This window comes from Streptomyces sp. NPDC107654 (assembly GCF_055639035.1).
In genome coordinates this window covers 1-42,471 of sequence record NZ_JBVKBI010000041.1, presented here as the reverse complement: position 1 = coordinate 42,471, position 42,471 = coordinate 1, and the positions used below count along the sequence as shown (strand labels likewise).

At 68.0% G+C, this 42,471-nt stretch carries 44 protein-coding genes and 6 pseudogenes; 38 read left to right on the top strand and 12 right to left on the bottom strand.

The annotated features are described in order from the left end of the window. Window positions 1-87 precede the first annotated feature (87 nt). From ACZ7N4_RS37965 to ACZ7N4_RS37935, 7 genes and pseudogenes are all read left to right on the top strand, one after another. A pseudogene (locus tag ACZ7N4_RS37965) lies at window positions 88-525 on the top strand (ATP-binding protein); the annotation flags it as partial. A 96-nt stretch (window positions 526-621) separates the two neighbouring features. Further along, window positions 622-927 carry a hypothetical protein gene (locus tag ACZ7N4_RS37960; RefSeq protein ID WP_471368286.1) on the top strand — a complete coding sequence of 102 codons (306 nt, stop codon included), beginning with the start codon at window positions 622-624 and terminating at the stop codon, window positions 925-927. Between the two features lie 91 nt (window positions 928-1,018). Then, window positions 1,019-1,282: a hypothetical protein gene (locus tag ACZ7N4_RS37955; protein ID WP_471368284.1), complete on the top strand. Its 264-nt coding sequence runs from the start codon at window positions 1,019-1,021 to the stop codon at window positions 1,280-1,282. Between the two features lie 180 nt (window positions 1,283-1,462). Then, a complete protein-coding gene (locus ACZ7N4_RS37950; protein ID WP_471368303.1) occupies window positions 1,463-2,590 on the top strand; it encodes a tyrosine-type recombinase/integrase in 1,128 nt (375 codons plus the stop codon). After that, on the top strand, window positions 2,587-2,934 hold the full coding sequence (locus tag ACZ7N4_RS37945) for a helix-turn-helix domain-containing protein (RefSeq protein WP_471368282.1): 348 nt from the start codon (window positions 2,587-2,589) through the stop codon (window positions 2,932-2,934). The genes ACZ7N4_RS37950 and ACZ7N4_RS37945 overlap by 4 nt, the downstream gene beginning before the upstream one ends. Before the next feature lie 63 nt (window positions 2,935-2,997). Next, window positions 2,998-5,271 (top strand): hypothetical protein, encoded by a 2,274-nt coding sequence (locus ACZ7N4_RS37940; protein ID WP_471368279.1) that lies wholly within the window; start codon window positions 2,998-3,000, stop codon window positions 5,269-5,271. 81 nt (window positions 5,272-5,352) lie between these two features. Further along, window positions 5,353-5,973, top strand: a complete 621-nt coding sequence (locus ACZ7N4_RS37935) for a hypothetical protein (RefSeq protein ID WP_471368300.1) — start codon at window positions 5,353-5,355, stop codon at window positions 5,971-5,973. Between the two features lie 781 nt (window positions 5,974-6,754). Here ACZ7N4_RS37935 and ACZ7N4_RS37930 read toward each other — a convergent pair. After that, window positions 6,755-7,273, bottom strand: a complete 519-nt coding sequence (locus ACZ7N4_RS37930) for a hypothetical protein (protein WP_471368277.1) — start codon at window positions 7,271-7,273, stop codon at window positions 6,755-6,757. A 274-nt stretch (window positions 7,274-7,547) separates the two neighbouring features. Between ACZ7N4_RS37930 and ACZ7N4_RS37925 the strand changes: the two genes are divergently transcribed. The 15 genes from ACZ7N4_RS37925 (at window position 7,548) to ACZ7N4_RS37855 (ending at window position 15,515) form a co-directional block, all read left to right on the top strand. Beyond that, on the top strand, window positions 7,548-8,054 hold the full coding sequence (locus tag ACZ7N4_RS37925) for a GGDEF domain-containing protein (protein ID WP_471368298.1): 507 nt from the start codon (window positions 7,548-7,550) through the stop codon (window positions 8,052-8,054). Further along, window positions 8,051-8,695, top strand: coding sequence for an ASCH domain-containing protein (locus ACZ7N4_RS37920; RefSeq protein ID WP_471368275.1), 645 nt, complete (start codon window positions 8,051-8,053; stop codon window positions 8,693-8,695). The genes ACZ7N4_RS37925 and ACZ7N4_RS37920 overlap by 4 nt, the downstream gene beginning before the upstream one ends. Next, window positions 8,692-8,886, top strand: coding sequence for a hypothetical protein (locus ACZ7N4_RS37915; RefSeq protein ID WP_471368273.1), 195 nt, complete (start codon window positions 8,692-8,694; stop codon window positions 8,884-8,886). The genes ACZ7N4_RS37920 and ACZ7N4_RS37915 overlap by 4 nt, the downstream gene beginning before the upstream one ends. Further along, window positions 8,886-9,341 (top strand): hypothetical protein, encoded by a 456-nt coding sequence (locus ACZ7N4_RS37910; protein WP_471368272.1) that lies wholly within the window; start codon window positions 8,886-8,888, stop codon window positions 9,339-9,341. Before ACZ7N4_RS37915 ends, ACZ7N4_RS37910 begins: the two co-directional genes overlap by 1 nt. Further along, window positions 9,338-9,520: a hypothetical protein gene (locus tag ACZ7N4_RS37905; protein WP_471368270.1), complete on the top strand. Its 183-nt coding sequence runs from the start codon at window positions 9,338-9,340 to the stop codon at window positions 9,518-9,520. The genes ACZ7N4_RS37910 and ACZ7N4_RS37905 overlap by 4 nt, the downstream gene beginning before the upstream one ends. A gap of 22 nt (window positions 9,521-9,542) precedes the next feature. After that, window positions 9,543-9,698, top strand: coding sequence for a hypothetical protein (locus ACZ7N4_RS37900; RefSeq protein ID WP_471368268.1), 156 nt, complete (start codon window positions 9,543-9,545; stop codon window positions 9,696-9,698). Between the two features lie 386 nt (window positions 9,699-10,084). Further along, window positions 10,085-10,627, top strand: coding sequence for a hypothetical protein (locus ACZ7N4_RS37895; RefSeq protein ID WP_471368266.1), 543 nt, complete (start codon window positions 10,085-10,087; stop codon window positions 10,625-10,627). A gap of 5 nt (window positions 10,628-10,632) precedes the next feature. Further along, window positions 10,633-10,845, top strand: a complete 213-nt coding sequence (locus ACZ7N4_RS37890) for a hypothetical protein (protein ID WP_471368264.1) — start codon at window positions 10,633-10,635, stop codon at window positions 10,843-10,845. A gap of 98 nt (window positions 10,846-10,943) precedes the next feature. Beyond that, the gene (locus ACZ7N4_RS37885) at window positions 10,944-11,603 is read left to right on the top strand and encodes a hypothetical protein (protein WP_471368262.1); all 660 of its coding nucleotides are present in this window, start codon (window positions 10,944-10,946) and stop codon (window positions 11,601-11,603) included. 53 nt (window positions 11,604-11,656) lie between these two features. Continuing rightward, on the top strand, window positions 11,657-12,097 hold the full coding sequence (locus tag ACZ7N4_RS37880; protein ID WP_471368260.1) for a hypothetical protein: 441 nt from the start codon (window positions 11,657-11,659) through the stop codon (window positions 12,095-12,097). A 161-nt stretch (window positions 12,098-12,258) separates the two neighbouring features. Then, window positions 12,259-13,062: a class I SAM-dependent methyltransferase gene (locus tag ACZ7N4_RS37875; RefSeq protein WP_471368258.1), complete on the top strand. Its 804-nt coding sequence runs from the start codon at window positions 12,259-12,261 to the stop codon at window positions 13,060-13,062. A gap of 1 nt (window position 13,063) precedes the next feature. Further along, a complete protein-coding gene (locus tag ACZ7N4_RS37870; protein WP_471368255.1) occupies window positions 13,064-13,423 on the top strand; it encodes a hypothetical protein in 360 nt (119 codons plus the stop codon). A gap of 20 nt (window positions 13,424-13,443) precedes the next feature. Then, window positions 13,444-13,647, top strand: coding sequence for a hypothetical protein (locus ACZ7N4_RS37865; RefSeq protein WP_471368253.1), 204 nt, complete (start codon window positions 13,444-13,446; stop codon window positions 13,645-13,647). Window positions 13,648-14,135: 488 nt separating this feature from the next. Beyond that, on the top strand, window positions 14,136-14,318 hold the full coding sequence (locus ACZ7N4_RS37860) for a hypothetical protein (RefSeq protein ID WP_471368296.1): 183 nt from the start codon (window positions 14,136-14,138) through the stop codon (window positions 14,316-14,318). Between the two features lie 207 nt (window positions 14,319-14,525). Beyond that, window positions 14,526-15,515 (top strand): CehA/McbA family metallohydrolase, encoded by a 990-nt coding sequence (locus ACZ7N4_RS37855; RefSeq protein ID WP_471368251.1) that lies wholly within the window; start codon window positions 14,526-14,528, stop codon window positions 15,513-15,515. Window positions 15,516-15,584: 69 nt separating this feature from the next. Here ACZ7N4_RS37855 and ACZ7N4_RS37850 read toward each other — a convergent pair. Together ACZ7N4_RS37850 and ACZ7N4_RS37845 are read right to left on the bottom strand one after the other, a co-directional pair. After that, window positions 15,585-16,300 (bottom strand): annotated as a pseudogene (locus ACZ7N4_RS37850) (IS5 family transposase). A gap of 76 nt (window positions 16,301-16,376) precedes the next feature. Further along, a complete protein-coding gene (locus tag ACZ7N4_RS37845; protein WP_471368306.1) occupies window positions 16,377-16,628 on the bottom strand; it encodes a hypothetical protein in 252 nt (83 codons plus the stop codon). On the opposite strand from ACZ7N4_RS37845, the pseudogene ACZ7N4_RS37840 reads away from it, so the two are divergent. Then, window positions 16,602-16,706 (top strand): annotated as a pseudogene (locus tag ACZ7N4_RS37840) (IS5/IS1182 family transposase); the annotation flags it as partial. The gene ACZ7N4_RS37845 and the pseudogene ACZ7N4_RS37840 overlap by 27 nt on opposite strands. A 176-nt stretch (window positions 16,707-16,882) precedes the next feature. Here the strand turns inward: ACZ7N4_RS37840 and ACZ7N4_RS37835 are convergent. The 5 genes from ACZ7N4_RS37835 to ACZ7N4_RS37815 all read right to left on the bottom strand — a co-directional run bounded on the left by ACZ7N4_RS37835 (window position 16,883) and on the right by ACZ7N4_RS37815 (window position 21,714). Beyond that, window positions 16,883-17,398 (bottom strand): NUDIX hydrolase, encoded by a 516-nt coding sequence (locus tag ACZ7N4_RS37835; RefSeq protein WP_471368249.1) that lies wholly within the window; start codon window positions 17,396-17,398, stop codon window positions 16,883-16,885. 546 nt (window positions 17,399-17,944) lie between these two features. Next, the gene (locus ACZ7N4_RS37830; RefSeq protein ID WP_471368247.1) at window positions 17,945-18,706 is read right to left on the bottom strand and encodes a MerR family transcriptional regulator; all 762 of its coding nucleotides are present in this window, start codon (window positions 18,704-18,706) and stop codon (window positions 17,945-17,947) included. A 466-nt stretch (window positions 18,707-19,172) separates the two neighbouring features. After that, window positions 19,173-19,934, bottom strand: a complete 762-nt coding sequence (locus ACZ7N4_RS37825) for a nucleotidyltransferase domain-containing protein (RefSeq protein WP_471368245.1) — start codon at window positions 19,932-19,934, stop codon at window positions 19,173-19,175. 235 nt (window positions 19,935-20,169) lie between these two features. Continuing rightward, on the bottom strand, window positions 20,170-20,940 hold the full coding sequence (locus ACZ7N4_RS37820) for a transposase (RefSeq protein WP_471368242.1): 771 nt from the start codon (window positions 20,938-20,940) through the stop codon (window positions 20,170-20,172). A gap of 39 nt (window positions 20,941-20,979) precedes the next feature. Next, complete coding sequence (locus ACZ7N4_RS37815) at window positions 20,980-21,714, bottom strand: hypothetical protein (RefSeq protein ID WP_471368240.1); 735 nt, start codon at window positions 21,712-21,714, stop codon at window positions 20,980-20,982. Between the two features lie 1,384 nt (window positions 21,715-23,098). Between ACZ7N4_RS37815 and ACZ7N4_RS37810 the strand changes: the two genes are divergently transcribed. From ACZ7N4_RS37810 to ACZ7N4_RS37780, 7 genes and pseudogenes are all read left to right on the top strand, one after another. Continuing rightward, entirely contained in the window at window positions 23,099-24,364 is a 1,266-nt protein-coding gene (locus tag ACZ7N4_RS37810; protein ID WP_471368237.1) for a ParA family protein, read from the top strand. Beyond that, the gene (locus tag ACZ7N4_RS37805; RefSeq protein WP_471368235.1) at window positions 24,361-25,509 is read left to right on the top strand and encodes a ParB/RepB/Spo0J family partition protein; all 1,149 of its coding nucleotides are present in this window, start codon (window positions 24,361-24,363) and stop codon (window positions 25,507-25,509) included. Before ACZ7N4_RS37810 ends, ACZ7N4_RS37805 begins: the two co-directional genes overlap by 4 nt. Window positions 25,510-26,508: 999 nt before the next feature. Continuing rightward, window positions 26,509-26,898 (top strand): hypothetical protein, encoded by a 390-nt coding sequence (locus tag ACZ7N4_RS37800; RefSeq protein WP_471368233.1) that lies wholly within the window; start codon window positions 26,509-26,511, stop codon window positions 26,896-26,898. A gap of 247 nt (window positions 26,899-27,145) precedes the next feature. Then, window positions 27,146-27,379: an RICIN domain-containing protein gene (locus ACZ7N4_RS37795; protein WP_471368231.1), complete on the top strand. Its 234-nt coding sequence runs from the start codon at window positions 27,146-27,148 to the stop codon at window positions 27,377-27,379. A 188-nt stretch (window positions 27,380-27,567) separates the two neighbouring features. Continuing rightward, window positions 27,568-27,780, top strand: a pseudogene (locus ACZ7N4_RS37790) (transposase); the annotation flags it as partial. Between the two features lie 57 nt (window positions 27,781-27,837). Then, window positions 27,838-28,698: an alpha/beta fold hydrolase gene (locus ACZ7N4_RS37785; RefSeq protein ID WP_471368294.1), complete on the top strand. Its 861-nt coding sequence runs from the start codon at window positions 27,838-27,840 to the stop codon at window positions 28,696-28,698. 191 nt (window positions 28,699-28,889) lie between these two features. Further along, window positions 28,890-29,125, top strand: a pseudogene (locus tag ACZ7N4_RS37780) (transposase); the annotation flags it as partial. A 278-nt stretch (window positions 29,126-29,403) separates the two neighbouring features. Here ACZ7N4_RS37780 and ACZ7N4_RS37775 read toward each other — a convergent pair. After that, window positions 29,404-30,726, bottom strand: coding sequence for an FG-GAP-like repeat-containing protein (locus tag ACZ7N4_RS37775; protein ID WP_471368292.1), 1,323 nt, complete (start codon window positions 30,724-30,726; stop codon window positions 29,404-29,406). Window positions 30,727-31,052: 326 nt separating this feature from the next. Here ACZ7N4_RS37775 and ACZ7N4_RS37770 point away from each other — a divergent pair. Both ACZ7N4_RS37770 and tpg read left to right on the top strand, forming a co-directional pair. After that, window positions 31,053-31,379, top strand: a pseudogene (locus ACZ7N4_RS37770) (telomere-associated protein Tap); the annotation flags it as partial. 21 nt (window positions 31,380-31,400) lie between these two features. Continuing rightward, window positions 31,401-31,958: a telomere-protecting terminal protein Tpg gene (tpg, locus tag ACZ7N4_RS37765; protein ID WP_471368290.1), complete on the top strand. Its 558-nt coding sequence runs from the start codon at window positions 31,401-31,403 to the stop codon at window positions 31,956-31,958. Between the two features lie 516 nt (window positions 31,959-32,474). Here tpg and ACZ7N4_RS37760 read toward each other — a convergent pair. Then, window positions 32,475-33,131 carry a hypothetical protein gene (locus ACZ7N4_RS37760; protein ID WP_471368227.1) on the bottom strand — a complete coding sequence of 219 codons (657 nt, stop codon included), beginning with the start codon at window positions 33,129-33,131 and terminating at the stop codon, window positions 32,475-32,477. Continuing rightward, the gene (locus ACZ7N4_RS37755) at window positions 33,128-33,949 is read right to left on the bottom strand and encodes an ATP-binding cassette domain-containing protein (RefSeq protein ID WP_471368226.1); all 822 of its coding nucleotides are present in this window, start codon (window positions 33,947-33,949) and stop codon (window positions 33,128-33,130) included. The genes ACZ7N4_RS37760 and ACZ7N4_RS37755 overlap by 4 nt, the downstream gene beginning before the upstream one ends. Window positions 33,950-34,141: 192 nt before the next feature. Between ACZ7N4_RS37755 and ACZ7N4_RS37750 the strand changes: the two genes are divergently transcribed. The 5 genes from ACZ7N4_RS37750 to ACZ7N4_RS37730 all read left to right on the top strand — a co-directional run bounded on the left by ACZ7N4_RS37750 (window position 34,142) and on the right by ACZ7N4_RS37730 (window position 39,968). Then, window positions 34,142-34,906, top strand: coding sequence for an IS5 family transposase (locus ACZ7N4_RS37750; protein WP_471368288.1), 765 nt, complete (start codon window positions 34,142-34,144; stop codon window positions 34,904-34,906). A gap of 1,169 nt (window positions 34,907-36,075) precedes the next feature. Next, on the top strand, window positions 36,076-37,077 hold the full coding sequence (locus ACZ7N4_RS37745) for a bifunctional DNA primase/polymerase (protein WP_471368224.1): 1,002 nt from the start codon (window positions 36,076-36,078) through the stop codon (window positions 37,075-37,077). Next, on the top strand, window positions 37,074-38,615 hold the full coding sequence (locus ACZ7N4_RS37740; protein WP_471368222.1) for a DNA primase family protein: 1,542 nt from the start codon (window positions 37,074-37,076) through the stop codon (window positions 38,613-38,615). Before ACZ7N4_RS37745 ends, ACZ7N4_RS37740 begins: the two co-directional genes overlap by 4 nt. Beyond that, a complete protein-coding gene (locus ACZ7N4_RS37735) occupies window positions 38,612-39,013 on the top strand; it encodes a DUF6009 family protein (protein ID WP_471368219.1) in 402 nt (133 codons plus the stop codon). Before ACZ7N4_RS37740 ends, ACZ7N4_RS37735 begins: the two co-directional genes overlap by 4 nt. 664 nt (window positions 39,014-39,677) lie before the next feature. Beyond that, window positions 39,678-39,968, top strand: a complete 291-nt coding sequence (locus ACZ7N4_RS37730) for a hypothetical protein (protein ID WP_471368217.1) — start codon at window positions 39,678-39,680, stop codon at window positions 39,966-39,968. 19 nt (window positions 39,969-39,987) lie between these two features. Here the strand turns inward: ACZ7N4_RS37730 and ACZ7N4_RS37725 are convergent, their stop codons facing one another. Continuing rightward, window positions 39,988-40,671 carry a hypothetical protein gene (locus tag ACZ7N4_RS37725; protein WP_471368215.1) on the bottom strand — a complete coding sequence of 228 codons (684 nt, stop codon included), beginning with the start codon at window positions 40,669-40,671 and terminating at the stop codon, window positions 39,988-39,990. A gap of 208 nt (window positions 40,672-40,879) precedes the next feature. On the opposite strand from ACZ7N4_RS37725, the gene ACZ7N4_RS37720 reads away from it, so the two are divergent. Continuing rightward, window positions 40,880-41,659 (top strand): hypothetical protein, encoded by a 780-nt coding sequence (locus tag ACZ7N4_RS37720; protein WP_471368214.1) that lies wholly within the window; start codon window positions 40,880-40,882, stop codon window positions 41,657-41,659. The last annotated feature ends 812 nt before the right edge of the window (window positions 41,660-42,471 follow it).

Here is a 42,471-nt window from a genome sequence, read left to right as displayed (position 1 = left end):
GGACTGGTACAACTACCACCGACCCCACACCGGCATCAGCGGCCAACCACCAGCCAGCCGCGTCACCAACCTCTCCGGACAGCACACCTAGAGCGCCTGAGCGAGACCCGGCAAGCCGACCTCGGCCTGGACGGCAGCGCCGGCCTCGGCGACCTGAACCTCGTCTCCCGCGTGTTCGGCGAGGAGATCCTGCCGCTGTGGCAGTGGAAGCCCGGCTCGAACGTGGCCGACGGCGACCGCGTCGCGGAGATCCGCCTCGGTCAGCAGTACCTCATCCTCGCCCTGCGCACCGACGTCGACGGCGAGGGCGACGTCGGGTTCGACGTGATGGTGCCGTGCCCGCACGACGACGAATGCACCGGCCGGGCCTGGGTGCCCGCCTACAGCGTCACCTGCCTGTTCCGCGCCCTCAACGGCGACCTGGACGACGACGAGGACATCGTCTGCACCGCCCACGGCCCGAACAACGGCGACGACCAGGACGACGACCTCGAGGCGCAGGACCTCGAAGTGATCCACGGCTGACGGACCTCCGTGCCGCCCCGACCCCCGCCACCACGCCGGGGCCGGGGCGGTCGCGGTGGTCCCTCACCACCGCGATCACGAGAGGAGACGGACGTCATGACCCAACCCCCGTACTACGAGGTCGACGTCCCCATACGGAGCACCGAGACGCCCACCCTTCGCGGGGTGCACGTCTTCACCGGCTGGGCCGACAACCGCGACGCCGCCATGAAGGCCGCCCACGAGGTCTACGACGCGGCCCGCGCCGCAGCGGAGGCCGGGCGCGAGATCCCCCACGACCGGCCGGACGGCTGGTCGGCCTGCGGATACCGGCCCGGCTGGGAGCTCGACTGGCCCGCCGCGAAGGCCGGCCCCTGGAGGAGCCCGTACAGCTGGCTCAACTCCAAGCCCTTCGAGATGTAGCTCTGCCCCGGGACAGCCGCACGTGCTTGGCGGCTTCGACGGCTGCCCCGGGCCCACCCAACCCGTGCAAGACGAGAGGGAGATCCTCAGTATGGACTCCGTTCTGCGTGCGCAGGGCCGGATCGGCTCGCGCACCCTCCTGATCACCAGCACCGCCCTGCCGCTGACCGGCTGGGCGATCCACGCCGCCGCGCTGCACAAGCAGCTCGCCGCGACCCGGAAGGACCCGCTGACCGGCCTGCTGCGCCGCGACGCCTACACCGCCCGGGCCCGCCGGCTCCTGGCCCGCCACGGCGACGACACGACCGTGGTCATGGTTATTGGAGTACGTGCGGGTTCCTTCAAGGCTGTGTGACACGGCGGATCCGCATCTCAGCAGCTAGATCGCTCTGTGGCGGGCCTTCACTCGAAGGTGTGGGATCTCCGCAGTAACTCGCAGATTCCACGAGTGGTGCCTGTAATTTCCGGGATCGTGTCAGATTCCGAAAGTCGTCTGCTGAGGCTCCTCAGCCCTGCGGGGGATTCCGCCGCTCCGGTGGACCCGGCAGCCGTGGCGGTGGAGTCCGGGCTGGCGGACGTCGTGACGCTACAGCGCCGCCGGCAGGCCCGGGTTTCCGCCCATGATGAGGAGAGTTTCTTCCTCGACACGCTCTCGGAGTACCAGTGGGCCCGGGACGCGGCAGGTCTGGCACCGGCCACCCTTGATGGTCTGGTCAAGCCAGTGATCGAAGTATGCAACTACTACGGCACGGTTCCCTGGCAGCTGTCGCCGAGAGAGGTCGACCGGTACTTCGCGGGACCTGGGAAACGAGCGCCTTCGACCCTGCGCGCGAAGATCAACAAGATCGACGCGTACTTTGCCTTCCTAGAACAGCGGTATGCCGGCGAGATCATGCGCCGCTTTGGTGCTGCAGTTGAGTCACCGATCGACCTGTTCAACCGGCCCCGGCACCGTGGGGACTTCGGACTTCGGATCCCGCCATCACAGACGGCGATGCGCGACTTCTTCTCGCGCTGGCGCGAGGACCTACCGAACGCACGGAAGTACTTCGTCGCCTGCCGCGACTACGTGATGACCAAGGTCGCGTACCTGTCCGGTGTCCGTGCCGCAGAGCTGTGCGGGGTGTGCATGGGTGACATTCACTGGGAGCACGGCCAGTGGGGTCGCTTCGTTGTCGAAGGTAAGGGTGCCCGCGCTTCCGGGCCCCGGCCTCGCGAGGCGTACATGTTCCAGGAGGGGCGCGACCTGTTGTGGTGGTACATCGAAGAGATCCGGGGCGAGTTCGGGGACGACGCCGAACACCCACGGGCGCCTCTGTGGCCGTCGGAACGCAAGCCGACTGCGGTAGCGGCTCTGAATCTACCGATCGCCCCGGCGATCGTCCCTTCTACCTTCCGGCGGTCGCTGCACGCCGCGGCTACGAACTACCTCACGGGCCCGGTCGCCGACCTGTTCCCGCACCTGCTGCGGCACGCCTGCGCGACCCATAACTACGAGCGCGGGATGACGTTGTGGGAGGTGCAGAAGGTCCTCGGGCACGACTGGGCCACCACGACACTTCGGTACATGGCGACCGCGCACGCCGATCCCGAGGTGGCGAACTTGGCCGCGAGCTCGCAGGCGGCGCAACGACTGGTGATGGACAGGGGGAACCTGCGGTGAAGTGGAATCTGCGGATGGTGGCGGCCCAGCGTGACCTGTGGCGGCCTACCGAGGTGCTAGCGGCCTTCCAGCAGGTGGGGTTCAACCCCTCGCTGAGCAAGGTCGCCGCGTTGTGGGGCGGTGCCCCGGTCACAGTCCGCCTCGACGACCTCGACAAGATCTGTACGGCGCTGAACTGCACGGTTGCTGATCTGCTTCAAGCGGAGCCGCTCGCAGACACACAGACGGCGCCGGAGTCCGGCCAGCAGGCCGTTGGCGCTGAGACGCAGCTGCCAGCCGGCCCGCTGCGGCCGGTGCCGCGTGCCCGGCACGGCAGCGGGCCTCGCTCGCTGCCGCCGAGCTGACAGCCGATGGGGGCGGACCGGGGTGTGGCCCGGAGTTGCGAGTCGTGTCTGGGCTGGGTCCTGTTGCACCACAGCTGGGTGTGCGCGGGGTGCAAGGGCTGGCAGCAGAAACATCGAGGGCGAGGCGTGTGCCCGCGTTGCCGCCATGACGGCTACCTGAACACCGACGGCCTGTGCCGTTCCTGCCTGCAGGCCATCCGGGCCGAAGACGACGCAGAGTGGGCCCTGGGCATCGAGGGGGCGCGACCGCGTGCCCTTCAATTGACGATCGGGAGCTACCGAGACGGGTCGATTTCGGCACGGCCGTTGCGCCGGGGTGTGGGCGGCGGGCGCGATGTGATGGCGGATTGGAAGCGGAAGCTCAACCAAGCACGCACAAACCTCGACGAGAATCCTGCCGAGGTATTGAAGTCGGCGACTCGGGGGCAGGTTCCGCTGTTTACCCTGCCCAGGACGCTGACTGAGACGACGGTCAGGGCGATCGCCGACCGCCCGGTACCCGGCTGGGGCCGGGCGCGAGAGGTGCTCGTCGCATTGGCGAGCGAGCATCGTTTCAGCCGGGGGTGGTACTACAGGGTCGCCGAGATGGTGCGTCTCGCCTTGGCAGTCAGGGAGGCCGAGGGAACCGATCTGGTGCCCGAAGCGGTCCTGCGGGAGCTGCCGGGCAGAGGGGACGCGGTCCGTGTGATCCTCCTGCGCGCTGGGCTGCTGGCTGAGGCGTCGGAGCCTCTGCGGTTCTACCCGGCCGATCAGCCCAGCACGCCCTACATCACCGTTCCGGCACCCCGGCCGCCGCTCACGCCGCGCCAGTGCCAGGACTGCCATGCCTGGATCCCCGGTGGCTGGCGAGGGTTCCGCTGCAACCCCTGCAAGCACTGGCGCGAAAAGTACGCCCGAAGCCGGTGCCTGCGTTGCTGGCGCGAGGACCTTCCGTCGCGTGGCGGTCACTGTCGCGGGTGCTACCCATATCGCCTCCTCGACGAGGCAGGGAGTCACCCGGCGCGAGCCACGCAACTCCAGATCGACCTGCCCGCCGGTACTACAGCAGGGGTTCAGCCATTGATCGGAAACCAACCGCTCCGTGGTGCCGACGGGACAGCAGTGCCTCACGCCGCCCGCGGGCAGGAAACGCTCTTCAATACCCGGCGCGACTGGTCACCTGTGCTGGCCCGCCTGGGACGCCGAGGTCCTGGCGAATTGCCGCTGTCGGAAGAAGCTCGGCGGCTGGTCGAGGACTTCGACCAACTCATCCTCGATCGTCGGACACCTGACTACCGCAAGAACATCCGCACTCTGACCATCCTGGTGCACTGGCTCGGCGCTGAGAACGCCATCCTGGAGCGCGATGTCCACGATTTGGCCAGTTGTTCTGCGACTCTCGCGGCCAAGCCCGTCTGTCAGTTCCTCCGTTCTCATGGCCTGCTTATTGATGATCCAGACCGCCGCCAGGACGTGAATCTCGCATGGATCCAGGTCACGATCAGTGTCCTCCCGGACCCCCTCGCCAGCGAGATCCACGCATGGGTGACCCTTCTGCGCAGCCAGGGGCGCCGCGAGGGCGATGTCCGCGATTACCGCAGCATTCGCCGTTACCTCGCCCACATTGAACCCGTCCTCACCACGTGGACAGCCGCCGGCGTGACCACTCTGCGAAAGATCACCACTGACCACATTGAGGCGGTGGTATCCGGCCTGTCGGGACGAGAGCGCCAGCAGGTCGCGGTGAGCCTGCGCAGCTTGTTCAAGGCGCTCAAGAGGGAACGGATGGTGTTCCGGGATCCGACTCGCCAGCTGTCGGTCGGCCACCTCAAGGGGCTCCCGCAGTCCGTGCGCAGCGACCTCCTAGCCGGATTGATCGGTCACGCGAAGTCTCCGCTCAGCCGCCTGGTCATCGCCTTGGTGGCCGTTCACGCACTGCCTGGTGAAGAACTCCGCACGATTCGGACAACCGATCTCAACCTTGCCCGCGGCACCCTCGAAGTCCGCCGCGGCTTGCTGCGGCACACCCTCTACCTGGAGGAATTCACCCACCGACTCGCCAGCGAGTGGCTGGCCTATCGTCACCACCGCTGGCCGGCATCGACGAACCCCAACCTTCTCGTCAGCCAGAAGACTGCCCTCGACCCGGATCATCCGGTAGTCAGCAGAACATTGCTTCGCAGGACCCTCCCCAAGAACGTCACCCTCGTCGGCCTGCGGCAGGACCGCATGCTCAACGAGGCGTTTGCCACTGGTGATCCCCTCAAGCTGATGCGGCTTTTCGGGATCACCGCGCAGACTGCCATGCGCTATGTCAGCGCCGCCTGCCCGGAGCGCACCGCGAAACTGCCCAGGTAGTGGGCCTGCTCCGAGCCCGATGCCAGCTGAAAGCCCGTGGCGGTGTAGCAGTGGGTCCGGCATCATCCCCATGTGATTGTGATGCAACCCGTTCTGGAGATCTCCGCAGCCGACGACTTCGCGCTCTGGCCTGTTCGCGAGCACGAGTCATATGGCTACCTCGTGCTGAACGGAGAGCTCACTCCGGCGGAGGTCGGCACGGCGGTTATGCAGATCGCCGACTGCAACGACTTCGAGCCGGAGGAGGAGCACGGGCCGTGCCCGACCGACCCGCTCGGCGCCTTCCTGCACGGCTTGCTCACCATGCCTGACTTGTTCGCCGCCGGCGGCTTCCGGGTGACCGACAACGCCACCGACATCGTCTTCGTCGAGCCGGGCTGCTGCAACGGCTTGGAGACTTGGCGCGACTGGCTGGAGGTGCTCAACGGCACCGGCTGCGCCTACTTCGGCCACGATCCGTCCTCGACGGCTGAACGTCTTGGCGACATCGTCCGGCTGACGCTCGACGCCCACGAGACGGACAGCAGCCCGGTGATCGAGCTGTCGGTAGACCAGATAGGCACGCTAGTCACCGGCGCCCAGCAGGATTTGCAGGACTTCCTCAGCCTTGCCGAAACCTGGGCTGAACAACACCTGCCGGCACACGCTGCCGCCGTCACTGCCGCCCTGGCACGGGCACTGGACCTGATGCCTACATCATGACCAGCTTCGTGACCCACCGAGCTCGCGTGCACGACGCCCGGCTCCCTCTCCACCGGCGGCACAGCGCGTTGCGCACTTGCCTCACCGTTTTTGCTCCCTACGGCTTGCGGGCGACATACCACCACCTCACGCTCAGCGCGGCGATCCCCCGTCGGTTGGAGGCGGACCCGGACGCGCTGGCGCGGGCGGTGGAGGAACTGCACGAGGCGCGGGTGCTGTGGCTCGTGCGGGCAGACGAGTACGCAGCGCAGCGCCGGGCTGAGAAGCAGGCTGGGCGGCGGGCTGTACCGAACCCTCGGCCGTGGTGGCTGCAGAGTTGGTGGGAAAGCCCCGACCGGGCCTGGTTCGAAGACCCGTTTCGCCACCCGTCGCTGCGTCTGTCCGAGTACGTCCGGCGGCAGAACGCGATTTTGGACGGTGCTGATCCGCCCGGCTGCCCGGCTTGTGGGGATGAGGGACCACGAGTGCTGAGCTCGACCGGGCACGGTTGGGTCGAGCTGTGCCGTGGGTGCGCGCGGGCGCTGGCGCCATGTCCGTGCGGGCAGCGGCACCGGTTCGTGCCGGAGACCCCGTTCCACTGGAACGAAATCTGGCGACGGGCGCACATGAGCGATGACGGCACGCCGAACCCACATTGGCCTGCGGGCTAGCCGGTTGGATGCGGCACGGGGGGCTTGAGTGGCGGGCTCTTCAGATCGTTGCCCGCCGCGCAGGTGATCGTTGCCCGGCGCTCCTCGTAGCGAAGAGATATCACGGACACTGCTGGGAGGTCGCCAGCTGGTCACCACACGTCGACGGACCAGACGTCGCCCCTCTGATGTCCGTCTGGATCTGGGTCGCCTGACCCGTACGGGTCAGGGTCAGCGACGACGTGGATGCGGGCGGCGGACGCGGATACGCGAAAGCAGTCCATGTCACTCGACGTGGTGTGCTTGTCGAGTTCGATCGTGTGGCCCAGGGCCAGGATGGCGGTCTGCAGTTCCTTGAAGGGGACTCTGGGTGCAAATTCCCCGTACGCCCGCGAGAGCGGGGACGGCACGGTGCTCGGGGACTGGTCGTACAGCAGTCGTTGGATCTTCACGCCGAAGCCGAAGCACGACATCTGCCCTTGCCGCCCTGGCTGGTCCGGCGAGAAGTTGATTTCCACGAGCCCGTAGTCCCGCCGCAGTAGGCCACCACCGGGAACATCGAGGCATGTCGCCCCCAGGGCGGCTTCCCAGGCTTCCGGGTCGGCACCGAGGCCAACTCCCAGGACCTCACCGCAAACGGCGACGTGAGCGTAGAAGTCCAAAGCGGACACCCGCCAACTCCCTCAACTATCCGGACAGGGCACCCCTTGCTGATCTCCGCACAGGACAGGCGGACCAGCGCCCAGTATTCGGTGATCGTACAGAGCAGCCTGTCAGGGCAGTCGCCAGGTGAGTTCGTCGCCGTCGTCGAAGCCGAAGTCCCAGGCGGGATGCGTCTTTCAGATCAGCTGTGGTCTTCCCGATCCTCCTGGCAGAACCGGGCTTCGCTCACCATGTCCCGTCAGCTAGCCCGGAACCCGCGCGTGGGACCGCCGCAGCCATCAGCTGGCATGCAGGTTCCGGCTTACCAACGTTCAGGATTCCGGGAACCCGCGCGCTTCCGACGCCGACAGGTTCAAGGAGATCAACGACGGCCTCGGGCACGCGGCGGGCGACACCGTCCTTGCGTCGATCGCGGCCCGGCTCACGGCCTGGGCGGGCCCGCGCGCTGCGGTCGGCCGGCTCGGAGGCGATGAGTTCGCCGTGGTCCTGGAGCTGCCCGCCGAAGGCCGGGAGCAGCGCCTCGCGCAGCTGGTCCGGATGCTGCACACCCCGGTCACCCTGGACGACGGCCGCACGGTCGACGTCGCCGCCTCGGTCGGCGCTGCGACCCCGGACGTAATCGGCGGACGCGACCTGACGCGCCTGCAGAGGGCGGCCGACGCAGCCCTGTACGACGGGAAGCACTCCGGGAAGGCGATGCTGGCGACCGCAGCGCACGCCGCCACGCCGACCGTCAACGGGCGCCGCGCGGGCAGACCGGGCGCGGCCGTGTGGAGGCGAGTGGCATGAGCGCGACCCTTCCGCCGGCGGCCGACTGGATCCGGGGCATCAGCGTCAAGCAGCCGCACGCCGCCTGCCTTCTCTCCGGGGCCAAGACGATTGAGAACAGGCCCCGGGCCTGGTCGTGGCGCGGCGGGCTGCTGCTGCACGCGAGCCAGCAGACCGACCGGCCCGCCCTGCGTGTGCCGCTGATCGCCCGCACGATCTGCGGCCGCGACCTGTCGACCGGCGCCGTGATCGGCGTCGCCCGGCTGACCGGCTGCCACCAGGACGCGGACGGCTCCCCACCCTGCACCGAGTGGGCGCAGCCCGTGGCGTGGCATATGGAGGTCAGCGACGTCCAAGCCCTCGCCCTACCGAGCACCTGGTCGACCAAGTCCTCCAGCAGCTCCCGCACCTGCGGCCGTGACCGCCCGGCGCCGCCATCTGCGCGCGGTGCCCACACCGCCGGAGCAGCCCGTGGCGCCAGCCCGCTCCTGAACTGGCGCCACTACTCGCACTTCGGCCCGCCCGCACCGTGCGTGCTGTGCGGCACCACCACCCCGCTGAGCCCGTCCACAAAGTCTGCGCGGACCTCTGGAACGCACGGGGGGCGGCGGGACGACCGACCACGCCTGAACCCCTCACCTCCACCTGGAGGCCACACATGAGCAGCCCCCAGCCCGACATCGACCGCGCCCTCGCCTATCCCGAGCCGCCGGCCTCACCGCTCTGGCACCGCCGCGGCCCGAAGATCCGGCCGCTCACCCCCGCCCAGCAGCGCCGCAACCGCGAGCTCCTCGACCTCGCGCAGCGCACCCCTCGACCGCGCTCCACCAAGCCCCTGGCGGAGGCCCGCTGATGAACCCCCAGACGCACCTGGCCATAGACGGCTACGTCGACGCGATCCCGACCCCCGGCACCGGCTGGGGAACCGCTCGCTTCGACCTGATCTACTCCCCCGCCGACGCGGACCGGATCGCCCACGACGCCCCGGACACCGTGTACGCCTGCACCACCGGCGACCCGCGCATCGCCGACGTCCTGCTGAGCGAGATCCAGCCCGGCGACCTCGTACGCGTCACTGGCACCCTGGTCCAGCCCGACGACCCCGAGGCCCCCGCCCACGTCACCGTCGACGGCCTGGAAGTCCTCGAGGCCGCCCCGGCCTTCGTGCTCTACAACCTCGTACTGGAGCGGTTCGGGAACTACGTCGTCGTCTTCGACGCCGACCGCGACCAGGTCCCGGTATTCACCGCGTCCGGCCGCTGGGTCGGCGAGGCCGCCAACCCCGACGCGATCGGCGACCTCCGATGACGACCGCCCTCCCCGCGCAGCGCACCGTCCTGGAGCGATTCCCCGCCGGCCACCCCCGCGGCTCCTGGGCCGCCGACGAATACGCCGCCGCCAAGCGAGCCCAGGGCACCGACGCCCGGGTCGTCATGGACCTCACCAGCGACCAGTTCCTCGTGGTCACCGACTTCACCGCCCACTGAACCACCCAACCGAGAGGCGAACATGACCGAGACCGATTCGTTCGAGACGATCCGCTCCACCGCCGACGTGGTGCCCATGACGCCCGACGGCAGCGTCCTGTTGCTCGAGCGGGGCTGGCCCCCGCACAAGGGACAGCTCGCCCTAACTGGAGTATGGGCGGGTTCTTTGAGGGGCTGATCGGCGCGTCGTTCCATTTCAGATGGCAGGAGCGAGCAGACCGTGACGGTGGCGCTGCCGCCGTGCCTGCCCTGCACCGAGCTGGAGGGGCCGTGAGCGCGGAGGTGAGGATCGAGCCCGGGTGGAGGAGCGTACGTCCTGGGGCTGGGTGTCCCCGCCGTCGTGGTGCTGTGGGTCCTGCGTCGCTCTGACCAGCCCCGCTGAAGCCCTTCCTGACCTGCGTAGTACTGGGAACCTCAGCGGCGCCGACCCCTCGGGAAGTTCCGACGCCGCTTGCCAGGAACGGCCCCGCACGCTGGTGCGGGGCCGTTCTGCTGTGCGACTACCCTCATGGGCGCTGACTGGTTGAGGGCCGGGCGACGGAGCGGGTCCCAAGGACATGGCCCGTGCGGAAAACGATCGCGCTCAACACTGAACCTCACGTCATCGAGGTAGGCCCTCACGAGCTAGAGTCCCAAGCCGAGGTCTACGGGGACGAGTTCATCGACGCCTACGTGGAGCTCCAGGAGGCCCAGGCGGCGAAGGGCGTCGACCTGGAGAACCTGGAGGGCGCCGACCCGACGTCGCTGCGGAAGACGATCCGCGCGGTGCGGGTCCTTCCTCGCCCGGCAGATGCTGCCGGAGTCGCGGAGTTCTTCCTGCGCCTGGACGTCATCGTGGACGGCAAGGTGCTGGATTCGTTCCAGGACGCCGACGAGGCGGAGGCGTTCGCCGCCGAGCACCCGGGCGCGCGGGTGCAGCACGCGCTGCGGCTGCCGGTGCGGGCGGTCGCAGAGATGCTGGAAGCCGTCGTCGAGCTGTACGGCGCGGGTAGTGGGAACCGCCCTACTGGGTCGTCTTCCGGCTCTGTGAACAGGCCGCGGCCTGGTGGGACGCGTGGGACGGGGCCCTCACCCTCCAGGGCGTCAACCCGTACGAGTGGCCGCTGAAGCGGATGCTGAACGCTGTCGAGGCCCAGCTGGACGCGGGCGCGAAGGACGACAGCGAGCGGGCACGGAGGCGAGCGGAGCTGTGGGCGCCGCCGAAGAACGCCCGGGCCCGTGCGGGCGCGGCCAGCCGGCCGAGGCCTGCGGCGATGAGCGCGGGCGATGCGCAGGCGCTGATGGCTGCGCTGGTGGGCGAGGACACACGGCTGACGGGCCGCTAGCGGGGATAATCTGATCAACGGCCGTCCCGGGCGCTAACCGGGACGGCCACGCCGACTGGTTCAGGGCCGGGCACCCAACGCGAAGGCGGGGTTGCCTGGTGGCCAGCGAAGACGAGGACTTCGGATCCGTCCACATCACGATCGACCTCGATGACACAGGGGTCGTCGCCGATGCCCGCCAGCTGGGCCAGCGGATCCAGGACGCTCTGAACCGGGCGACGAACGGCATCGCCCGGTCAATCCAGCGGAACCTTCATATCAGCCTCCGCTCGCTGTCGGTGTCAATCCGGGTGGACCCGGACCTGTCCCGGTTCGATTCCCGCCTGCTGGCCGGGCTCGCGGGGATCGACTCGCTGAACATCCCGGTCGCGCCGGACGTCAGCGTGTTCATGGAGCGGCTGCGGACCCCTCTTGCCGGGGAGGAGGTGTCGATCCGGGTCGTTCCCGACCTGGACGACTTCGACGCTCGGATACGCCGGCACAACCCGCCCGACGTCCGGGTGAACGCGACGTTGACACCAACCGGTTCGCGCGGTCGCTGGCGGGCCTGGCCGGGATCGCGGGTGGTATCGGCCGGACCTTGGCGGCCGGGCTTACGACTCGGTGCGATCGGTATAACAGCCGCCGGGGCCGCGCAGGGCGTGGCGACCTTGGCGGGGGCGCTCGCCCCGGCGGTGGACATCGTGGCGGCGGCTCCGGCCGCGTTCCTCGGCCTCCAGGCGGCCATCGGAACGCTGAAGCTGCCCTGGCCGGTGTAGGGGATGCGTTCACGGCCGCGCTGACGGGCGACGCCAAGGAGTTCGAGAAGTCGTTGGAGGGGCTGGCCCCGGCGGCGCAGGCGGCGGCCAAGGAAGTGAGGGCGCTCAAACCCGGGTTCGACTCGCTGAAGTCGTCCGTGCAGGGGGCCTTCTTCAAGCCGCTGAAGGGGGACATCACCGCGGCGGCGAGCGCTCGGCGGGCCGCTGAAGAGCGGGATGACGGCGGTGTCCGGCGAGTTCGGGCGGCTGGCGTCGTCGGTGCTGGGGTTCGCGAAGTCGGCGTCGGCGGTCAACCTTGTCAAGGGCGTCTTCGCCGGGCTGAAGACCGAGATCGCCGGGACGCCACCGTCCCGTGCGCCGCCGTCGTCCCGGCCAGCACCCAGATCGTCGCCGGAGACGACGTCCGCACCGCCCGCTGGTGGCCCCTGGACCACCTGCCGGAGCGCCTGGCGTTCGACCACGCCGACATCCTCCATGCGGCCACGGCCTCCTGATCTGCGTCGGTGCGGCGTGTCGCGGTTTCCCACGAAATCCGGTGGAGTCTCAGCGGCCGGAACTGGTTGGGTCCTGCTCAATGCTTCGCTGACACGGCCCGGCACAGAGCGAGGCGCAAGGTCCGAAGCGCAGGGCGGTCTAGCCCGCGTGTCGTCGAGTGATGGAGGTTATCGCCGTGGCTGGTTATGGGGCGCTTTCCGATGTATACGAGTGGCTGATCGGGGACGACAGGTTGACCCCCGCCAAGGCAGCCGCGGTCTACTACAGTGATGTCGTGGGCTCTCTGCCGCCCAACGCGCGCGTCCTCGACTGCGCGTGTGGAACCGGCCAGCTCGCCGTCGGTCTCGCGAGTCTTGGCCTTGACGTGGTCGCCGCAGACGCCAGCATTGGGATGGTTCGCCGGACCGAGAAGGCCGCCGACGAGCAGGGTGTCTCGCTTCGAGCCCTCCGCGCGAGCTGGGACGAGCTGCCCGACCACTTGGAGGACTCCACGTTCGATCTGGTGTTCTGCGTCGGCAACTCGCTCGGGCACGCCGAGGGCGCAGCCGGGCGCCTGACCGCACTGGAAGCGATGTCGCGGCTGCTGAATCCGGGCGGACGCCTCGTGCTCACGTCACGCAACTGGGAGCTCGTGCGCTCCGTCGGCTCACGGGTAGATGTCCGCGATCGACTCATCCGCCGCAACGACCGCGATGCGGTCGTCAGCTACTACTGGCAGATCAAGCAGCGCTGGGAGCAGGAACACTTCCTTGAGATCGTGGTCGCCCAGATCGAGCCGGACGGGGCAGTGCGAGCCTGCTCGGAGCGGTTGTCCATCTGGCCCTACCGGTACGAGGACCTCGTGGCGCAGTTGCGGAGTGTCGGGCTCACGGTGGAGTCCACCACCTTCGACCCCGAGAGCGATGGATACCTGGTGGTCGCCAGCCGCGACCAGGCGCGAGGCATGTCTGAGCCAGCGCGCTGATTTGCCTTTCGTCGTCGTCCTGGAGCTGCCCACCGCCCGCCTCGAGCAGCGCCTCGCGCAGCTGGTCCGCATGTTGCACACCCCAGCCTTCCTCGAGGACGGTCGCACCGCCGACGTGGCCGCCTCGGTCGGCGCCGCGACCCCGCGTATGGTCGGTTCCCGCGACATGGCCGTTCTGCAGCGGGCCGCCGACGCGGCCGCCCTGTACGACGGCAAGCACTCGGGCCGCTCCGGCGAGCCCGTGCACAAGGCATGCGCGGAGGACTGGATCACCGCCCACCCCGTCGAGGGCCGCCTCGGGCGGTTCGCCTCCGACCTCGCGCCGAAGCCCACTTCCAAGGGCCAAGGCGACCACGCCTGACCTCCACCTGGAGGACCTCCATGAGCAGCACCGAACACGACGTCGACCACGCCTTCGCCTGCCCCGAGCCGCCGGCCGCCTCCCCGCTCTGGCACCGCCACGGCGCGAAGGCCCGCCCGCTCACCCCCGACGAGCAGCAGCGCAACCGCGAGCTGCTGGACATCGCCCAGCGCACCATCCGACCCCGCTCCCCCCGCCCCACCGACAACCTGGCGGAGAACTAGCTGATGGACACCAAACACTGCGCAGTCGACGGCATGGTCGACGCGATACCCGCCCCGGGCCCGCGCATGGGGACCGCCGCTTTCGACCTGATCGTCCGACTCGCCGACATCGACGCGCTCCCCGACGACGCCCCCGACACGGTCGTCACCTGCACCAGCGGCGACCCCCGGATTACTCACGAGCTGCTGAACAGCATCCAGCCCGGCGACCTGCTACGCGTCACCGGCATCCTGGTCCAGCCGCCAGCGCTCGGCGAGCCTCTTCGGCTCACTGTCGACGCCCTGGAGGTCCTGGACACCGGACTCATCCCGATCCTGCGGGACTTGGTGATGGACCGCTACGGCGACTACTGCGTCATCTTCGACTCCGACCGCGAGGGGGTGCCCGTCTTCACCGCGCTCGGACAGTGGGTTGGCGAGGCGGACAACCCCGACGCCATCGCCACCCTCATCGACCTCCACGAGCGCGAAAACGGCAGTGACGCCTGCTGGCCACCACCAGCCCACAGACCCGCACAGTCCTGGAGCGGTTCCCCGCCGGAGGCCTCCGCGGCTCCTTGTCGGCCGAAGAGTACGCCGCCAACCAGCGCGCCCAGGGCACCAACGCTCAGGTCGTCATGGACCTGCGCACGGACCAATTCCTCGTGGTCACCGACACCACCACCCAGTAGCGCCACCACGGAGCGCCGCGCCCCGCCCTTTGCCACCGGGCGTGGTACTCGGCATGTTCCTGCCCTCACCCCGAGCGGTGGGCACTCTTACTGATCGTTTCAGAATGAGATCTTGGTCTGATGTCTCGACTGAGATGGTGCTCAGTGGGCGATGGAATGGGTTGCCCTGGCGGCGCGTTGGCTCGACAGGACTCTGGGAGGAAAACCTTGTCGAGTTTGAGCTTCCCGTCGGCGCGGGCGGTCGGACGCGGAGCGGCCTGGTACCGCGGGGACTGCCATGTCCACTCCGTCCACTCGGACGGAAAACTCACCCCCGAAGAACTGACCGTCCGGGCGCGCGCTGCCAGGCTCGACTTCATCGCGACGACGGAGCACAACTCAGCCGCGGCCCCGGGTGTCTGGGGGCATCTGGCCGCCGATGACTTCTTGATCCTTCTCGGTGAAGAGGTGACCACGAAGACTGGGCACTGGCTCGCGCTCGGCATCCATCCCGGCGAGGTCGTCGACTGGAACTACCAGGTCAGGGACAGACTGGTTGACAAGTACCTGGACCAGGTCCACCGAGCAGGGGGCCTGTGCGTTGCCGCGCATCCGCATGCGCCCTACCCGTCGGGCAACTTCATGTTCCCCTTCCTCGGCTTCGACGTGGTGGAGGTGTGGAACGGACTGTGGACTTCGGACCGGCCCTGGAACGCTGACAACGAGGCGGCGCTGGCCGAATGGGGGCGGAGCCTCACTGCGGACCTCCAGTCGGGCTCGTGGCGGCCGGCGATGGGCAACAGCGACACCCACCTGGAAGGGCAGATCGGCATCCCTCACACCGTGGTCTTCGCCGAAGAACTGAGCACGGAGGCAGTCCTGGCCGGGATCCGCGCCGGACGCAGCTGGATCGCCGAGTCGGCGGACGTGGACGTGTCGTTCACCGCCAGTGCCGATGGCCGCGTTGCTGAGGTGGGAGAGCGGCTCGCGACTCGTGGTGGGCAGGTGGAAGTGCACGTGGCAGTACGCGGTGTGCCGGTGGGGGCCGTCAGCTTTCACACCGACCGAGGGAAGGTCCATCGAGCATCTCTTCCCGGTAGCGGGGCGGGAGTGGTGCAGTGGGACACGACGGCGGGGCAGTCGGCATTCGTCCGCATCGAGGTCCGTCATCCCAACGGGCACGTCGCCGGACTCACCAATCCGATCATCCTTGACTGACCCCTCGCTTCACCGTGAGATGCGCAGACGACGGAGGCAGATGAGGCTGCAGGCCAGTCCGAGCAGGCCCTAATGGAGGTCGGCGCGTCGTTCGTAGCGGATCCAAAGCCGCTTGAACTGGTGCAGCCAAGCGAAGGCCCGCTCCACCACCCAACGCACCTCGCCGAGCCCTGAACCGTGGGCCACCCCGCGTCGGGCGATCACCGGCTTGATGCCGCGCTTCCACAGCAGGCGACGGTACTTGTCGACGTCGTAGCCCCGGTCGGCACACAGGTGCAGCGGCTTGCGGCGAGGCCGTCCTCGCAGCCTCCCAGATCGGCGGGACCGCGTCGAGCAGCGGCAGCAACTGGGTAACGTCGTGGCGGTTGCCACCAGTCAGCGTGACAGCGAGCGGGGTCCGGTGCCGGTCGACTATCAGGTGGTGCTTGGAACCGGGACGGGCGCGGTCGACCGGCGAGGGACCGACGTGATCCCTTTTGAGGGCCCATGCGAGCCGTCAACAGCACAGTGCTCAAGATCCAACAGGTCGGCGCGGCGCATCTCGGCCAGCAGAGCTGCGTGCAGGCGTGGCCAGGCGCCAGCCTCGGTCCAGTCCGCAGCCGGCGCCAGGCCGTCACCCCGGAGCAGCCCACAGTCTCCGCGGGGACGTCGCGCCAGAACACACCGGTCCGCAGCACGTACATCACCCCGGCGAGTGCCGCCCGGTCGGGAACACGCAGTCTCCCGTGGCAGCGGCGACGCCGCTTAGGAGCGGGTGGCAGGAGTGGAGCCACGCGCTCCCACAGGTCAGGGGAACGAGATCAGCACCCACCCGAACACCTTGCCGACCAAGATTGCTAGACGCAAGACTCGCGGTTCAACTCATTCTGAAATGGTCAGGAATGTCCGATCCGTCTCACCTCGTGCGGCTACCTGCACCTGCTCACCGGCCCGGACGGCTCCCCCATCCCGCCCGCCGCCGACCGGATCGAAGACGTCCACAATCGGCTTCGCGACCCGGCCGCCGCCCGCGACGTCCTCGACCTCGACGGCCTCAACCTCCGTCCAAGACGCCTCCGGATTACCTACGGATTCCGCGAGTTGCTCGCCACCCTCACCGGCGGCGACCGACACGACATCACCCAGCTCCGGCTCCTACTCGACGCGGTCCCGCCGATTCGGGGAGCTCGGGGACGTCCCGCCACAACCCCGATGCCTGGGCTCCCCCTCGCCCCGTTACGGGCCATTGTGGGTCGGGCAGGGCACGGCGGCCCGACGCGTCAGCGGTCGGTGATTACGACGTAATCACTCCTTGCCACGGGCCAGCGGGCTTACCGATGGTTTCAGAAGGACAACGCCGCACGGGCTCCATCGCGTTCCCCGGCGGATCAGACCCAGCGGTAGTTGGTGTCGTCCAGGGGCGGCAGGAGGGCCCGGGCGGCGTCAATCGGTGCGGTCGGAGTGGTCAGGTCGGCGAGCGGAACAGGTGGGAACAGCCTCTTGTCGGCCGTGTCCTTGTAGTGACTCCAGGTGAGGTGGCCAGCGCCGGCGGTGTCGTCGTGCTCGACGGTGCGCAAGTGAGCGCGCGTGGAGTTGTCGATGTGGACGCGGAAGACGAGGTGGAGTTTGCGAGGCGGGGCGGGTCCGGGGCGGGTGACCATGGCGTCCTGGATCCACGTCAGACGCGGGACATCGATCGCTTCAGTGAGGTTCAGGCCCAGTTCTTCGTCGAGTTCGCGCGCGAGGGCGTGATGGATGGGTTCTCCGGCTTCGACATTGCCGCCTGGCAGGGTGTAGTGGTTCTGTCCGTTTTTGGTGCGGTGGATGAGGGCGATCTGTTCGCCGTTGAACAGGGCGGCGGCTACGCGGATTTTGATCCGGGTGAAGGGCTCGGCAGAGATCATCGGGGAGTGGCTCCTTCGGTGGGTGAGGACCGCTGCGGGCTGGGCAGGGTACGGTGGCCGGACGGTCGACGATCGGTGATTACGACGTAATCGCCTCCCTCCCCTACCGTCTTTGGGTGGGATGCCCGACGCAGTGGCCGTGTGTCTCCTCTCATCGGACGGAGCCAGCGTCGATCGCTGGAGCATCGTCGAGCCCGCCCCGGGATCCAGCTGGCGTCACGCGGGCATCTACAACATGGTCGTTCGACGTGCGCGCTGTTACGACGCCGACCACGACTGCCAGTCACGCTCGAGGGGAAGCGGCCATAGCGCCCACCCACGCCAGCGCACGCCCTGCACCTTTAAGGAGACGCAGGTAGCAAGGAGTTCGTTTTTCTCACGGCGGTGGTAGCGGGGCCTGTGGGCGGGGATCACAGTGGGTACTCCGAGACGGGGTCGGTGCCGCACCGGGGGCACTGCCAGGTGGTGGGAGCTGGTGGAAGGCGGAGAGCGGGGCGGAGGGCGCCAGGTTGCTGGGGTCTGCAGCCCCCAGCAACCGATGACCGGTCAGCTCAGCCGGGCGTCGGCGTAGGCGACCATGGCGTCCCGCTGGTATTCGGCCAGTCCGGCGGCGACCTGGTCGTAAGCCGCGCGCCACTGCGCGTCGTCGACATAGTTCTGCCCCAGGGCCCTGAACGCGGCCGCGTCCGGGGTCCACATCCGACAGACGCCCCGGTAATGGGCATCGACCTCGGCCTGCACGCCGGGGTCGGTCACCGGCGTGGCGGTCTGCATGAAGCGGGCCATGCGGACCATGGCCGCGGTCGCCTCACCCTGCAGCCGCTCCATGTCCGCCTCGGTGAGCGTGGCGGCGAACTGCGCCGACTGCTGCGCCTGGTCGGGCCACTGAGTGCGAGCGGGCGACTCGTAGCGGGCGGTGTCGAAGCCGGTGAAAAGGTTCTCCGGTCTGCTGATCTTTCCCATGTCGGGTGTCTCCTCGTCCTGCTCCAGTTGGGCGATGGTGCGGGCGACCGTGCGGGTGAGCACGTCGAGGCGGTCCCGCTCGGCCAGCAGCCTGCGCTGGTGCTCGCGCAGAGCGGCCACCTGATCGACCTGGTGCTCTAGGACCGCCGCGATCTTGCGCAGCCCCAGGCCCAGTTCCCGCATCAGCAGAATCTGCTGCAGCCGCAGCAGTCCGGCCTGCTCGTAGTAGCGGTGGCCGTTGCTGCCGGTGTACGCGGGAGCGAGCAGACCGATTTCGTCGTAGTGACGCAGGGTCCGGGACGTCACCCCGGACATCCGGGCTACGTCCGCGATCGACCAAGCCATAGCCGCACCTTCTTCGCCGGGCCGGTGTGTCCGGCCACAGGAGCGACCGTAGGAGTTGACGCAGCGGAATGCGCAAGCCGCACCGGACATGCCCTGACCCGTACCTTCCATCTTCGTCGGCTACCTGCACTTGCCCACCGAGCCGGACGGGTCGCCCGCCCCCACCCTGGCGACGGGATCGGAGACGTCCACAGGCGGCTCCGCGCCCTGGCTGTCGCTCGGGCCCTCCTGGCCTCGCGGCCCTCAACTCGCGCGTCCAGGACGTGGCCAAGACACCGGGCGTCTGCGAGTTGCTCGCCAGCCTGGCCGACTACGCGGGCCTGCCCGCCGGCCCCCGCCGCGTCGCCATCGGATGTGCAGGCGGTACACACACCGGGGAACCGGGCTCACCGAAACCCCTGGCCCGCGAAGTGCGCGCCCGCGGCTGCCAGGTTGCCGTCGAACACCTCCCGACCATTGACTCCGGCTAGCTGCCACTGCCAGCGGCGGGCGCCGCAGCGGCGTGCCAGGTTCGGGCGTAGCCCTCGCGGAGGGCTCCGCCTACGAGGGCGAGGATTTCCACCGCAGCATGGGCGAAGTCTTCGGGCTGGCCGTTCTGGCAGAGGCGGCGGTAGCTGTCCAGGAGGGCTCCCCCGTGTTCGGGGTCGGCCTGCAGCAGGCGGCGAGGCAGCCACTTTCCGCTTCCGGTCCATGCCCGGCGGTGGTCGAAGAGGAGGTCGGCGGCGGTGCTGAGGACGACGTTGGCCACGGCGAGGCGCTCGACGACGTCAGCGGCGTCGGCGAGGTCGTCTAGCGCCTCGGTGAGCACGTACCGCTGACTCTCGATCTTTGCGGAGTCCAGAGCGCCGGGGCCCTCACGGAGGGCGTCCTCCGCGTGCTGCTTGATGCGGGTGGCCGTTCCGTCTCGCTCGTAAAGCACGATTCCGTCGGCGTACATGCGCTGCATGACGCCGCGGCGTGAGGCTGCGTCAGCCGCGAAGAGCTCGTCGAGCCCAGCCCGTGTGTGAAGGAACAGCTCGACCAGCCGTTCCTCGAAGCGGAGGGTCTCTCGGCGAGTCTCACCCCCGTCCTCGATCACAACCGCGATGTCCAGGTCGCTGGTGGTGGTGGCGCGGCCGGACGCAGCGGAGCCTGCGAGGACCACGCTCAAGGCGTCGGGGAAACGCTCTGCAGCAAAGCGTCGCGTCTGGTTGACGAGGTGGGGGGGATCATCAGTGTGACTGCTCATGATTCACCAGGCTGGCACGCTCGCCACCGCCGTACCTAGGGATTTCACTCAAGCCCAGTGCTGGCCCTAGCCTTCCAGATCATGGCTGGGCCCGGGCCGCCTGGCTGTGATCCGCTGGATCTCGCCAGTAGTGCTTCGTGAAGGCGTGTTTGCCGTGCATGGTCTCTCTCATTCTCTCTCAGCGTTGTCCCATAAATGATCTACGGCATGCTGGTTGACCAGCGTCGTTCCCCGGTCACCCGGCGAGGGTGAGGTTGTGGAGGCGGGCGATGCCGAGCATGGCGTGGTGGACGCCGTCACCTTTGAGACGGCAGTCGCGGAGGATCTTCCAGGTCTTCATGCGGGCGAAGGCGTGCTCGATGCGGGCGCGGATCTTGCGGTGTGAGCGGTTGTGCTCCTCTTTCCAAGCCGGAAGGCCAGCCTGGCCGGGTGCGCGGCGGTGCGGGATGACCAGGCCAGTGCCCCGGTAGCCGCCGTCGGCGATCACCGTGGCGCGGCCAACGGCGCCTTTCGTGCCGGACAGCTCCCACGCCTTGCAGTCGTTGCGGTTGCCGGGCAGCGGTCGGCCGACGGCGACGACGAGCCGGGTGTCGGCGTCGATGACGACCTGGTGGTTGGTGGAGTACGGGTAGTTCTTGGACTGCTCGGCGATGCTGTGGTCGCGGGTGGGGACCAGGGTGCCGTCCACGATCAGGACGGTGTCTGTGCGTAAGCGCTTGCGCTGCTGGGGTGCGAGTGCTGGGCCGAGGTGGTCGATGATGCGGTCGGCCGCGGACTTGGACACCCCGAACAGCGGTGCCAGTTGGCGCAGGGTGAGGTTGGTGCGCCAGTAGGCGGCGACCAGCAGCACCCGGTCCTCCAGCGGCAGGCTCCACGGCCGGCCTCTGCGGACCGGGTCGGCGCCCTCGCGCCGGAGCGCGGTGATCAGCTTGCCGAATTGCCTTGGGCTCAGCCCGCTGAAGGGAGGTATCCACGCGGGATCCGAAGCCGTGATGACGCCAGCCATTTCAAGATCATCGCAAGTGGCCCGGGCGTCTCTCCCTGTTCAGTACGTTTCAGGGGCTGGAGGAAGGTTCGCGGTCGTGTGCGCTTCCGCAATGTTGAACACACTGGCGCAAGCCGGACACTCTGCCCTGCCAAAGACGTACCTGATCCCCTCGGCGAGCCGCCGCTGCCCGTCCCGGCCGGCTGTGGCGTGCATCCATCGGCCCGGGTCGCGAAGCTCCTCGGCCGGGGCGGGCCGCAGCGGCCGCCGCTCGGTGTCGCCCTGATCCCAGTCCCGGATGGCCGCGTAGCAGCCGTAGTCGCCGACGGCGATGGTCACCTCCGCTTCGCAGTCGGGGCAGGACACGGCATAGAAGTCGTCGGTGAAGTCCCCCATGGAGGCGCTCCAGTGGTACTGCCCTGCGAGGGCGAGCAGATCACCGAAGAGCCGGTTGTAGTCGGCCGGACGCGTCCGAAGCCTCTGGTCCACGAGTTCCCGCAACCGGTCGACCTCGTTCGGACAGCCCGCGAGCAGAGCTTCACCGTCGGGGTGCCGCAACGTGCCGCGCACGATGGCACTGGCCAGTTCGAGTGCCTGGGCACACGCGGGAGCTAGAGCTGCCAAGCGCGGGAGAGCTGCGAAGCTCGCCGCGGAGACCGTCTCACCGTGGAGGCAGAGACGGTCCCACAGCTCGTCCCACGCCTCCGGAACTTCCTCTCGCTCCACCTGATCCAGGAGCAGTGGCACTCGCCCAACCGCCCCGTGAGCATCGACCACCTGCGTCCAGTCCGTCACAAGGGCATTCAACTGTTCCCATAGCCCCGCTGCCAACCTGCAGGATGACAGGGCCACGGGCTCCCGAGCCATTGCGGGATAGCCCTTCGGCAGCGTTGATGCGCTGTGTGCCGACTTTGCGGGCCTTCGCCCATGACGGAACCAGGTACCAGCGCAGCGGCCGCTGTTCCCTGCACCCGGCGTCGTCGCCGTCGCATGAGGTGCGCCTTGGGAACGGCCCATGCCTCATTGGTCGGACCATATTTCAATCGGCTCGAGGGTTTCTTCGGCACGTCAGTCGGTGACGGGTATCAGTTGGACAGGGCCTCGCGGTCCACGAGTGGGGACGTATCGGCCACCTATGCAGCCACTCTCCCCGCGCCCTCATTGCTGGCGCGGTGCTGGCTGTCGTTCGTATTGACCAGGCTGGCCGAGAGGGGAATGAGGCAGAGGACGGCCCCTTGGCCAGGGGGCGTGGCGCGGGGCCGCCCATGCCCTGCCAGTCCTGTCAGTACGGCAAGGCATTACGACGCTAGGACACAGCACGTATTTGTGCCTGCTGGGTGGCTCCTTCAGGTGAGAGTCAGCGTTCGGGACGGCACGTCGTTGGTGCCTGGCGATCCGGAGCGAGGCTCGAGGCGGCCTGTTGTCGGCTTGTTGGCCGGCGTAGGGCAGAAGGACACGGCAGCGGTCGGTGATTACGACGTAATCACCTTGGACTGGGGGAGAGGATTTGCCGGGGCTGGGGTGAACGGCTGTGCCCGGATGCCCGGGCCAAGGCGGATAGGGCCTGGTCACCCTGCTTGGTATCGGCGCTACTCGACCTGTGGGGCTGCGTCGCGTAACGGCTGCCGGACTGACCAAGTCCGGTGAGGGACTGTCAGGCGCGCCTTTTCGTTCAGCCTCTACGTCTCCCGTGGCTGTCGCCATCCACCGCCGCATGTGGGCCCGGACGCCGGTTCAGCCCACGCGGAGGCGGGCCCCGTGCACGATCATCCGGCGGGACGGACACGCCAACAGTTGACGATTACGGCGTAATCACCGTTTCTTGCCGTATTCTGGCCAAGTGCCCCAACATGGTGCCTGGTGTTGTCGCAATGAACTGGCCCAGGCGCTGATTCCTTGCACGAACCAGTTAACACGGGCCGACCGCAAGCAGTGAGAGATCGGGCGGCGAGCGACGGTTTCAACCAAGCCAGTGCCACCTTGCCGACTCAGTCTCACAACCTGGCTGACGCGGTCCAAGGCAGGACATCGGCTCTGGCAGCGATCGCGAGGTACCCGCGCGGCAACTTGCGGGTGATTACGTCGTAATCGCCCAGCGTCTGAGGATGACGGCCCAACAATGATGCGTAACTAACGTGTCGATCGCACGAAAGATCTTGGACGTTAGTATGGTGTCCTCATGAGCTCGCCAGCGTCTTCCAGCGACCGCGAGAAGGTCGTCTCCAAACTGCCGGGATGGCTCCGGCAAAACCTCAAAGTCAGAGCCGCCCAGCGCGGCGTCGAGATCCAGGCTGCAGTGGAACAAGGCATCAGAGACTGGTGCAGCCTGGCCTCCACCGCCGTAACCGTCGACACCGCCGGCGCCGACTCCTTCTCCACATTCCTGCCCCCCGGGCAGTGGGAAGAGTTCCGGCAGATCGCAACCGACCGACGGGTCTCCCTCACCCAGGGGCTTGCCCAGTCCGTCCAGCTCTGGCTCGACGCCAATCCCGCGCCGGACGTGGAACGGCCCGAGATCACCCGCCGCATCATCGTCTGCAACCAGAAGGGCGGTGTCGGCAAGACAGCGATCACCGCGGGTCTCGGGGAGGCACTGGCCGAGGACCCCAACGGTCTGCACCCCGTCCGCGTGGCCAAGGCACTCACCAAGGCGTTGAGGGAAAGCGAAACGCACACAGGCGAAGACGCGTCGGCAGACGACCCCCTGGACATCGAGAACCTGCCCGGCCCAGGCCTGAAGGTACTCCTCGTCGATTTCGACCCGCAGTGCCACCTCACCAACCAGTTGGGTGCCTCTCCCCTGCCGATGAACGGGGACAGCCTCACCAACCACATGGCGGGCGACCCCAAGGGCGAACTCCGCGACCTCATCATTTCCATCGACGACGACACGTTCGATGGCCGACTCCACCTCCTGCCCGCCTGCAACGACGCCTTCCTGCTCGATGTGCGTCTCTCCGCAGTGCGAGCCCGGGAAGCCGCCCTCGAGAGGGCCCTCGCCCCGCTCGAGGGTGATTACGACGTAATCATCGTCGACTGTCCCCCGAGCCTTGGACTCAGCATGGACGCAGCGGCCTACTACGGCCGCCGCCGTGATGGAGAGCGGCCCGGACAGTCCGGCGCGCTGATCGTTGTGCAGGCCGAGGACAGCTCCGCAGACGCCTACGAACTCCTGACCACACAGATCGACGACCTGCGTGGTGACCTCCAAGTCGACATCGACTACCTCGGCATCGTGGTCAACCTGTACGACTCTCGCCGCGGCTACATCGCTACCTCGTCGCTCCAGGGATGGGTCGACATAAAGGATCCCCGAGTCGTGGGACTCATCGGAGACCTCAAGGAACAGAAGGAAGCGGTCCGAGTGAAGCGGCCTTTGCTGTCGTACGCTCCCAAGTCGCAGCAGGCTGTGGGCATGCGTGCTCTGGCCCGGGAGGTGTTGTGAGTAAGGCCGACCGACTCGGAGCCGGCCGTTTCGGTGGGGGAGTACGACCGGTCAGTGCCCGCCGTCAGGCAGTCGCTGCCGCCACCGGAGTTCCAACCGAAGGTGTCGCTCCGCCGACAAAACTGTCCCCCGACCTCATCAGCCTGAACCCGGACAACCCACGGTCCAGCCTCGGCGAGCTCACCGATCTCGTCGGAAGCCTTCGCGACCACGGCCAGAAGATCGCCATCACGATCATGAACCGGGATGCGTACATCCGTGCCTACCCGGACAAGGAAGCCGACCTCGAAGAAGGCACCGCATACGTCGTTGTCGACGGAAGCAGCCGCCTGGCTGCAGCCCGGGAAGCCGGGCTGGCCGAAGTGAAGGTGATGGTCGACGACGACCAGGGCACCACCCCCGAGGAACTCCTTGAGTCCGCGCTCGTCGCCAACATCCACCGCCAGGACCTCTCAGAGATGGACGAAGCCCGCGCCCTGCAACGGCTCCTGGCCATCCACGGCAGCCAGCGGGCCCTGGCCAAGCGCCTGCACCGCTCGCAAGGCTGGGTGTCTCAACGCCTGGCCCTGCTCAATCTGACCCCCGAACTGCAGGAGCGCATCGGCCAGGACCCCATCGAACTTCTGCGCGCGGTCGGCAACAAGCCGGCCGATCAACAGGAAGCGGCTCTCGAAGAGCTCAAGGCGGAGCAGACCCGCAAGGAGCAGGACAAGAGGGCAGCCCGGTCGAAACCCAAGCCGAAGCCGAAGGAAGAACAACCCGGGGACAACCCGAAGGCCGAGCCTCCACAGGGTGAGGCCAGTGCTGCCGGCGGTGCCTCAGCTCACGGAGCGCTAGATCGGCAGGGGCAGTCCGGCTCCCCGGAGACTGGCAAGCCCGTACCGTCTGACATTCCCGAGCCGCGTACGCAAGAGCCCTCGCCGGAAGCTTCCGAAACCACGAAACACCCCGACCGGCAGCCCCGGAAGGTGCCCTACGACGAGCCCGGCCCCCTCGCCATGCTGCTGGACTCGAGGATCTCCTCGGACGAGACGTTCTTCGATCTCTTGCGCATCCTCGGGGTGAGAGGCCTTGATCGAGACCCGGCACGTCTCGGTGAACTGGCACAGGCCCTTGCCGAACAAGCAGCCGCCAGGGTCGACTGACCGCCGGGCAGTCCGTCTCTTGTACGCGAAAGGCAACTGCTGACGCTGCGACGCTGCGACGCTGCCCCGGATTAACGGCCGACGGCCCGGCGTCGTTCGGTAAGTAACCCTGGAACAAGAGAGGAAGGGGCGCCGGGGTGCCGGTTAGGCGTCGGCCGCGGCCTCCCGCGCCGTACCGCCGACAGTGTGGCGACGCCGATGGGTGGGGGAGAGGCCGGGGCACACGGCATGCCAGCGAGTTGATCCGGGCGCTCTCATGGTCTCTCCTTCGGGGACCATGAGAGCGCCCGGGCAGCCTCAGGCCCTGACGGGACCGCCTGTACCGGGCACCGCGCGGTAGTTGGATCCGAAGGCGGAGCAGTAGGCGTAGGACCAGTGGTTGTTTTTGGTGACCACGCCCCTGGCCGTCTTCGTCGAGCTTCCATTGGAGCACGTAGCCTTCGCGTAGTACGCGAAGGCTACGTCGCAGGCCACCCCGTAGCTGTTGCGGTCGGACCATTCCGCACCGCCGATGCACCATGAGGGAATGCTTGCCGCGCTCTGCGGTGAGGACTGGATCGCCTGAGCGGGGATGGTGACCCCGAGCGCGAGGGTGGCTCCGGCGATGGTTGCCGCGAAGGCGTGACGACACGCATGGATCTCTCCTTGTCTGGGTGGAGGTGGTGAGCTGGGCTCGTGCCGCTGACCCGCGCCAGCGAGGTGAGTTACAGGAACCCGGCCAACGGCGGTCTACCTGCACCGTGGCGACAGTTGGGCCGGCCCAGCACCACAGAGATTGCTGGCCGTCGGCAGGCCGAGACAACGTCAACCGGCTGTCCCGGACAGTGCTGGGTTGTCCGGGCTGGTCACGGCCTTGTCCGGGTTACGTCCCGGACAGCGAGAGCATGGCCAAATCCGCCGTTGCTCGTGTGTCATGGCAGCAGCACGATGACGTTCGTGGGGGATCCGGGGGAGTTGTCGCCGTACAAAGCCCGAGATGCTGCCGGCTTTGTCCGGTCGATGCAGCAGCTCAAGGAACGTTCGGGGTTGACGTATCGCGAATTGGAGGAGCGGTCCGCGCGAAGCGGCGACCCGCTGGCGCGCAGCACGCTGGCCGACGTACTGCGACGGACGAGCCTGCCTAGGCCCGACGTGCTGGCCGCGTTTGTCCGTGCCTGCGGGGAAGGGCAGCGGGTCGATGCCTGGCTGAAGGCCAGGGACCGGATCGCTGCAGACATCGCTGCCATGACCGCTACGGCGTCCGAGGCCGAGGCTCAACCGCAGATCGAGGACTCGATAGGTGCGAGGCCGCGCCGGGTCAAGGGCCGCACGGTCGCGCTGGTGACCGTGGTCATGGTCCCGCTGCTCGCTTTTGGTCGCCTGGGGGTTTTTCCCTGGCAGCTCCGGTGATCCAGACGCGTCGCCCCCCACTTCCCGGACTCCCGTCGACGGCTGGGTCACCATCCGCCCCGGCCGTACGCCCGACCTCTGCCTGACCGACGGCCGAGACCGGGACGGCGCCTATGGCAGCGCCGTCGCTGTCCAACTCCCCTGTGCCCAGGCCACCGTGCCGCGCACTTACCTTGAACCGACCGGCGGGGGCCTGTACCGCATCCAGTGGCACCATCCCCAGGAGGGAAGAGGATGCCTGACCATCATGAACACCGGCCCGGTAAAGGGCATGCTCGAGCCGCGGGACAACTGTGCCCAGGCCACCCTGTTCCGTCTCGAACCCATCGCCAGCGACAGCGCAGGGGGTTTCCGGCTACGTCCGGCCAACAGCAGCGAGTGCATCGGCATCGCCGACAACAGCACACGCGTGGGGGCCGAGGCGACAGAAGAACGATGTACCGGCGCGGCCGATCAACGGTTTTTCCTCCGGACTGAGTGACGGTCTTCACTGCGGTCAGTTGCAGGAGCAGCACTCGGTGGGATCCTCACCCGAGGCGAGGCTGACGGCCTCCCTGAAGGGGCGCGCCATCGGGAGCGCGCGGCGGTGGACTTCTTCCTGAAGCCCGGCGAGGCGCTGCACATCACGGTGCACCTGGTCCGACTGCTCCTATAGACGGCATACGGTAGCGAACCCGGACCGGCGCTCCCTGGCGCGATGTGTCAGAACGCTACGGTCCCTGGGACCGGGCCCATGACCTGTTCCGGCGCTGGCAGCGAGATGGCACGTGGGCCAGGATCGTCACCCAGCTGCAGGCCGAGGCCGACGCGAAGGGCCTGATCACCTGGGACGTGAACGTCGACTCCACCGTCTGCCGGGCCCGCCAGCACGCCGCCGGGGCAGTCTTTAACCTTCGGCGGAGTCTCAGTGAGACCGGTAGGTTCTCCACAGTGACCTCGATGGAGACGCAAGGCCTCGCGTCGATGACCGACGAGGCCCAGTTGCGCTGGATAGCGCTGGGAGACACGACCCGGAAGCCGCCCATAGTCATGCTCCATGGCGGTCCGGGTCTGCCGGACTACCTGGGCGATGTCGCCCCCATGGTCGCGGACCTTGCCCCCGTGTACCGGTATGACCAGCGTGGCACGGGCCGGTCCCCGTGGCAGGGGCGCCATTCCCTCGCCCGGCATGTCGACGATCTCGCCGAGTTGCTCGACGCATGGGACGTGCCTAAGGCCGTGCTGATTGGGCACTCCTATGGTACCGACCTGGCTAGCCGGTTCTGCCTGATGCACCCTGACCGGGTTGCCGCGATGCTGCTGATGTGCGGGCCGTTCGTCGGTGATTGGTGTTCCGGGGACCGAGCGGAGCGAGACCGCCGCATGTCCGCAGCACAGCAGGAGCGACTCCGTGCATTGGAGGAGACGCTGGACCGCACAGAGGAGCAGGAAGTCGAGCTGCTCACGCTGGCCTGGTTCACTGACCACGCCGATCCCGAACGCGGGTGGCACTGGGCCGCGCAGGGCGCCCGGCGGCGTCGCCCCGTCAACTGGGCTATGAACGGTGAACTCGGCAAGGAACGACGCGCTGACCCGCTCGATGAACACCTGGAGGAGCTGCGCGCCTGCCTGCCCGCGCGAGCAGAGCTTCTCGGTGGGGCCGCCGATCCCCGCCCGGTGTCGGCTCTTGAATCACTCGCACTCCGGCTCAATCTTCCGCTGACGCGGATCGAGGGCGCTGGGCACGAACCCTGGTTGGAACAGCCCGACGCCGTACGTGCGCACCTGCGGCGATTCGTGCAAGGCACGGTAGGCGCATAAGGCTTCGACCCCATTTCCCGGTGGCCTCATCCCCGGCAGTCGGCACTGCGGCAGTTCCGACGTTCGAAATACGTCCCGAACTAGGCCTCTGACCTGGGTATTCTCCGGACGCGGAGGCGGCCTTCGTCTGATCATGTGCTCCGACCAAGGTGCACTGACCGAGACGAAAGCCGTGAGCGTGAGTCTGCTGCCTGAAGCTGTTCCCAGCGAAGCGTTCGCGGAAGCGCAATGAGTTGTACGCATGTCTGACCGTGCGGCGCGATGAGCTGTTCGAGTTGGCGGACGCGGTGTTGTGTGCACCAGGTGCGGTGCACTCGGCGGTGGAGCTGACGCTGCTGCCCGAACACCGCCGTGGGCACGGGGCGATGTATGACGGCCTCAACCAGGCCGAATCGACGCCGACCGGCTGCGGTCGCTGCTGGCCGGTAGACGGGGGTGCTGTCTTGGACCGGGGGGCTGCAAACCGGGGACCATGCGTGAGACGGAGACCGGCAGCCTGGTCAGGGGGTGGTGCCGGTCGAGGGCTCGGCAGCCGAGACCGAAGAGCATGCCGAGTCTGGTGAGGACGACGCAGGGCCACACCGGTGGCGGTGCGGCCGTCGCCGACATCCACACCGCACGGCTCATCCCCGTCATGGGCCGGGGTACCGGCCCATGACGGGGATGAGCAAGGAGTCCGGAAACCGATGTGGTGTTCGTGAACTCTCAGCCGAGAAGGGTTTCACCGATGCGGGATCCGGTGGAGATTCCGTATTCCCTAGGACCGAAGACGCTGACTCCGCTGGTGCTCAGGCCGCTGCGGCTGCCCCGTAGTTGCCAGATGGCACCGTTGCCGTGGTGTTCGTGTGGGGCGGAGACGACGAGGTCCGCCTTGCCGTCGCGGTTGAAGTCGGCGAGGCGGATCTGGGAACCGAAGGCGTCGTTGTTCTGGGCGCCGCCGGGGATGCCGGGGGTGTTCTGTGAGTAGCGTGCGGCTCCGGAGGTGGTAAGTCCGCCAGCGCTTCCGCGCAACACCAGCACGTCGCCTCCCCTGAAGGTTCGGCCGAGAGTTTCGGAGGGGATGCCGATGGCGAGGTCTGCGCGGTGGTCGCCGTTGATATCGGCGATGGACAGGGCCGCGCCGAACTCGTCTTCCTTCTCGTTGTCACCGGGGATGCCGGCGGTGTTCTGGTGGTAGACGCGACCTGAGGGGGCGAGGCCGCCGTTGATGTGGGGGTCACCGTAGCGGACGGTGATGTAACCGGAGCCGTGACTGGGATCGGCCAGCCCGTTGGGGTTGAGGCGAGGGTTGGACAGGGCGATGACGAGGTCGTCGCGGCCGTCGCCGTTGAGGTCGCCGGCCGCCACGCGGTCACCGCCGGCGAGCCGGGCCTGGGCGGTGAAGGAGCCGGCGTCGGCGGAGCCGGGGCTCTGGCCGTAGACAAGGGTGCTTTTCTGCTGGACGACGGCCAGTTCGTCCTTGCCGTCGCCGGTGAAGTCCCCGGCTGCCAGGTTCCAGCTGCCGGTGACATCGGCGTCGCTCACGTCGATCCCGGCTGGGGCTTTAGTGGGGGTGAACGTGCCGGAGTACAGCCGCAGGGATGTCTGCCCGCTGACGGCGATGTCCGGGCGGGAGTCGCCGGTGAAGTCACCCACGGCGATGTCGGCGCCGAACATGCGGCCGGGATACGACGGTCCCGAGGGGAGCGCGAGGGCACTGCGAAACGGTGACGTTCCGCCCCAGAGTACGGTCACCGAGCCCTTCCCCGACACATCTCCTTCACTGCCGACCAGCAGGTCGGCGTACCCGTCGCGGTTCATGTCGCCGCTGGCGAGGCTGCCGCCGAAGGAATCCTGGTATCCAGCGGCGCCGGGGATGTTGGCGGAGTTCTGTGTGAGATAGACGTGCTTGCCGGTCAGGCCGTGAGCGGAGCCGAAGGTGATCAGAACAGCACCGGCGCCCTCCTTTCCGCTGACCGTCTTTCCAGGCATCCCGATAGCCAGGTCGCGGTATCCGTCGCCGTTGAAGTCGTCGGCCAACTTGGACACGGCAGCGACGGCCTGTCCGCCTGAGACAGCCACCAGAGTGCCGGTCAGACAAGCCGCTAAGGCCGCTGCCACGGCAAGACGCAGTGAATGACGCACGCAAATCCCCTCTTCCATCGCAGACGCCGACCGCGTCCGCGAACCAGAATGATGCCCCGCACCCCCGTGCGAGGCGGACCAACCGCTTGATCACGCGATGCGTGACAGTGAACAGACTCCCCATCGGCGTCCATGGTTGTACCGCAGCCACCTGCGACACCTTTAGCAGGTAGGGGCCGCGTCGCGACGCGGCGCAGTGAGCCGTGGCGGGCCTGCCTCGCCTGACCTGACGGCCGGACATCCGCGCGGCCGCCATCTCCCTCACCCAGATCAACCTGCACCGCAAGATCGTCAAGCATGCGGCATTCATCGGTCAGTACCCGATCGCGATCCTTTCCGACTGCGTGGTCTACGCGGCAGCCGGGCCCTCGCCGCTGGACTTCCTGCCCTACCCGGACGGCAAGCCGCTGCCTAGCGGCTTCAGGCTCGGCGTCAACCCGGGCCTGGTCAAGCACGAAGGCACCCAGAGCGTGCTGTGGGGCGAGGAGGTCCTCAGCCGGTTCGACACCCCCGACCTCAACCTCGCCCGATACATTAAGGGTGGCACCGTCACCGACAGCAGAGGGCAGGAGAGTTCGATGAGCCTGTTCGGGGACGGCCTGGACGCCGCGGTGCGCAAGGCGTTCACCCGCCCGGTGCCCAAGAGCGCGCCCGCGCAGATGCGCTACCTGGTCAAGCAGCTCAAGGGCACGAAGGCGGTCGCCCAGCTGCTGCGCATCTCCCAGCGCACCGTCGAACGCTACGTGAAGAACCAGATCAGAAAGCCCCGCCCGGACCTCGCCGCGCGCCTGGAGCGCGAGGTGGCGAAGCGGTGGCAGCCGCAGGTCCGCGCCAGGGCTCGGCAGCAGGCGGCGACGACCGGTGGCATCGTCATCGACACCCGCGCCCGGCTCGGGTACACCGCGCCGATCGGCACCACCGACGAGGACCGCATCCGGTACCTGACGGTTGCCCTGCCCCCGCAGTACGCCGCCCGGCTCTTCGACGCCCAGGAGGCCGGCGCCGGCGACCAGCGGTTCCAGCAGATCACCGCCGAAGCGCTCAAGGACGTGTACTTCCAGGACAACGGCCGCCGAGCCGGCAGCCTGGAGGAGGTCCACTTCACGGAGATCGAGCACCTGGAATTCGAGCTGTAGCCCAGCTCCTCATCCCCCTGGGTAGCTGGATCCCGCGGAGGCAAGCGCTTCGCTGCCAACGCGCTACGACCTTGTCCGGGTAGCAGCCTGGTAGCACCCGACCAGTTTCTCCATGCCGGTCAGGCCAGCGTGCAGGCAAATTGCCGGAGCCAGTCGTCCACCTGCTCCAGCCGGTCGGCAGCGTCGCGCAGATCCAGGACCGGGTTAGCGCGAAAGACGCCGCCGGACGACGCCCCGGCGTCTGGCATCCCCTGCAAGCCGTCGGAGTGGAGGAGGTCCTTGACATGCCGATCCGTACCGAGATGAAGCTCGCGTGGCTGCGCTGCCAGACGGGGTCGATATCGGTGATGCGGGCGATCTCCGCCACGACCTTGGGGTCGGCTGTCGTCTTCAGGGATCCTTCGAGCAGGTCAGGAGTGGATCAAGCTCGCCATTTGGCGAGACACACCACAATTTCAGATGCACTGAGCCTTTTCCAACTTGGCCTGCGCCGGTTCAGGCACACCGTCGCAGGGCTCATGCCTTTCTGAGGGTGATCGCCTGTGTGATAGCCGCGCCGACCACCAAGAAGCCTGCGGCGACGCCGAGCAGGACACCCGTGGGCACCAGGGCATCCGTCGAGTCTGAGGCATTCTGCAAGTGGGTGAGCATGATGTTGACCGGGGAAACGCCTTTGCCCAGCAGCACGGCCAGTAGGAGACCCAGGGCGAGGACGAGCGCGTAGCCCTGCCGTCGGAACACCAGCCGTGAGCAGACCAGTCCGATGGCTATGCCGGTGAAAGCGCAGGTGAGTTGGGCCTCGGTCCCCAGCGCCAGGTCCGCAAGGCCGGGTGTGTGGGTTCCGAACATCAGCGGCAGCACCAGACCAGCAGCCGTCAGCAGCAGGCACCACACGGCGGCCGTCCCGACCGTCGCTAGCAGAACGCGTAGATGGCTGCCGGTGCTGACGACGACGACCGAGCGGTGTGCCTGATCCTCGAGACCGATCAGTGCCATGGTCAGCCAGACCGAGCACAGCAGCATGGCCCCGGCCACCGAGGCGTAGGTCGCGGTGAGCGGGCCGGCATCGCTGCTGGTCAGCACGGCCACGAGACCGAGGAACAGCAGTAGCGGCGCGAGGTAGCGCTGGGAGAGCAGCAGCACCGTGAACATGTAGCGGATCAGGGCGATCACAGGGCGGTCCTCCCCTCATCGAACCGGGAATTGTGTTCACCCACTGCCTCGGTGAGGCCCGCCACCGACCACCGGTGCTGCAGCGCCGTCAGCAGTACGGCGTCCGAGTGCTCCCGCGCCACCCGCAGGACGACCTCCCCGCCGCGCCGGGCGGAGTCCACCACACCCGGCAGCGTGGCCCAGTTCACCTCGACCGGCATGACGCCGGTGGGCGGCGCGGTCAGGATCAACTCGACCATCGAGGCCCAGCCCCCGGCGTGCCGGCCGCCGTGCAAGGTGACCCGGCAGTCGCTGATGACGTAGACGCCGCTGGCGTGCGTCTCGATGATCGCCTCGCGGTGGTCGGTGAGGACCACCGCCCCGCCCTGTGCGGCCACTTCGTCGATGATTTCGGCGAGGACCCTGTGGGCCGAGGCGTCCAGACCTGACCAGGGCTCGTCAAGAACCAGCAGGTCGGGCTGGACGATCAGGGCCTGGGCGAGCGCCACCTTCTGCGCGTTGCCCTTCGACAGCGCGCGCAGCGATGCGCTCCGCCCACCCACCAGGGACAGCCGCTCCAGAAGGTGATTGCCTCGGGTACGGGCGGCGGAGGCCGACAGGCCGCGGACGCGCCCCATGTGGGTGAGGTAAGAGATCGCCGAGATGCGGTCATGGGCGGTGAAGCGGTCCGGTACGTAACCGATGTGTGGTGGTCGGCCCGACACGCTTCCGGAGGTGGGCTGGGACAGTCCGGCGAGGATCCTCAGCAAGGTCGACTTCCCTGAACCGTTGCTGCCCACCACCGCGAAAACGCCACCGGCCGAGACCTTCATGTCCACGTCGCGGAGGACCCACCATCCTCCGCCGTAACGTTTGCCGACCGCCTCACAACGTAGCAACTCGTCCTCCCTGTAACCTACGCGCTAGCCCTTCCAGCCTGACGGGCGGGCTTGACAGTTATGCTGACAGGCAGGTGAAGCCGCTGGTAGATGGCTTTCGACCAAGAGAACCGTCTCCACCAGAGGCTTCGCGTGCTTGTTTACCCGTCGGGTGTCGACGTGTCCAGCTCTGCCCTTCGCTTCCTGTCCGCCCGGCTGCAAGCGCGTCGCCGAGCTCTTGGTACCCGATGGCGGCGGCTGAGTGCGGGTCGACAGGCTCTGCTCGCCCTCGCCCACCTCCGCAACGGACACACCTACGCCCAGCTTGCAGCCGGTTTCGGCGTCGGTACCACTACCGCCTACCGCTACGTCACCGAGGCCGTGGAGCTCCTGGCCGCCCTCGCACCCACACTCGCCGAAGCCGTACGGGCCGCGTCGATGAAGGCGTATCTGATCCTGGATGGGACGCTTCTGCCCATCGACCGGATCGCCGCCGACCGGCCCTTCTACTCGGGCAAACACAAGAAGCACGGCATGAACGTGCAGCTAATCGCCGACCCGAAGGGCCGATTGCTGTGGGCCTCACCAGCCCTGCCCGGAGCCGTCCATGACGTCCGGGCGGCACGCGAGCACGGCATCGTCCATGCTCTCGCCAAGGCGGGCATCAACTGCTGGGCCGACAAGGGCTACCAGGGTGCCGGCGGCACGGTCCGCACTCCTTACCGTGGCCGTTGGAACAGCCTTTCCACAGGCCAGCAGGAGGTCAACCGTTCCCATGCGAAGATCAGGGCACTCGTCGAGCAGGCCGTCGCCACTCTGAAGTCCTGGCGGCTCCTCTGCCGGCTCCGATGCTCAACCACCCGGATCACGAGCCTCGTCCAGGCCGTCCTCAGCCTGCATCTGGCCAGCCCAAACTGAGGATGGAAAAGGCTCACTGTCACCATCGACCGGCTCGGCACCTCAGTCGGTCTAGCAACCGCGGGCTACTGGGGCCTGGATCCCGCGTTTCCTGGTCAATGCCGACTGCTGCTGTACCTGGGCCCACCGAGGTTCTGGGTCCGCGGCCGCGGGTTCCACCGGAGCGGTCCCAGCCTCCCAGGGCCTAGCGATACCTTGGTTAGACATCCCCATGCCGCGCCCTACTGAGGCCTCAATGAGCGAACGGTCGGCACCCGCCGACAATGCGCGGCAGCGGCTTGACCCCGCGGCCGCCGACGCCGTGCACCCTGCCCGTACCGGGCCATCGCCGATCAGTTCGTCGGCGCCCTGGATGGGATCGCCGCGAACGTTTGCCGTCGGTGAGGGATTGCAACCCTTCGCGAGCAGCATCTCGCCCGCCTTGCCCGTCAGCGTCCGGCCGTCGCCTGATGACCAAAACAGCAGAGCCGGCGCCGCGCCCGCATCGCGTTCTCCGACTCGGCTACCAAGCAGCTGAGGAAAGGCCTGCTGGGCAAGAGCGACCGAAGCGACTCAGCCGAAGTTCGCCGTTGCCTGAGGTGAGGCAGACGTTTGTCGGAGGCTCAGTCGCTTCAGTCGCTTGGGTCGCTGCACAGGGAGGACAGGCAGCGACTGAAGGCACAGCTACTCAGCGAGTGTTCGGTCGCTGCTCCCAGGAACTACAAAACTGCAGGTCAACGCGGTTGCGGCAGGTTCACAGCGACTGAAGCGACTCAAGGTCGGAGTATATGAGGACATTCGTGTGCGCGTGTGTGCGTTATATATAGGAAGCTTCAGTCGCTTCAGTCGCTGTTCTAGGTCGCCGATGGTCTCTGACCTGCGGTTTTCTGTAGCCATGAGGAGTAGCGACTGAACGCATCTCGGTCGCTACGCGCTCTGCTGGGTCGCTGTCCAGGCCTGCCGATCGCACTATCGACACGGCATCAGGGTTCCTTCGCATGTGCTTCACGACCTCATGGGCTACATTCGCTAGGCTGTGTCCATCGTTGAGTCGCTTCAGTCGCTGATAGGGGGTGCAAATGCCTGCTGACCTGCGATCTCCTGGCAGCGACTCACGGAAGCCAGGCCCAGAGTCTTCAGTCGCTGCCTCCCTGGTTACCGCCCGCTGGTGCGCGCGCCGCGGCTGGCCCGTGCACCCTCTCGCAGCCGGCCGCAAGACCCCAGCTGGGAACTGTACTCACTGCCGCACGGCCCCGCACCCGCCAGCCGAGTGCCCCTGCCTGCCTGCAGGACGCTGGTGCCACGGCTTCCACGCCGCCACCCTCGACCAACGCCGTATCACCACCTGGTGGGGGGAGCACCCGGAATTCGGCGTCGGCATCGCCTGCGGCCCGGCCGGGCTAGTCGTCATCGACATCGACGCCCACCGGACCCAACCGCCCACCCGCGACCGGATCCTGCCCGGCATCCCGATTGGCGAACACGTCGACCTCACAGGCCTGGCCAACGGATACCACACCATCGCCGTCCTGGCCGCCCTCCGCGGCCAGCGCAGCCCCGCGGAGGACGACACCACGCTGCGCGTCCGCACGCCCTCAGGCGGCCTGCACGTCTGGTACAGGGCCACGGACAGCCGCCGCTGGCGCTGCTCCTCCGGTTCCAGTCACGGCACCGCCCTGGCCTGGCAGGTCGACGTCCGTGCCCACGGCGGCTACATCATCGCTCCGGGCACCACCACCCGCGACGGTACCTACACCCCGATCGACAGCGTCCGTGAGCCGGCTGCCCTGCCCACCTGGCTCGCTCAGGAACTGGAACGCACCGGCCACCTGCCCGCCCCGAGCATCCCCGCCCCCCGCTCAGTTCCGCCGCGTGCCCAACAAGCCGTACTCGCTGCGGGCGGCGGCCGCGGCCGCACTCAGCGCATGCTCGCCTCTGTTCTTGCCCCCGTCGAGGCCTGCGGCCAAGTCGCCGAAGGCGCCGGGTTCTCCGACACCCTCAATCGGGCCGCCTACACCCTCGGCGGACTCGTTGCAGCAGGCCGGCTCACCGAGGAAGAAGCCGAACAGGCACTCACCGAGACCGCGACCGCCGCCCGCCCCGGCCAGGAACGTCGCGCCGCCCAGATCATCCGCAGTGGCATGGCCGCCGGCCGTCAGCACCCCCTCCACCTGGGAAGGGGCCCCCGATGACGGCACCTAGAAATGAGACGGAAGCACTCTTCGAGTTCGACCCCGAAGCCGTCGCCGCACAGATCCGCAACCAGACCTCCCTAACCCAGGCCACCACCGTTGCCCTGCCCGCACAAGCGGACGCATCCCGCGCCGCCGCCGGCGAAGCAACCTCCGCAGGGCTGCTCCCGGACACCCTTACCGACCGTGGGAACGCAAAGCTCTTCGTCAAGCTGTACGCCAACGACTACCGGCACGTCCCCGGCATCGGCTGGTACCGGTGGGACACCACCCGGTGGCAAATTGACGAGGACGACACCGTGCTATGGGCCGCCGGCGACCTCGCAGAAGCGATCGCAACCCACGACCCCCGCGGCCTGTTCACCACCCAGGCCCTGCAATCACATCGCCGCCGCGCCCTGTCCACCACAGGCATCAACGCCATGCTCACCCAAGCCAAGTCCGCCCCCGGCATGGTCCTCAACGCAGCCCGACTCGACGCCGACCCCTACGCGCTGTGCACCCCCAACGGCATCGTCGACCTGCGCACCGGCCTCATCAAAAACCCCGACCCGAACAAAGACTTCCACTCCCGCTCCACCACGGTCGGCCCCGAACCCATGCCCACCCCCCGGTGGAACCGATTCCTGACCGACACCTTCGGCGCCGACGCCGAAGACCAGGAAATGATTGCCTACCTGCAATTGCTGCTGGGCTACTCCGTGACAGGCGACGTCGGCGGCCAGGTACTGCCCTTCCTCTTCGGCTCCGGCAAGAACGGCAAGTCCGTCCTCCTGGACGTGCTCATGAAACTGCTGGGCGACTACGCAGACGCTGCCCCACCCGGCTTCCTCATGGCCCGCCCCTACGAGGGCCACCCCACTGACCTGGCCGAGTTGCACGGCCGGCGCGTCATCGTCTGCTCCGAGGTCAAGCCGGGAGACAAATTCGACGAGGGCCGCGTCAAACTGCTGACCGGCGGCGACCGCATCAAAGCCCGGCGCATGCGCCAGGACTTCTTCAGCTTCAACCCCACTCACAAGCTGTGGCTGCTCGGCAACCACCGCCCCGAAGTCGGCACCGGCGGCTTTGCGTTTTGGCGGCGCATGCGTCTGATCCCGTTCGAACGGGTCGTCCCCGACCACCGAAAGATCGACAACCTGGCGGACATCCTCGTCACCGAGGAAGGCCCCGGCATCCTCGCCTGGCTCGTCGACGGTGCCCGCCGCTACCTCGCCGGCGACCGCGACCTCACCGGCCCCGAACGCGTCCGTATCGCTACCAGCACCTACGCCGAAACAGAGGACCACACCGGCCGCTTCTATGAGGAGTGCTGCACCCTCGCCCCCGACCTGCGCGCCGAGCAGACCGCCCTCTACGCCGCCTACCGGACCTGGTGCCACAATGAGGGAGCACCAGCCGTCTCCTCACGCGCGTTCGCCGCCCGCACCCGAGAACTCGTCGGCCTGGCCTCACCCAAGGAAATGATCCTGTCCAACCAGCGCAAGCACTACCCCGGCATCGGACTGCTCACCGACCAGGAGAGGGACCACACATGAGCTCCCTGATCACCGAGGACGAGATCAGCCACGAAGCCGAACTGGTGTGGCTGGAGGACATCGACCGCCTCGACTACGTCCGCCAGAGCCTGGACCGGCTGCCCACCCGCAAGGGCAAGCCCGCCTACCACCGCGACGGCCGCATGGTCGGCTACGCCCTCCTCGACACCACCGCCAAACCCTCCCGCGCCTCCGGCACCTTCCGCCGCCGCGTCTTCTGGCTCCTGCCCCACGACCGTGACAGCCAGCCCGATGGCCTGTACGCCAAGAGCGCTCCCGCCGAAGCCATCGACCCCCGCACCCTTCAGCCTCGAGTCAAGGGCTACAAAACCGAACGCTCCGAAGGCGGCCCACCCTCGGCGGCCATGCAAGAACTCGGCATACAGCTCCCTCTGTAACCGCAGGTCGACCGCTGAAGAGATCCAGCTGTGATCGCCCAGCGACTTGTTGCTGGCGGTCAGACGGAGGCACATCATCTCTATCGGACCTCGGTGCCGCACTGTGAACTCTGTGCGCATCCGACAGTTTGTTGACTGAGTCAATCATCCGTACTTCAGGCTCAGCGGCGGACGGCATTGAAAGAGCGTCTCTCAGCCGCAGAGCCCATCGCTTCCCCAGGAGGGACCCGGGCGCCCGAGGAGTAACCGCTGTACCTGTTCGCCCCCTCAGGTGAAACGCTTTCGAGGCCGCGCAGGGCTCGAACGTTCCACGCAGGCGGCGGTGGGCCTCATGGACCGGTTGCTGATCACCGAAGCGAAGCCAACCGTGCCGCCCTCGGCGGGTCGAAGTCGGTTCGGGGGCCCCACGGCATGGGCAACCCACCGCCCGGGAACAGCGACGGGCAGGTCTTTCCGCCTCCGCCCAGCGACGGGAAGCACAAGAAGTAGCCGGCCATGGTGGCGATCACATCCGACGTCGACAGCCTCCGCTGGTCCCTGGCTGCCGCCATGGACCAGCGGGGCGACTGGCCCGAACTCTCCGCCTGGATCCGCGAGGCCGTCGACGAACTGCCCCGGCATCAGTTCGCCCCGGAGCGCATCTGGCGGTGGGACGGACACGCCTATGTGCCGGTGGAACTCGTCCCTCGCCCGGGACGCGGACGGACTCAACGCCTGGATTCACGACACCGAGCGGTCCTGGGCCGTGTTCTCGGCCATCGGAGAGGGCCGCACGGTCGCCACCCAGGGCGGCCCCCGGCGCCTGGCCGACGCAGTGGAAGCGGCCTGGGACACGTGGCTGGAGGTGGGCAGTCCCTCCCTGTACGACTTCGGGATGACGGTCACGGACAGCGGCACCACCCAGTGCATGTGGGCCAACGACGCTGACAGCGGTCCCCGCTGGTCGATCACCTAAGAGGTTTCGGTCCTGGTCCTCACACCATGGTCCCACCGTTGCGCCGTGACGGGCAGTCCCGTAGCAGCTTCCGGATCTGCTCGGAGCGGTCGACCCTCGGTCCGAGCTCGCGCACACGGCGCTGCAGCAGCGTCCTCGTCGCGTCGTCCAGATGCTGGCAGTGCCCCCTGAACACCTCGCGCAGTGCCTTCAGCGCCCAGTACTCGTTGAACGGCTTGTCCTCAGACACCGCTGCCTCGGCGAGGGCGGGCCCCCACGCCGGGTCCGGGTTGGCGTACAGGTAAGCGGCGGCGGCCAGCCGCATCCCGCGGTCACCGCTGTGGAGGGCGCCCCGGAGCAGCCGGACCATCTCGTCCACCAGGTCGCTCATTGCTTGCGTCCGAGCACGTCCGCTGGACATGGTCCAGCGGATCTCGTTGTACCGCGCCGCCAGCCGATCGACGGGGTCACCCGGCGGCTCGGCGGGCCTACCGGTGGGCTGCGTCCTGCTGAGCGCCTCTCTCACTCCGTCGGCCAGGTCCTCGGCGGTCTCCTGGTGTCTCGCGTCGCTCTGTCTCGTCTCTCGGATGGCGTCCTGCGCTGTACTTTTGGCCTCTTCCACCTGCCTCTTCAGAGTGATTCCGAATCCGGAAACTTCGGAGAAGAAGACGCCCAGGAGCACCAGGATCACGAGACCGGTGACGACCATGGGCGGATCTGTCATCTGGGGATGACGGCACACCCGGGGCCGGGAGTTCGAGCTCGGCGCCACCATCCACGACCGCGGCCCGGCCACCGCCAGCGGTGAGGACATCACGGTCGTCCTCACCCTGGCCGAGGGTCTGGAAAGCACCCAGGCGGACAACGGGCACCGTCTGAGCTGCACCTTCACCGGTACCGACCTGGCCCCCCACAGCGCCAGACTGGACGGCGTGTTTCGGGTCCGGGCCGCGGACGACGCCGCACCGGGGGTGTACGAGTCGATGCTGGAGATCCAGTACGGCGGTGACCTCAATCTCAAGGACAATACCGCCGTCCTGCCCGTCACGATCGTGGTTCCCCAGCCCATCGACGACGAGCAGGCCCTCATCGTCTACCAGGAGAACCTCCCCCAGGCCGCCCGTGGTCAGAGCGCACGCTTCCACCTGCATTTCCGCGCCCCTATCGGCAAGCCGGTCAACCCCGGCGACCTCGACCAGCGCCTGACCGCACCCACCGGTTTCGTCTTCACCGGCCGGCCCACCTACACCTACCCCAACACCGCCTTGGGCGCGATCACCGGCAACCTGGACCACGACCTCCTGGACGACGGCCGCACCCTGGTCATTCGCCACAATCCGCACCTGAACACCACCGAGACCGACACCGCCCCCCTCCTCTACACCCTCGACGTGCGCGCCCAGGACGCCGCCACCCCCGGTGTCGTCGGCGACGGCTCCGCCAGCATCGGCCGGCGGCCCCCCGTGCAGATCAGCGCCGAAGTCACCAACACCGCCGCCAAGGTCAGCATCCGCGTTACCCAGACCCAGCTCTACAAGGCCAACATCAGCCCGGGCGAGCGCGGGGTCTACCCCGCCGTCCTCGAGTTCCTCAACACCGGACAGACCTCCACTGGCGCCCAGAACCTCGTTCTGACCGCTCCTGAGGGCCTGCGGTTCACCCAGGACAAGGTGGGGATGTCGAAGCCAGGGCACAAGGGCGTCTCACACTGACCGCCGAACGGTAAGACGGCAACCGCACCCTGACCGCCCGGGGCGCCACCGCCCTCAACATCAACCCCGGACAGTGGGCCCTCATCTTCCCCGAGATGGAAGCCGATACCACCGCCACCCCCGGTCCCGTACGCGTCGAAGCCCAGTTCGGCAACCCGATCATCGTCACCGGCTACGCCACCGTCACCATCCGCCCCTGGCACTGACTGTGACTGAGCAGGACAGATGGCCCTTGAGCACGCTGGTTGGCCCATATGCGCGATAGGTGGTGGCCCGCAGTGAGCTTTGGTCTGGACGCGCGGGACGGTCAGGCCGCCGCGATCAGCGGGGCGGCCCGAGGCGGCGCGCATGCGCAGGTGCGCCATGCGCTCGCGGTGACGGAACCAGGCCCGCCACACATCACGCCGGTGCGCGGATTCCTGTGGCAGCAGTGCCGGCAGGGCGGTGATGACGGCGCCGCCCACGGTGCTGAGCGCGACCGCCCAGCCGGGCATGCCGAGGGAGAACTTGGCGGCCAGTGCCAGGACGCCGATACCGACGGGCGGGGCGGTCCAGGTGAGGAGGCGGCGTGCGGCCGGGCGGCGGGTCATATCGGTGGTCCTTCGGGCTCGGAGGGCGCAGGCGTCGGGTGCGCGTGCGGGGCGGAGCATGCAGCAGTTCCAGCCCTTAGGTCGTGGGCAGCGGATCTGACAGTGCCGAAGAATCGGGGAGCGGGGGGTTACTGACCTTTGCGGCGTGTTGTCGTTACGGGCTGACGATGGGTGATCGTTGCGGTATGCCGGTTGTGTGAGATATCCGCAGGGTGGTGGGCT

Excerpts from the sequence above, each read along its gene's own strand:
- ACZ7N4_RS37920 (WP_471368275.1), top strand. The coding sequence starts at position 8,051 with ATGAGCGCGACCCTTCCGCCGGCGGCCGACTGGATCCGGGGCATCAGC.
- ACZ7N4_RS37825 (WP_471368245.1), bottom strand. The coding sequence starts at position 19,934 with ATGAGCAGTCACACTGATGATCCCCCCCACCTCGTCAACCAGACGCGA.
- ACZ7N4_RS37820 (WP_471368242.1), bottom strand. The coding sequence starts at position 20,940 with ATGGCTGGCGTCATCACGGCTTCGGATCCCGCGTGGATACCTCCCTTC.
- ACZ7N4_RS37795 (WP_471368231.1), top strand. The coding sequence starts at position 27,146 with ATGAACACCGGCCCGGTAAAGGGCATGCTCGAGCCGCGGGACAACTGT.
- ACZ7N4_RS37810 (WP_471368237.1), top strand. The coding sequence starts at position 23,099 with ATGAGCTCGCCAGCGTCTTCCAGCGACCGCGAGAAGGTCGTCTCCAAA.
- ACZ7N4_RS37730 (WP_471368217.1), top strand. The coding sequence starts at position 39,678 with ATGTGCCGGTGGAACTCGTCCCTCGCCCGGGACGCGGACGGACTCAAC.
- ACZ7N4_RS37735 (WP_471368219.1), top strand. The coding sequence starts at position 38,612 with ATGAGCTCCCTGATCACCGAGGACGAGATCAGCCACGAAGCCGAACTG.
- ACZ7N4_RS37900 (WP_471368268.1), top strand. The coding sequence starts at position 9,543 with ATGACCGAGACCGATTCGTTCGAGACGATCCGCTCCACCGCCGACGTG.
- ACZ7N4_RS37740 (WP_471368222.1), top strand. The coding sequence starts at position 37,074 with ATGACGGCACCTAGAAATGAGACGGAAGCACTCTTCGAGTTCGACCCC.
- ACZ7N4_RS37955 (WP_471368284.1), top strand. The coding sequence starts at position 1,019 with ATGGACTCCGTTCTGCGTGCGCAGGGCCGGATCGGCTCGCGCACCCTC.
- ACZ7N4_RS37875 (WP_471368258.1), top strand. The coding sequence starts at position 12,259 with ATGGAGGTTATCGCCGTGGCTGGTTATGGGGCGCTTTCCGATGTATAC.
- ACZ7N4_RS37910 (WP_471368272.1), top strand. The coding sequence starts at position 8,886 with ATGAACCCCCAGACGCACCTGGCCATAGACGGCTACGTCGACGCGATC.
- ACZ7N4_RS37725 (WP_471368215.1), bottom strand. The coding sequence starts at position 40,671 with ATGACAGATCCGCCCATGGTCGTCACCGGTCTCGTGATCCTGGTGCTC.
- ACZ7N4_RS37890 (WP_471368264.1), top strand. The coding sequence starts at position 10,633 with ATGCTGAACGCTGTCGAGGCCCAGCTGGACGCGGGCGCGAAGGACGAC.
- tpg (WP_471368290.1), top strand. The coding sequence starts at position 31,401 with ATGAGCCTGTTCGGGGACGGCCTGGACGCCGCGGTGCGCAAGGCGTTC.
- ACZ7N4_RS37785 (WP_471368294.1), top strand. The coding sequence starts at position 27,838 with ATGGAGACGCAAGGCCTCGCGTCGATGACCGACGAGGCCCAGTTGCGC.
- ACZ7N4_RS37865 (WP_471368253.1), top strand. The coding sequence starts at position 13,444 with ATGAGCAGCACCGAACACGACGTCGACCACGCCTTCGCCTGCCCCGAG.
- ACZ7N4_RS37800 (WP_471368233.1), top strand. The coding sequence starts at position 26,509 with ATGCAGCAGCTCAAGGAACGTTCGGGGTTGACGTATCGCGAATTGGAG.
- ACZ7N4_RS37915 (WP_471368273.1), top strand. The coding sequence starts at position 8,692 with ATGAGCAGCCCCCAGCCCGACATCGACCGCGCCCTCGCCTATCCCGAG.
- ACZ7N4_RS37905 (WP_471368270.1), top strand. The coding sequence starts at position 9,338 with ATGACGACCGCCCTCCCCGCGCAGCGCACCGTCCTGGAGCGATTCCCC.
- ACZ7N4_RS37960 (WP_471368286.1), top strand. The coding sequence starts at position 622 with ATGACCCAACCCCCGTACTACGAGGTCGACGTCCCCATACGGAGCACC.
- ACZ7N4_RS37835 (WP_471368249.1), bottom strand. The coding sequence starts at position 17,398 with ATGATCTCTGCCGAGCCCTTCACCCGGATCAAAATCCGCGTAGCCGCC.
- ACZ7N4_RS37935 (WP_471368300.1), top strand. The coding sequence starts at position 5,353 with ATGCAACCCGTTCTGGAGATCTCCGCAGCCGACGACTTCGCGCTCTGG.
- ACZ7N4_RS37830 (WP_471368247.1), bottom strand. The coding sequence starts at position 18,706 with ATGGCTTGGTCGATCGCGGACGTAGCCCGGATGTCCGGGGTGACGTCC.